51 protein-coding genes and 1 pseudogene (1 of these 52 cut by a window edge) are annotated in these 56,305 nt (G+C 62.3%); 26 read left to right on the top strand and 26 right to left on the bottom strand.

What is annotated here, in order from left to right; translation table 11 throughout:
- Positions 1-205: 205 nt before the first annotated feature.
- Together ACYVGC_RS04770 and ACYVGC_RS04765 are read right to left on the bottom strand one after the other, a co-directional pair.
- Positions 206-319: pseudogene (locus ACYVGC_RS04770) on the bottom strand (YkvA family protein); the annotation flags it as partial.
- A 413-nt stretch (positions 320-732) separates the two neighbouring features.
- Positions 733-1,431, bottom strand: coding sequence for a C40 family peptidase (locus ACYVGC_RS04765; RefSeq protein WP_460582645.1), 699 nt, complete (start codon positions 1,429-1,431; stop codon positions 733-735).
- Positions 1,432-1,750: 319 nt separating this feature from the next.
- Between ACYVGC_RS04765 and ACYVGC_RS04760 the strand changes: the two genes are divergently transcribed.
- Positions 1,751-2,065 (top strand): hypothetical protein, encoded by a 315-nt coding sequence (locus tag ACYVGC_RS04760; RefSeq protein WP_460582644.1) that lies wholly within the window; start codon positions 1,751-1,753, stop codon positions 2,063-2,065.
- A 75-nt stretch (positions 2,066-2,140) separates the two neighbouring features.
- On the opposite strand, the gene ACYVGC_RS04755 is transcribed toward ACYVGC_RS04760, so the two are convergent.
- Positions 2,141-2,872, bottom strand: coding sequence for an SDR family NAD(P)-dependent oxidoreductase (locus ACYVGC_RS04755; protein WP_460582643.1), 732 nt, complete (start codon positions 2,870-2,872; stop codon positions 2,141-2,143).
- A 160-nt stretch (positions 2,873-3,032) separates the two neighbouring features.
- On the opposite strand from ACYVGC_RS04755, the gene ACYVGC_RS04750 reads away from it, so the two are divergent.
- The 4 genes from ACYVGC_RS04750 (at position 3,033) to ACYVGC_RS04735 (ending at position 8,206) form a co-directional block, all read left to right on the top strand.
- Positions 3,033-3,767 carry a DUF421 domain-containing protein gene (locus tag ACYVGC_RS04750; RefSeq protein WP_460582642.1) on the top strand — a complete coding sequence of 245 codons (735 nt, stop codon included), beginning with the start codon at positions 3,033-3,035 and terminating at the stop codon, positions 3,765-3,767.
- Positions 3,768-3,833: 66 nt separating this feature from the next.
- Positions 3,834-5,831: an IPT/TIG domain-containing protein gene (locus ACYVGC_RS04745; protein WP_460582641.1), complete on the top strand. Its 1,998-nt coding sequence runs from the start codon at positions 3,834-3,836 to the stop codon at positions 5,829-5,831.
- 183 nt (positions 5,832-6,014) lie between these two features.
- Complete coding sequence (locus tag ACYVGC_RS04740; RefSeq protein ID WP_460582640.1) at positions 6,015-6,722, top strand: hypothetical protein; 708 nt, start codon at positions 6,015-6,017, stop codon at positions 6,720-6,722.
- A 134-nt stretch (positions 6,723-6,856) separates the two neighbouring features.
- Complete coding sequence (locus ACYVGC_RS04735; protein WP_460582639.1) at positions 6,857-8,206, top strand: lysophospholipid acyltransferase family protein; 1,350 nt, start codon at positions 6,857-6,859, stop codon at positions 8,204-8,206.
- Between the two features lie 131 nt (positions 8,207-8,337).
- Here the strand turns inward: ACYVGC_RS04735 and ACYVGC_RS04730 are convergent, their stop codons facing one another.
- Together ACYVGC_RS04730 and ACYVGC_RS04725 are read right to left on the bottom strand one after the other, a co-directional pair.
- Entirely contained in the window at positions 8,338-9,993 is a 1,656-nt protein-coding gene (locus tag ACYVGC_RS04730) for an NAD(P)/FAD-dependent oxidoreductase (RefSeq protein ID WP_460582638.1), read from the bottom strand.
- 6 nt (positions 9,994-9,999) lie between these two features.
- Positions 10,000-11,406: a sensor histidine kinase gene (locus ACYVGC_RS04725; protein ID WP_460582637.1), complete on the bottom strand. Its 1,407-nt coding sequence runs from the start codon at positions 11,404-11,406 to the stop codon at positions 10,000-10,002.
- 114 nt (positions 11,407-11,520) lie between these two features.
- On the opposite strand from ACYVGC_RS04725, the gene ACYVGC_RS04720 reads away from it, so the two are divergent.
- From ACYVGC_RS04720 to ACYVGC_RS04705, 4 genes are all read left to right on the top strand, one after another.
- The gene (locus tag ACYVGC_RS04720) at positions 11,521-12,813 is read left to right on the top strand and encodes a 5-methylcytosine-specific restriction endonuclease subunit McrB (RefSeq protein WP_460582636.1); all 1,293 of its coding nucleotides are present in this window, start codon (positions 11,521-11,523) and stop codon (positions 12,811-12,813) included.
- Positions 12,814-12,883: 70 nt separating this feature from the next.
- Positions 12,884-13,582 (top strand): hypothetical protein, encoded by a 699-nt coding sequence (locus tag ACYVGC_RS04715; protein ID WP_460582635.1) that lies wholly within the window; start codon positions 12,884-12,886, stop codon positions 13,580-13,582.
- 23 nt (positions 13,583-13,605) lie between these two features.
- Positions 13,606-14,640: an McrC family protein gene (locus tag ACYVGC_RS04710; protein ID WP_460582634.1), complete on the top strand. Its 1,035-nt coding sequence runs from the start codon at positions 13,606-13,608 to the stop codon at positions 14,638-14,640.
- 33 nt (positions 14,641-14,673) lie between these two features.
- On the top strand, positions 14,674-15,942 hold the full coding sequence (locus ACYVGC_RS04705; protein WP_460582633.1) for a hypothetical protein: 1,269 nt from the start codon (positions 14,674-14,676) through the stop codon (positions 15,940-15,942).
- 99 nt (positions 15,943-16,041) lie between these two features.
- Here the strand turns inward: ACYVGC_RS04705 and ACYVGC_RS04700 are convergent, their stop codons facing one another.
- Positions 16,042-16,320, bottom strand: a complete 279-nt coding sequence (locus ACYVGC_RS04700; RefSeq protein ID WP_460582632.1) for a hypothetical protein — start codon at positions 16,318-16,320, stop codon at positions 16,042-16,044.
- A 151-nt stretch (positions 16,321-16,471) separates the two neighbouring features.
- Here ACYVGC_RS04700 and ACYVGC_RS04695 point away from each other — a divergent pair, with 151 nt between their 5' ends.
- The 6 genes from ACYVGC_RS04695 (at position 16,472) to ACYVGC_RS04670 (ending at position 23,232) form a co-directional block, all read left to right on the top strand.
- Positions 16,472-17,062 (top strand): RNA polymerase sigma factor, encoded by a 591-nt coding sequence (locus ACYVGC_RS04695; RefSeq protein WP_460582631.1) that lies wholly within the window; start codon positions 16,472-16,474, stop codon positions 17,060-17,062.
- Positions 17,063-17,167: 105 nt separating this feature from the next.
- A complete protein-coding gene (locus tag ACYVGC_RS04690) occupies positions 17,168-18,319 on the top strand; it encodes a S1C family serine protease (protein WP_460582630.1) in 1,152 nt (383 codons plus the stop codon).
- A 103-nt stretch (positions 18,320-18,422) separates the two neighbouring features.
- On the top strand, positions 18,423-19,313 hold the full coding sequence (locus ACYVGC_RS04685) for a hypothetical protein (RefSeq protein WP_460582629.1): 891 nt from the start codon (positions 18,423-18,425) through the stop codon (positions 19,311-19,313).
- A 117-nt stretch (positions 19,314-19,430) separates the two neighbouring features.
- Positions 19,431-21,146 carry a DUF1800 domain-containing protein gene (locus tag ACYVGC_RS04680; protein WP_460582628.1) on the top strand — a complete coding sequence of 572 codons (1,716 nt, stop codon included), beginning with the start codon at positions 19,431-19,433 and terminating at the stop codon, positions 21,144-21,146.
- A 161-nt stretch (positions 21,147-21,307) separates the two neighbouring features.
- A complete protein-coding gene (locus ACYVGC_RS04675; RefSeq protein WP_460582627.1) occupies positions 21,308-22,888 on the top strand; it encodes a DUF1501 domain-containing protein in 1,581 nt (526 codons plus the stop codon).
- A gap of 104 nt (positions 22,889-22,992) precedes the next feature.
- Positions 22,993-23,232: a hypothetical protein gene (locus ACYVGC_RS04670; RefSeq protein WP_460582626.1), complete on the top strand. Its 240-nt coding sequence runs from the start codon at positions 22,993-22,995 to the stop codon at positions 23,230-23,232.
- Between the two features lie 96 nt (positions 23,233-23,328).
- Here ACYVGC_RS04670 and ACYVGC_RS04665 read toward each other — a convergent pair whose 3' ends face one another.
- The gene (locus ACYVGC_RS04665) at positions 23,329-24,354 is read right to left on the bottom strand and encodes a septal ring lytic transglycosylase RlpA family protein (RefSeq protein WP_460582625.1); all 1,026 of its coding nucleotides are present in this window, start codon (positions 24,352-24,354) and stop codon (positions 23,329-23,331) included.
- Positions 24,355-24,702: 348 nt separating this feature from the next.
- Here ACYVGC_RS04665 and ACYVGC_RS04660 point away from each other — a divergent pair, with 348 nt between their 5' ends.
- Positions 24,703-25,611, top strand: coding sequence for a DUF72 domain-containing protein (locus tag ACYVGC_RS04660; protein WP_460582624.1), 909 nt, complete (start codon positions 24,703-24,705; stop codon positions 25,609-25,611).
- Positions 25,612-25,711: 100 nt separating this feature from the next.
- Here the strand turns inward: ACYVGC_RS04660 and ACYVGC_RS04655 are convergent, their stop codons facing one another.
- Positions 25,712-26,398, bottom strand: coding sequence for a DUF1345 domain-containing protein (locus ACYVGC_RS04655; RefSeq protein WP_460582623.1), 687 nt, complete (start codon positions 26,396-26,398; stop codon positions 25,712-25,714).
- Between the two features lie 122 nt (positions 26,399-26,520).
- Here ACYVGC_RS04655 and ACYVGC_RS04650 point away from each other — a divergent pair, with 122 nt between their 5' ends.
- Entirely contained in the window at positions 26,521-28,017 is a 1,497-nt protein-coding gene (locus ACYVGC_RS04650; protein WP_460582622.1) for a nicotinate phosphoribosyltransferase, read from the top strand.
- Here the strand turns inward: ACYVGC_RS04650 and ACYVGC_RS04645 are convergent.
- From ACYVGC_RS04645 to ACYVGC_RS04590, 12 genes are all read right to left on the bottom strand, one after another.
- Complete coding sequence (locus ACYVGC_RS04645; RefSeq protein ID WP_460582621.1) at positions 27,983-28,483, bottom strand: hypothetical protein; 501 nt, start codon at positions 28,481-28,483, stop codon at positions 27,983-27,985. The genes ACYVGC_RS04650 and ACYVGC_RS04645 overlap by 35 nt on opposite strands.
- Positions 28,470-28,634 (bottom strand): hypothetical protein, encoded by a 165-nt coding sequence (locus ACYVGC_RS04640; protein WP_460582620.1) that lies wholly within the window; start codon positions 28,632-28,634, stop codon positions 28,470-28,472. Before ACYVGC_RS04640 ends, ACYVGC_RS04645 begins: the two co-directional genes overlap by 14 nt.
- A 127-nt stretch (positions 28,635-28,761) precedes the next feature.
- Positions 28,762-29,859 carry an AIR synthase-related protein gene (locus ACYVGC_RS04635; protein ID WP_460582619.1) on the bottom strand — a complete coding sequence of 366 codons (1,098 nt, stop codon included), beginning with the start codon at positions 29,857-29,859 and terminating at the stop codon, positions 28,762-28,764.
- A gap of 169 nt (positions 29,860-30,028) precedes the next feature.
- On the bottom strand, positions 30,029-31,528 hold the full coding sequence (gene purF, locus ACYVGC_RS04630; RefSeq protein ID WP_460582618.1) for an amidophosphoribosyltransferase: 1,500 nt from the start codon (positions 31,526-31,528) through the stop codon (positions 30,029-30,031).
- A gap of 47 nt (positions 31,529-31,575) precedes the next feature.
- The gene (purN, locus tag ACYVGC_RS04625) at positions 31,576-32,169 is read right to left on the bottom strand and encodes a phosphoribosylglycinamide formyltransferase (protein WP_460582617.1); all 594 of its coding nucleotides are present in this window, start codon (positions 32,167-32,169) and stop codon (positions 31,576-31,578) included.
- Between the two features lie 3 nt (positions 32,170-32,172).
- Complete coding sequence (gene purD / locus ACYVGC_RS04620) at positions 32,173-33,459, bottom strand: phosphoribosylamine--glycine ligase (RefSeq protein WP_460582616.1); 1,287 nt, start codon at positions 33,457-33,459, stop codon at positions 32,173-32,175.
- Positions 33,460-33,570: 111 nt separating this feature from the next.
- Positions 33,571-34,938: a phosphoribosylaminoimidazolesuccinocarboxamide synthase gene (locus ACYVGC_RS04615; protein WP_460582615.1), complete on the bottom strand. Its 1,368-nt coding sequence runs from the start codon at positions 34,936-34,938 to the stop codon at positions 33,571-33,573.
- A 10-nt stretch (positions 34,939-34,948) separates the two neighbouring features.
- Entirely contained in the window at positions 34,949-35,824 is an 876-nt protein-coding gene (locus tag ACYVGC_RS04610) for a phosphoribosylformylglycinamidine synthase subunit PurQ (protein WP_460582614.1), read from the bottom strand.
- Between the two features lie 37 nt (positions 35,825-35,861).
- The gene (locus tag ACYVGC_RS04605; protein WP_460582613.1) at positions 35,862-38,915 is read right to left on the bottom strand and encodes a phosphoribosylformylglycinamidine synthase subunit PurL; all 3,054 of its coding nucleotides are present in this window, start codon (positions 38,913-38,915) and stop codon (positions 35,862-35,864) included.
- A gap of 134 nt (positions 38,916-39,049) precedes the next feature.
- Entirely contained in the window at positions 39,050-39,673 is a 624-nt protein-coding gene (gene pyrE / locus ACYVGC_RS04600) for a type I phosphoribosyltransferase (RefSeq protein WP_460582612.1), read from the bottom strand.
- 352 nt (positions 39,674-40,025) lie between these two features.
- A complete protein-coding gene (gene pyrF, locus ACYVGC_RS04595) occupies positions 40,026-40,781 on the bottom strand; it encodes a beta/alpha barrel domain-containing protein (RefSeq protein WP_460582611.1) in 756 nt (251 codons plus the stop codon).
- A gap of 148 nt (positions 40,782-40,929) precedes the next feature.
- Entirely contained in the window at positions 40,930-41,103 is a 174-nt protein-coding gene (locus ACYVGC_RS04590) for a hypothetical protein (RefSeq protein ID WP_460582610.1), read from the bottom strand.
- A 481-nt stretch (positions 41,104-41,584) separates the two neighbouring features.
- Here ACYVGC_RS04590 and ACYVGC_RS04585 point away from each other — a divergent pair, with 481 nt between their 5' ends.
- Positions 41,585-42,325, top strand: a complete 741-nt coding sequence (locus ACYVGC_RS04585) for a hypothetical protein (protein ID WP_460582609.1) — start codon at positions 41,585-41,587, stop codon at positions 42,323-42,325.
- A gap of 307 nt (positions 42,326-42,632) precedes the next feature.
- Here the strand turns inward: ACYVGC_RS04585 and ACYVGC_RS04580 are convergent, their stop codons facing one another.
- From ACYVGC_RS04580 to ACYVGC_RS04570, 3 genes are all read right to left on the bottom strand, one after another.
- On the bottom strand, positions 42,633-43,418 hold the full coding sequence (locus tag ACYVGC_RS04580; RefSeq protein WP_460582608.1) for a S1/P1 nuclease: 786 nt from the start codon (positions 43,416-43,418) through the stop codon (positions 42,633-42,635).
- A gap of 75 nt (positions 43,419-43,493) precedes the next feature.
- On the bottom strand, positions 43,494-44,090 hold the full coding sequence (locus tag ACYVGC_RS04575; RefSeq protein ID WP_460582607.1) for a Uma2 family endonuclease: 597 nt from the start codon (positions 44,088-44,090) through the stop codon (positions 43,494-43,496).
- 43 nt (positions 44,091-44,133) lie between these two features.
- Positions 44,134-45,540, bottom strand: a complete 1,407-nt coding sequence (locus ACYVGC_RS04570) for a carbohydrate porin (protein ID WP_460582606.1) — start codon at positions 45,538-45,540, stop codon at positions 44,134-44,136.
- Between the two features lie 196 nt (positions 45,541-45,736).
- Here ACYVGC_RS04570 and ACYVGC_RS04565 point away from each other — a divergent pair, with 196 nt between their 5' ends.
- Positions 45,737-46,462 (top strand): hypothetical protein, encoded by a 726-nt coding sequence (locus ACYVGC_RS04565; protein WP_460582605.1) that lies wholly within the window; start codon positions 45,737-45,739, stop codon positions 46,460-46,462.
- A 52-nt stretch (positions 46,463-46,514) separates the two neighbouring features.
- On the opposite strand, the gene mgtE is transcribed toward ACYVGC_RS04565, so the two are convergent.
- Together mgtE and ACYVGC_RS04555 are read right to left on the bottom strand one after the other, a co-directional pair.
- Positions 46,515-47,906, bottom strand: a complete 1,392-nt coding sequence (gene mgtE / locus ACYVGC_RS04560; protein WP_460582604.1) for a magnesium transporter — start codon at positions 47,904-47,906, stop codon at positions 46,515-46,517.
- A 108-nt stretch (positions 47,907-48,014) separates the two neighbouring features.
- Complete coding sequence (locus ACYVGC_RS04555; protein ID WP_460582603.1) at positions 48,015-50,063, bottom strand: M13 family metallopeptidase; 2,049 nt, start codon at positions 50,061-50,063, stop codon at positions 48,015-48,017.
- Positions 50,064-50,205: 142 nt separating this feature from the next.
- On the opposite strand from ACYVGC_RS04555, the gene ACYVGC_RS04550 reads away from it, so the two are divergent.
- From ACYVGC_RS04550 to ACYVGC_RS04540, 3 genes are all read left to right on the top strand, one after another.
- Entirely contained in the window at positions 50,206-50,646 is a 441-nt protein-coding gene (locus tag ACYVGC_RS04550) for a hypothetical protein (protein ID WP_460582602.1), read from the top strand.
- A gap of 135 nt (positions 50,647-50,781) precedes the next feature.
- Positions 50,782-51,039, top strand: coding sequence for a hypothetical protein (locus ACYVGC_RS04545; protein ID WP_460582601.1), 258 nt, complete (start codon positions 50,782-50,784; stop codon positions 51,037-51,039).
- Between the two features lie 157 nt (positions 51,040-51,196).
- Positions 51,197-51,685 carry a GNAT family N-acetyltransferase gene (locus ACYVGC_RS04540; RefSeq protein WP_460582600.1) on the top strand — a complete coding sequence of 163 codons (489 nt, stop codon included), beginning with the start codon at positions 51,197-51,199 and terminating at the stop codon, positions 51,683-51,685.
- A gap of 127 nt (positions 51,686-51,812) precedes the next feature.
- Here ACYVGC_RS04540 and ACYVGC_RS04535 read toward each other — a convergent pair whose 3' ends face one another.
- Positions 51,813-53,903 carry a T9SS type A sorting domain-containing protein gene (locus ACYVGC_RS04535; protein WP_460582599.1) on the bottom strand — a complete coding sequence of 697 codons (2,091 nt, stop codon included), beginning with the start codon at positions 53,901-53,903 and terminating at the stop codon, positions 51,813-51,815.
- Between the two features lie 164 nt (positions 53,904-54,067).
- On the opposite strand from ACYVGC_RS04535, the gene ACYVGC_RS04530 reads away from it, so the two are divergent.
- The 4 genes from ACYVGC_RS04530 to ACYVGC_RS04515 form a co-directional block, all read left to right on the top strand.
- A complete protein-coding gene (locus ACYVGC_RS04530) occupies positions 54,068-54,466 on the top strand; it encodes a carboxypeptidase-like regulatory domain-containing protein (protein WP_460582598.1) in 399 nt (132 codons plus the stop codon).
- A 31-nt stretch (positions 54,467-54,497) separates the two neighbouring features.
- The gene (locus ACYVGC_RS04525) at positions 54,498-54,800 is read left to right on the top strand and encodes a hypothetical protein (RefSeq protein ID WP_460582597.1); all 303 of its coding nucleotides are present in this window, start codon (positions 54,498-54,500) and stop codon (positions 54,798-54,800) included.
- Positions 54,801-55,083: 283 nt separating this feature from the next.
- On the top strand, positions 55,084-55,719 hold the full coding sequence (locus ACYVGC_RS04520; RefSeq protein ID WP_460582596.1) for a helix-turn-helix transcriptional regulator: 636 nt from the start codon (positions 55,084-55,086) through the stop codon (positions 55,717-55,719).
- Positions 55,720-56,015: 296 nt separating this feature from the next.
- Positions 56,016-56,305: the 5' end (the start) of a hypothetical protein gene (locus tag ACYVGC_RS04515; protein WP_460582595.1), read on the top strand. 970 nt of this gene lie beyond the right edge of the window; 290 of the gene's 1,260 nt are visible here — the first part of the coding sequence; the start codon lies at positions 56,016-56,018; the stop codon falls past the right edge of the window.

Here is a 56,305-nt window from a genome sequence, read left to right as displayed (position 1 = left end):
CCAGGCCCGCGTCGGTAGCCGATTGGCCCGTACCGGTGGGGGCAAAGGGCAGGTTGATGGTGCCCGCGCTTTTGGCCGACTGGTTGGTGGTGTTATTGGAGCGGGTTTCCCACAACTCACTGTCCATCACTACGGTGGAGGCTTTGGTCGTTTCCCACTCGTGGAATTTATCCAGCTCGTGCTTAATGGAGGTGGAGAACCAGGCAATCAGCGCCATATCGTCGAGCAGGCCCACCACCGGAATGAAGTCGGGAATGAGGTCGATGGGCGAAATGAAGTAGACGAGCACTGCCACGGCGGCAATTACCGTGGTGCGGGGCACCCCCGTGTACTCACCCGAAACGCTCAGCTTGATGAGGCGAAACAGGCTTTGCAGCGTGTCCCACACCTCGTGGGCGATGGTGCCGATTTCTTTTTTCTCACGCGCCTTGTTAAAGGCATCCATCAGCAGCTTTTTGAGGCGGGTGGGCTGCGTGATGTAGCCCTCGGCCGCAGCCAGGAATTTCTTAAAAATGGCCGAAGCAGCAATGTCTTTGCCGTTGGGCGGGGTAGAACCAGTAGTAGCCATGCAAAAAAAGGTGGAAAGCGCGGCAGTTTCACCGCAAAAGTTTGTTCAGGTCCGTGTACTGCATTCACCGCCTTCAAGTTATGCAGGGCCAAAAAAACGGCTCCCGACGCAAGCGCCGGGAGCCGTTTTTCAGAGAATAAAAATGCAGTGCGTTTACCAGCAGCTTACTCGGGGCGGGCGCTGGCCGCGGCGGTGAGCAGCTCGGCCGTTTCGGCGGCGGTGGCGTCGGCCGAGAGGGCTTCGGTACCGGCCACGCGGCCCGCGGCGTAGAAATTGCGGTGGTAGTAAGCCTGGTTGAGCGAGCTGACCATGACGCCGCCGTTGCAGGCCGAATGGGCAAACTTATTGTCTTTCAAATAGATACCTACGTGGTAGATGTTGCCTTTGCCGTGGCTGAAGAACACCAGGTCGCCGGCCTTCATATCGGTTTTAGCTACTCGCTGCACGGTCGAGAACATGGAGCGCGAGCTACGCTTGAGGGTGATGCCGTACACCTTCTTGAACACCTGCGATACGAAGCCCGAGCAATCGGTGCCGCGGCGCGAAGCCGCCCCGTAGCTGTAGGGCGTGCCCAGCCAGTCGGTCACGGTCTGGAGCAGGCTCTTGTTCTCCGTCTGGGCCAGTTTGAGGCCCAGCGTCTGGTTGTAGTAGCCGTAGGCCAGCGAGTCGCGCGAGGCGGTGGTAGCGGGCGGCTCCACGGCGGCCGGCGGCGTGCCGGCATCAAGCAAACCCGATAACAAAGAAGCCTCGGCGACAGCCGGGGCCGAGGCACCAGCCGAAGCCGAAGCGTCGGGCAATTTTTCGAAGCAGAAGGAGAGCGCCAGGGAGGCAGCGGCGAGGCAACACAGCAGGGTATTCTTCATTGTCCGTCGGTAGGGTGGGCACCGGCTGGCGCTCTAAAGCTGCTGGCCGGGTAAGGAAAAAATTTCGTAGACTGTTGCGCTAGGCAGTGCCGTAAAACGGCCAGAATTAAGGATGAATGAAAGCGTGAATCCTACCTTTTAAAAGAACTTTAGGGGGTAGTCGTCGGCCAAAGCTAAGCATTAACTTCTCAACCAACCTACCAAATTCTTCGAAAAAGTCAGCGTTTCCACTAAAAATACCAAATAAAAGCCGATTTTTAGCATGTCAGCCTGCAACCCTGCCTTATTTTTCCTCGTAGCATAGCCCGAATTATATACAATGAGTCAGCCCCCCACCTTCGTCAACTCCCCCCTGGCCCGCATTGCCCGCTTGGTGCTGGGCCGCGCCCCCCGCGTGGCCATGGTGCTGGGCCACACCGTGCACCTGAGCGGGGCCACCCGCGAAGAGTTTTTGGCCGATGCCGAGTGGGTGGCGCACGAGGAAGTGCACCTGCGCCAAGTGCGCGACCTGGGCCGCCTGCGCTTCTTGTACGAGTACCTGCTGGAGTCGGCGCGGGTGGGCTACTACCAGAATAAGTTTGAGATTGAGGCCCGCGAAGGAGCCCAGCTTTTTATGCAAAACCGGCGCTCCTAACAGGGCACAAAAAAGCGGTCATGCTAAGGCTAGCATGACCGCCGAAATTGCTGCGGCGCAGGTGTGGCTAGCTGCTTACAGCTGCGCCAGCCGGCCGCCATCCACGGTCATGGTGGAGCCGTTGATGAAGTTGGCTTCGTCGGAGGCCAGGAAGCAGATAGTGGCGGCCAGCTCCTCGGGCGTACCAATCTGACCGGTAATGACTTCGGTGCCGTCCATCACGTTGGGGTTACTGCGCAGCATGGGGGTTTCTACCGCGCCGGGGGCTACGGCGTTGATGCGGGCCTGGGTGTAGGGCACCTCCAGGCTGAGGCCGCGCACGAAGGCTTCGAGGCCGCCCTTGCTGGTGGCGTAGGGAGCCACGTTGGGGGTGCTTTGGAAGGCGTGCACCGAGCTGACGGCCACCACGGCCCCGCCCTTCATGTGCGGCACGCACAGCTGGCAGAGCCGGAAGAGGGCCCGCAGGTTTACGTTCATCACGCGGTCCCAGTCGGCGGGGTCCAGTTCCATAATGGGCGTAAACGTCATCATGGCCGCGTCATTTATCAGGATGTCGATGCGCTGAAACCGGGCCAGCGTGGTTTCGACGGCGTGCACGAGGTCGGCGTCGTGGCCCACATCGGTTCGGATGAAGAGGGCGTCGCTGCCGAAGGCTTTGATTTCGGCCTCTACGGCGTGGCCGGCCGTTACCTCGCGGCCCAGGCACACCACGGTGGCGCCTTCGCGGCCCAGCCGCACGGCGGTGGCCCGGCCAATGCCGGAAGTGGCCCCCGTGACGAGGCAAACTTTATTTTGAAAACGAAACATGAAGGCGAAATGTAGTACCGCTTAAAACCAGCATAGCAAACGGCCTCGCCCGCTGGTTGTTTGCGGCCAGCCAGCGCAAAACCTAAAAAAGGCGCGGGCGGCGGCCGCCCACCCGGCCGCTATTCACCTTGAGGGGGTTTGCTACCGTACAGGTTAACCTATGATGATGCTCCCCACCCTATTACTGGCTACCTACGCGCCCTTCGACTGGCAGCGGCTTTGGCTCTCGGACGAGGCCCCGCTCACCTTCCTGCTCGAAATCGCGTTTCGGTGCGTGGTCATGTTTATGCTCACCGTGGCGGCGCTGCGGGTGTCGGGCAAGCGCGGGGTGCGGCAGCTTTCGCTCTTCGAGTTTGCCCTGATACTGGTACTGGGCTCAGCCGCCGGCGATGCCACCATCTACCACGATACGCCGCTGCTGCACGCGGCCACGGTATTTGTGGTAATTATTACCATGTATGTGCTGTTCAACTACTTAACCGATAAATTTCCGCGCATTGAGCGGCTGCTGGAGGGTGAGGCCGAGCTCATCATCGTAGAAGGCGAAATCGACCTGCCCGCCTTTTCTAAGTCGAGCCTCACCGGGCAGGAGCTGTGCGGGCAGCTGCGGCAGCTGCAGGTAGAGCACCTGGGCCAAGTGCGCCGCCTCTATATTGAGGCCACCGGCGAGATTAGCGTGTTCTTTTTCGAGCCCCACGACGAGCGCCCCGGCCTACCCATCTGGCCCGAGCTCTACCAGCATCCCCTGCAAACCCTGCCCAAGGCCGGGCTCTACGCCTGCCACAGCTGCGCCTCGGTGCGCGAGCTGCCAGCCGGCCCCGCCCCCGCCGCGTGCGGCCGCTGCGGCCGCCCCGACGGCTGGCTGCCCGCCTGCGCCACCCCCCGCGTAGCCTGAGTTGAAGCAGATAGTTGGGTATTCTGGCAGTTATTTACGGCTGATTTTACCCTGGCCCCTTGTTTCATGCTGCTACCCGCTACTCACCTATCCAGCCTACACCTTGGCCGCCTGCTGCGCGGGCTGGCCCTGCTCACGTTTTTTCTGGGCGGCAGCTGGCATCGCGGCCGGGCCCAGCAGTTGGTTTTCGACCGGGCTTACGTGGTGAGCGATACGGGCTACGGCGGCGAGAGCTGGCTGGGCGACGTGGCCCACGACGCCCAAGGCAATGTGTACGTGGGCGGCTACTGGGCCGGGTACCTGCACTGCGGCAGCCAGCACCTGCTGAGCCACGCCAACTCCTACGATGCGTTTGTGGCCAAGTACGATGCCGATGGCGCGCTGCAATGGGTGCGGCCGGCGGGCCTGAATAGCGACGACCGCGTGCGCTCGCTCGCGGTCGATGCCGTGGGCAACGTATACGTGGCGGGCTCTTACCGCGGCCCCACGCAGTTTGGCAGCGTGACCCTGCCAGCGAGCCCGGGAGCCAATAATGAAGACTTATTCGTAGCCAAGCTCGATGCGGCGGGCAATTGGCAATGGGCCGTGGGCGCGGCGGGCAGCGGCGAGGACTTCGCCACGACCCTGGCCCTCGGCCCCGACGGGCAGCTTACGGTAGGCGGCTGGTTTAGCGGCCCCACGCTGAGCCTGGGCACCGGTCAAACACTTAGCAACCAAGGCCCTGCGGGCACTTCGGATGTCTTCGTAGCCCGGCTCAGTTCGGCGGGCAGCTGGCTGTCGGCGGTGCGGGCCGGCGGGGCGGGCAGCGAACAGCTAACCGCCCTGGCGGTAGATGCGGCCGGCACCGCCTACGTGTGCGGCTACTTTGACGGTGCGCAGGCCCAGTTTGGTGCTACTATCCTGATTAATGCGGCTACCGCCGGCGGGCCCGACGGCTTTGTGGCTCAGCTTGCGCCAGCCGGAGCGTGGCAGTGGGCCACCCGCCTGGGCGGAACCGGCAGCGATGCCCTCTACGACCTGGCCCTGGATAGCAGCGGCCGGCCCTACGTCACCGGCTCCTTCGCCAGCCCCACCTTGACAGTGGGCACCACCAGCCTACCCAATGCTGCCCCCGGCACGAGCGACGTAGTAGTGGCCGCCCTGGCCACCGACGGCAGCTGGCGCTGGGCCACCCGCGCCGGCGGTGTGGATGCCGAGGTGGGCCTGGGCCTGGGCGTGACCCCGGCCGGCCAGGTGCGCGTAGGGGGCCAGTTCTACAGCCGCCGCCTGCCGCTGGGGCCCACTGAGTTGCTCAATACCTGCGACGTGGGGCAGTCGGAAGTATTTGTGGGGCAGCTTGATGAGAGCGGCAACTGGCTGGGCGGGCTAGCCACCACCGGGCCAGGCGGCAAGGAAAATACCCGCCTGGTGGTGGGCGCAACCGGCGAAACCTACGTGGCTAGCCCCTACTGGGGCACCAACGTCATCATCGGGGCCACGCCGCTGCCCGCTGCGGGCGACTACCTACCCAATATTTTTGTGGCCCACGTAGCCGATGCGGCGGCGCTGGCCCAGGTCACGACCGTAGTGCCCAGTAGTGGCACGGTGGGGCAGGCCATCAGCCTCACGGGCCGCGGCTTTGTGGATGTGCGCTCGGTGCGGTTCAATGGCGTGGCGGCGGCTTTTCAGGTGGCGTCGCCCACCCGTCTCACGGCCACGGTGCCGGCCGGGGCCACGCCGGGGGCCATTCGGGTGCGCACCGCCGCGGGCACCGCTTCTTCGCCTAATTTCTTGGTAGCCAATTCCTTGGCTAGCTTGGTAGCCGAGCCGGACGCCGCCGCGCAGCTCTGGCCCAACCCGGTGGCCGGGCTAGCTTCCTTTGAAGTCAGCCTGCCCGCGGGCCGGCCGCTGGCGGGGCCCACCCATGTGGAAGTGCGCAACAGCGTAGGCCAAGTGGTGGCGCACACCGAGTTTGGCGGCTACCACCTGGCCTGGGCCCCGCGCCTGCCCGCGGGGGTATACCAGCTCACGATGCGGCCCACCGGGCAGCCTGCCTGGCAGCAGCGCGTAACGATAGGTAACTAATAGCCGCCAAAAAGCAGGCGCTTTCTCCCGGGGCGGTTGGGCCAGCCCGTGGGCAAGGTCGGCGCGCGCCAGCAAACCAGCTAAGGGTGGGTGCTTCGCAACATATCGGCTTGAACTTACGAATACCTACCACGCAGCCTGCTTACGGGCGGGCTGCCACGCATTCACCTAGCTTCTTTTTCCATGAATCCTACCCAAAATAACACGCCCGGCATCCCAGCTGCCGGCTCGCCCAACGCCCAACTCTCTAAAACGCAGCCTACTTCGGGGGCCGAAGGCACGACCTTGGAGGACTACAAACAGAAAGCCAACGAGGGTATTCAGGCCATCCTCGATAGTAGCAAGCAAACCCTCGATGAAGGCAAAAGCTGGCTGAAGGACAGCGACTTGGCCGACAAAGCCAAGGAGCTACCTCAAAAAGCCAAAGAGCTGAGCAACAAGGCGCTGGCTAAAGTAGATAGCCTCACCACCACTCAAAAATATGCAGCTGTAGGCATAGTTGCTGCCACCGTAGCCTACTTGGTTGTGCGCAGCAGCAACAAGAAAGACGACGGTGAATACCGCCTGAAGGACCGCCGCTCGCCCTTCGCCAAAAAGGGGCCCCGCGATGCTGACGACAAAGGCAGCCCGCGTGCCCAGCAGCGCCCCTGGGGTAGCAGCCGCTACGGCACTGCCGCAGCCCCCGCCAGCGCCGGCCGCGGCCGCGTAGTGGCAGGCAGCGGCCCCAAGCACGACCACCCCGACCACCAGCGTGACCACGGCCAGCGCCCCACGCCGCCCGCCCCCGGCCAGCGCCGCGACCAGGGCCCAGTTGCCGGCAGCCGCTACGACGCCAAAGCGTCGGGCAGCCAAAATCCCAACAATGCCGACCAGCTCAACAGCGCTTTTTAAGGATGAACTATGAATTGGAGGCTGCGCCTTGCTAATCAAGTCACCAACCTGATTTTTTCAATTCAAGCTTCCTAATTACGCACAAAGGGCCGGCTGCCAGCGCAGCCGGCCCTTTGTGCGTAATCTTGCCGCCTATGCTCTTCTACACCGTTATGAAGCCCGTGGTGCGTCTGGGGCTGCGCGTTTTTTTTCGCCGCCTCGAAGTGCGCCACCCCGAGCGCCTGCGCCTGCCCGGCCCCCTCATGCTGTGCAGCAACCACCCCAACACCCTCATGGACCCGCTCGTGACGGCCATTCAGCGCCACGAGCCCATCGCGTTTCTGGCCAAGAGCACGTTTTTCAAGAACCCTATCCTCGGGGCCATTATGCGCTCGGGCAACTGCATCCCCATCTACCGGCGGCAAGATGCCGAGGGCAGTGCTAACTCCTTGAGCAATGAGCAATTGACGGCCAGCAACGAGGCCAGCTTCGGGCGCTGCTACGACTACCTGGAGCGCGGCGGCACGGTCATGATTTTCCCCGAAGGCACCAGCGTGAGCGAGCGCCGGCTGCGCCCCCTCAAAACCGGGGCCGCCCGCATTGCGCTGGGCACCGAGGCCCGGCACGACTTTAAGCTGGGCCTGCAGCTGGTATGCGTGGGCACCAACTACTTCGACCCCAGCCACTTCCGCTCCGATGTGCTGCTTAACGTGGCCGCCCCCATTGAGGTGAGCACCTACGCCGCCCGCTACCACGAAGACCCCGACGCGGCCGCCGACGAGCTGACCGAGGAAATCCGCCTGCGCCTCACGCGCCGCCTCGTCATCAGCCGCGCCGCCGAAGACGACCAGCTGGCCCAGCAGGTGGAGCGCACCTTCGGCGACCACCTCAACCCCGACGACGACCCCACCACCCTCTACGACAACTTCCAGCTCAGCCGCACCCTGCTCGATGCCGTAGCCTGGTTTGAGCAGCATGACCCCAACCGCTTGGCCGCCCTGCGCAGCACGCTCAGTACGTATCTAGCTGATTTAGGGAAATATAAACTTGACGACGACGCCCTCGACCAAAGCCAGCGCCCCGGCACCCGGCTAGCCGACTACCTCAACCTGGTACTTGGTTTCCCGGTGTGGCTCTACGGCTTGATTACCAACTACGTACCGTATAAAATCCCGTCGGCAGTAGCCGACCGCGCCACCAAGGAAACCGAGTTTATCGCGGCCATTATGCTGGGCGTGGGCATCGTCACCTTCCCGCTGACTTACGCCGCGGAGGCCGCCGCCGTGCAGCACTGGACCCACGACTGGCGGCTTACCACGCTGTTTCTCATTAGCTTACCACTAGCGGGCTTCTACGCCCTGGGCTACTGGCAAACCCTGAGCGCCCGCCTCAAGCGCCTGCGCGTGCGCCGCCTGCCTGCCGCTACGCTGGCGCAGCTGCAAGGCCAGCGCACCGCCATTCTGCGCATACTCGACGAGGCCCAGGCGGCCTACCTGCGTAAGTAGCCAGTAGCGCGAAGCTCCGCTGCGCGCGCGAGCGCAGCGAGCCTCGGGCGACCGGGCCGTTCGGTAGCAGCCAAGCCGCCCGGTCCCGCCTGCTCGCTGTGCTCGCGCACGAAGCGGAGCTTCGCGCTACGCTACTCGTCCAAATACTGGTGCACGAACTTGATGGCCATACTGCCCTCGCCCACCGCCGAGGCCACGCGGGCCATGGCGCCGGCCCGGCCGTCGCCGGCGGCGAAGAGGCCGGGCACGCAAGTCTCTAGCAGATAGGGCTCCCGGTCTTTTTTCCAGGAGGCGGCGTAGCGCGGGTCGGCCACTAGGTCGCGGCCCGTAAGCAGGTAGCCTTTGGGGTCGCACATAGCCAAGTGGCACACCCACTCGGTGCTGGGCTTGGCCCCGATGAAGATGAACAGCGCGCGGGCCAGGTGCTTCTCGGGCTCTTGGCCTTCGCGCTGAATCACCACGGCTTCGAGGGCTTGCTGGCCGCAGGCTTCGCGCACTTGGGTGAAGGGCAAAATCTCGATATTAGGCGTTTGGGCAATCTGCTCGATGAGGTACGACGACATGCTAGCCGCCAGGCCCGCCCCCCGAATCACGATGAACACCCGCGAGGCAAACGCCGACAAGTACATGGCCGACTGCCCCGCCGAATTGCCCCCGCCGATGATGTACACCGGCTGGTCGCTGCAACTACGAGCTTCGGTGCGCGCCGCCCCGTAGTACACGCCGGCCCCGCTCAGGCGCGCCAGGCCCGGCGCGTCGAGCGTGCGGTAGCTCACGCCGGTGGTTAGCACCACGGCGCGGGTTTTTATCTCCGTTTTATCACTCAGCGTCAGTACTTTGTAGCCATCCTGAATGCACAGGTCCACCACTTCCTGCGGGGCCATGAACTCGGCCCCGAGGCGGGTGGCCTGCGTCCAGGCGCGGTGGGTAAGCTCACTCCCGCTGAGGCCGGTGGGGAAGCCCAGGTAGTTTTCAATGCGCGACGACGAGCCGGCCTGCCCACCCGGCGTTTGGCGCTCAATGATGAGGGTTTTCAAGCCCTCGGATGCCCCGTACACGGCCGCAGCCAGGCCGGCCGGCCCGGCCCCAATCACCACCACGTCATATAGCTCCTGCTTGGCCTCGACTAGCAAACCCAGGTGCCGGGCCAGGTCGGGCTTGTTAGGCTTGGCCACGGCCTGGCCATCGGGGCAAATGACGAACGGCAGGTCATCGGGGGTGAAGCCGTTGGCTTCCATCAATACCTTGGCCTCCGCATCTTTCTCAAAATCAAGCCATTGGTAGCCCACCATGTAGCCGCTGAGAAAGTCCTTGAGCTCGTGCGAAAGCGGCGACCACTGAAACCCCACCAGCCGCAGGCCCGCAAACGCCGGCCGGTACGCGGCCTGCCAGCTAGCCAGCAAGTCATGTAGCGTGGGGTACAACAGCTGCTCGGGCGGGTCCCAGGGCTTGAGCAAGTAGTAGTCGAGCTGCGCCGAATTGATAGCCTTAATGGCGGCCGTGGTATCGGCGTAGGCCGTGAGCAGCACGCGCTTGGCCTCCGGAAACAGCTCGCGGGCGCGGGTGAGCACCTCCACGCCCTCCACCTCGGGCATGCGCTGGTCGGCCAGCACCAGGGCCAGTGGCTCGGCGCGGGCGCGCAGCTCGGTGAGCGTGCTTAGGGCCTCGGGCCCCGAGTTCACGCTCAGGATGCGGTAGTCCTGGCGAAACTCCTGGCGCAGGTCGCGGGTGATGGCGGCCAGCACCTGGGCGTCGTCGTCAACGGTGAGGATAATCGGCTTTTTCATAGGTAGTTAGCTAACTGCTGGCAGCCAAACCGAAAATTCGGTTTGGCCGGGTACCGAGCGGGCCTCCAGGCGGCCGCCGTGCTCCTGCACAATGCGGCGGGCAATGTCGAGGCCCAGGCCGCTGCCTTCGCCAGCCGGCTTAGTAGTGTAAAACGGCTCAAACATATGGGCCAGCACCTCGGGCGAGATGCCGCTGCCGTTGTCGGTGATGGTGACGCACACGCCTTTCGTTTGCTTGGCGAGCTGCACCATGAGGGTGCCGCCGGTGGCGGGCAGGGCATCAATGGCGTTGTCTATCAAGTTGGTCCACACCTGGTTAAGCTGGCCGGCTTCGGCCAGCACGGCGGGGGCATCGGGGGCGTAGGTGCGGGTGAGCTTGGCGTTTTTGTGGCGCAGGGCGTGCTCAAACATATTGAGCGTGCTATCGAGCCCGGTGGTGAGGTCGAGCTGCTCGCGGCCGCCGGCGCGGTCCATGTGCGAGTAGGTTTTCACGTTGCCCACGAGCGTGCTAATGCGCTGGCTGGCCTCGTGAATGTCGTGGGCCAGGCGCAGGGCAGCCAGGTGGCCTTCGAGCCAGGCCAGCGCGGGCGGGCGGGCCGGGGCGGGCAGCGGGGCCATGAGGGGGGTGAGCGTGGCGGCGGTGTGGCCGGCGTCGATTAGGCTGGGGGCCAGGGCGTAGCCATCGGGGCAGCCCTGGGTTTCGAGCCAGTCGGCCAGCTCGTCTTCGCAGTCGGCGCGGGCCAGCGCCGAGCGGGGCGGGGTGGCTTTATCCGTTTCGGGTGCGCCACCCGAGGTGAGTAGCGCCGCCATGGCCTCGGCGGGTGGGCAGGCCAGCAGCAGGTTTTGCAGCAATACCGGCTTGGTTTTCAGCATGTTGTTGAGCGTGTCGGCGGCGCGGGCAATGGCGGCGGCGGGGTTGTTGAGCTCGTGGGCCAGGCCGGCCGAGAGCTTGCCCAGAGCCCGCAACTTGTCGTCGCGCTCCTGGCCGCGCACTTCCTCGCGGGCGCGGTCGCTCATAATGCCCACCAGCCGCTGCACCAGCTCGGGGCTCACCTGCTCCAGGGCCGGAAACTCGGTGCGCGGCAATAGGTACAGGGTTGTTTCACCCTCGGCAACTCCCTGTCCTTTACTTACTTGCAGCCGCGAGTAGGGCAGTACGCCGCTCATTTGGCCGGCCTGCACCCGAAACACGGGCTCGTGGTGGCCGTTATCGGCGCGGTAGTACTGCATGGTGCCGCTGAGCACGCCCATCATGTAGGTGGCCGGGTCGCCGGTGCGCACAATGATTTCGCCGTCGGCGTAGCGGGTTAGCTCACCGTGCGTGCTGAGCCAGGCCAGCACTTCGGCGGGCAGGTTTTGGAAAGCGGTGAGGCCGCTAAGCACGGCGGGGTCGGGGGAAAGTTGCTGAGCCATAAATATTATAACCAAGTAGCTGCGGCGAAGTTGGCAGCCGGCCCCGCATGGGGCCAAGGCCGGAAATGAGCTGCCGCCCGCACCATCGACCGCAAGTACGCGTTCATTTGCACCGTGACCACCGTTTCCCCGCTCCCACCGCCCCCTGCCCTCACCCGCGAGCACGTGCTGCGCGCCCTGCGCCTGGTAGAGCGCGAAGGCCGCCGCCTACCGCCCAGCACCGTGTACGAGCTGCTGTACCGGGGCCGCCGCTACCCGCCCCGCGCCGTGGCCGAGCTGGCCCATCGCCTCGCCCTGGCCGACCCCCAGGCCCGCTGGCCCCACGGCGCCGGCCAGCCCACCAACGCCCTGCTCGAAGCCCTCGACTTCACCATCGTGGCCAAGCGGCCCATCCTGGCCGCCGCCGGCTCGGCCCAGGACCAGGGCCAAGCCGCCGAGCAGCAGGCCGAAGACCTCTACACCGGCTCCGAAACGTCGCTCAAAAGCTCGGAGCTACTGGCCGCCGAGCCCGCCGCCGCCTACGCCAGCCCGCCGCCCGCCTACACCCAGGCCGACGCGCTGGCCGAGCTGTTTATTACTGATAATGAGCTAACTGCCACCCTGGCCGGCCTGCGCCGCCGCCGGGCGCTGCTGCTGCAAGGCCCGCCCGGCACCGGCAAAACCTACCTGGCGCGCCGCCTGGCTTGGCTACTGCTGGGCGCGCGCGACGAAAGCCGCATCGAGCTGGTGCAGTTTCACCCTAGCTACGGCTACGAAGACTTTATGCTGGGCTTCCGGCCGGGAGCCGATGGGCAGTTTCAGCTGGTACCGGGCGTGCTGCCGCTGCTGTGCCAGCGCGCCGCCCAGGACCCCGAACGGCCTTATTTTCTGCTGATTGACGAGCTCAACCGGGGCAACGTGGCCCGCATTTTTGGCGAGCTGCTGCTGCTGCTGGAGCCCGACAAGCGCGGCCCCGCCCACGCCCTGCGCCTGCCCTACGCGCCACCCGGCGCGCCCCGGTTTTTTGTGCCCGAAAACCTCTACGTTATCGGCACTCTCAACCTAGCCGACCGCTCGCTGGCCCCGCTCGACTACGCCCTGCGCCGGCGCTTTGCGTTCGTGGCCATGCGGCCGCAGTTTGGCGAGCATTTGCATAAGTTATTAGTAAATAATAAGTTATCAAAAGTGCTTATCGACGTGATAACCGAGCGCATGGCGGCCCTCAACCACGTCATCGCCGCCGACCCTGAGCTGGGGCCCGATTTTGAAGTGGGCCATAGCTACTTCTGCGCGCCGCCCACTGAACCGGCTGAAACATGGCTGCGCCTGATACTGGAGCAGGAAATCGGCCCGCTGCTGGCCGACTACTGGCGCGAGCAACCCGACCGCGCCGCCGCCCAGTTGCGCAAGCTGCTCGCTGGCTTATAACCGCCGCCAGAGCTTGGCCTTACTCGTTAGCAGAATGCTTTCGTTCAACTATTTACGCGCTTTTCAGCTCATGGCTCGTTTTCGACTATTGCTCATTGCTTTGCTTAGCACCATCCTACAAGTAGCGGCCGCCCCCGCGCCCGACTCCATTGCCTGGAAGCGCGTGGCCCTGCCCGCCGGGGCCAGCATCGAGTTGCCGGCGTCGCTTACTGCTATGCCAGTCAGCGACGCCGGCACGCAGGTGTACTTCGCCAATACTTCGGGGGCCACCTACGTAGCGGTTTGTGCAGTAATTGACTCTGCCTCTTATCCTTACTCAAAAAGTCGCCTCACGCCAGACGAGCTAGCGACGGTTTACGAAGCCAATATCAAGTCACTCATCGGCGATGAAACGCGGGCGAAGGTGCTGCGCCGCACTCCATTTGAGCTAGCCGGGCAGCAAGGTGTCGATGTGGAATTTGACCTTCCCGCCACGGCCTCGCTGGGCGGCACCAAGTTTGCCCGCATCATCTACGCCAGCCATCGCGCCTACATGCTGACTTGGCGCGCAACCCTCGCCAACCCGGCCAGCGATGGCGCGGCCAGCCGCGCGCGGTTCTTCAATTCATTGCAGGTAAAGGCCGCCCCGGCCGCCGAAAGCGAAGCCTCCAATCCCCGCCAAACCGGCCGCACCATGGGGCGCTTGCTGGTTTACGCAGCAGTTATTGTCCTTATCATTATGCTGGTGCGCCGCTCCCGAGCTGCCAAAAAAGGCGGGGTTCAGCCTTAGCCCAGCACCCCTGCCCGCCTCTTATGATTCCGCTCGCCACGCTCTACTACCTGCTGTGCTACGCCTGGCAGCGCCTGCCCGAGCCGGCCGTGCTGCAAGCCACCGAGGCCGCGCCCTTTCACCGCCCGCTGGAGCTGCTCACGCAAATGCTGCTGCACGCCGCGGGTCAGCTACTGCGCACTGGCTTACCACTGGCTTTTAGTAGTAATGAGCAAGAAGTGAGCGAGTTGCGCGGGCGCATCGAGCTGGCATCCACGCTGGGCCGGGGCCTGCTGCCCCAGGGCCGCGCCGTGTGCACCTTCGACGAGCTGAGTGCCAACCAGCCGCTGCACCAGCTGCTGGCTGGCACCCTGGCGGCCCTGGCCCCGCACCCCGGCCTGCCGCTGGTCCTGCGCCGCCAGGTAAGCCAGTTGCGCCGCCGCCTGCCGGCCACCGTGCAGCCGCTGGCGCCGGCCGCGCCGGTTTTTGCGGCGCTGCGCCGCCAGCGGCTGGCGGTGAGCGGGGCATTTTTGCTGCACATCTGCGAACTGATTTACGAAACCGCGCTGCCCGCGCCGGCCGAGGACGGCCGCGGCCGCTTCACCGATTTCCGGCGCGACGAGCAGCTGATGGCCCGGCTTTTCGAGCAGGCCGTGCGTAACTTCTACCGCCGCGAGCAGCGCCAGTACCGCGTGTTTACCGAAACGATTACCTGGCAAGCGAAGGCGGATAACGAGCAGGATATGAGCCTCTTGCCCACCATGCTCACCGACACTACCCTGGAGAGCCCTACCCGCAAAATTATTCTCGATACCAAGTACTACGCCGCCGCCCTGCGCTTGCGCTACGACCAGCAGCGCCTCATTGCGCCGCACCTCTATCAACTCTACGCCTACCTCCAAAACTTGCGGCCCGCCCCCGGCCAGGCCCTGGAGGGCATTTTGCTTTACCCCGCCGCCACCGCCGCCGTGGATGTACGCTACACGCTGGGCGGCCACCCGGTGCGGATTGTTACGCTCGATTTGCACCAGCCGTGGCCGGGCATCGCAACCGATTTGCTGCGGCTGGTATCTAGTTAGCACGTAGTCACCTAAAAAGCCGGCCCCAGCCTCTTGAAAACCTTCACCCTCAGTGGCATTGCACACATCCAGGATTTTCAATTTTTAACGGATTCGTCCGGCTTCGTGCTCGATGACGCGGGGCACCTGCACCGGTTTGTGGGCAACACCAGTGAGGTAGTAGCAACGCCCGCGGGCTTCACTGTTTCCCACTTTCACTTCATCACGCCCAGTTACGGAGCCATTGTGGGCAATGCCCGGCCCGCCGAGCCCACTCCTCAAAAAGGTGGCCTTGGGAGCGCGGGACTGCTGGCCACGCTGCTACTCCTGGCGCTGGCCATTCGCAGCTGGCGGCGGCTGGTGCCGCGGCGGCTGGCCTGGCTGCTGTCGGGCCTGGCCGGGGTGGGGGCCACGGCGGCGTGCAGCCCCGCCTGGCACGCCTACCGCCGGGCCGATGCCAACTCGGCGGCCACTACCCTGCTCACGCGCACCCACTTAGGGCAGGCTGGCTACCACTATTACCTGCCCAATAAGAAGCAAAAGGCGTTTATCGCCATCACGCGCACCCAAGGCCGGGCCTGGGATACGCACCAGATTCCTACCAGCTTTTTTACTAGTGCGCTCACCGCGATAGGTGATAATTTCTTGGTTGGCACCTACGCCAACGAGCAAGAAAGCCAACTGCCCCTGCACGGCGACGGTGACATATGGCTCTACGGCGCCGATACAACTTATACTAAAAAGCTGGCGCTCAACACCCCACAGCACCCGTATGCGCTGCGCGTGCACCGGGGCATCGTCGGCTTTGCCCAGGCCGACTCGCTGCTCCTGGTTTTTGGCAGCGACCGCATGCCCACTCTTCCGGCCAATGAGCTGAGCGCTACGCCGGGCAATATTTACGCGCTGCCCCTGGCGCTGGGCCCCCGCGCCAAGCTGATTGACGTGCCCGACACAGTGGATGTGCGCTCGCTGGCCGCCTCCGCCACCGGCGAGCTGTGGGCCACGCTCGCGGGCCGCAAGCCGCACGTGGCGCGGGGCAAGCTCTTCTATGTGCCGCTGCCTGCCAAACAGCTGCTGCGCTTTGGCCAGGGCCAATGGCAGGCGGTGGCGTTACCGCAGGCCCGCAGCTTCGAGCAGGTGGCCTTTGTGCCGGGCACCCACGCGGGCTACCTCCTCACCGAAGCCGGTGCGCTCCTCGAAACCCGCACCGATGGCCAGACCTGGCACCCAACCGAGCTAACCACCGTTCGCAAAATGCACCCTTATCAGCAGGCTATCACGCTATTACGTGGAGAGAACCAACTGCTTATGCGTTCCCTGTAATTTTTCGGTAACGAAGGTAATGCGCATAAAAAAGGGGGCCGCGCATTGCTGCGCGGGCCCCTTTATATAGAAACTACGCTGGGCGAGGCCCAGCCGTAATTACTTCTTAACCTCTTCGGTCGTGGTGGTGGTGGTACCAGCGGCAGGAGCCATTGCGCCATCAGCAGCAGGAGCCATTTTGCCATCAGCAGCAGCAGGAGCCATTGCGCCATCAGCAGCAGGAGCAGCCATGGTCGAAGCCGAATCCGTGGTCATCGTCGAAGACGACTCGGTGGTAGCAGGCGTAGTAGTGGTGGTTTCGGTAGTAGCAGTTTTCGACTCGCACGAAGTCATGCCAACAACTAGGAACAGAGCGGCAACTTTCAGTAGGTTGTTCATCTTGGGGTAAATTTGAAAGGGGATTAACTAAAATCTGCCCTTAATGCCGCCGCTACGGATAGGTAACCCGGCGGTTGCAAAAGTTTTTTAAAAAGTTTTTTATGGGTTACTAATGCCCGGTAGCTGGCATTAAGCCCCGAAGCGAATGAACATGGATAGCACAACGGCGCTGGCAGCCGATGCCCAACTTATCCGAGCCATCCAGGGTGGCGACGAACGGGCGCTGAGCCAGCTCTACCGCCTGCACTGGCCGATGGTGTCGCACTTCGTACTGCAAAACAGCGGCTCGGAGGACGATGCCCGCGACGTGTACCAGGAGGGCGTCATGGTGTTTTATGAAAAGGTACGCGAAGGCTCTTTGGAGCTGAGTTGCCAGATTAAAACCTATCTCTACGCCGTGTGCCGCCGCCTGTGGCTCAAGCGCCTCACTACCAAGAGTAGGCTGCACGGCGTGCGCCTGCTCGACGACGAAGAGTACGGCCCCTACCTCAACACCGGGGCCGAGGAAGACTTGCAGGAAGCCGAGGAGCGCGACCGGCGCTTTGCCACCATGAGCGAGGCCCTCACCCACCTGGGTGAGCCCTGCCGCTCGCTGCTCGAAGGCTTTTACCTGCTCGAAAAATCAATGCTCGACCTCACGGCCGAGCACGGCTACACCAACGCCGACACCGCCAAAACCCAGAAGTACAAGTGTTTAACGCGCTTGAAGAAGTTGTTTTTTGCCAGTTATAAAGAAGCTTGACTGTTGAATGGCTGGATGGCTAGCATGGTTGAATTGTTAGGTTTCGTACCGCTCGCTATCCCCAATTCAACAATCTGACAATCCGGCAATTCAGCCATAAAAGAGATGCAAACCGAAGCCGATTACTACGCCCTTTTTGAAGCTTACCAACGCGGTGAGCTGGCGGCCGGCGCGCGGGCCAGCCTGGAAGCCCGGCTCGGGGCCGAGCAGCGGCTCAACCAGCTCTATGCGGAGTACCTGGACCTGACGGGCACGCTGCACGCCTACGGCGAGCGCCGCCGCACCCGCCACATTATCAGCGCGTTGCACGAGGCCATGCTGGCCGCCGAAGCCACCCCGGTAGTCGAAACCACCCTCACGCACTCCGTGAACCCGATGCTGCGCATTTCGCGCACCGAGCGCAAGCTGCGCGAGTTTTGGAGTGGGCACCGCGCCACGGTGGGCGTGGCCGCCTCGGTGGCGGTGCTGGCCGTGTTCAGCACCTTACTGAGTATCGACTTGTGGCGCTCGGCCAACCTGCCGGCCACCGGTGTACGCGAGCTGCGGCGGGAGGTAGCCCAGATGGTGCGCAGCCAGAAGGCACTGATTCGGAAGGTAGATAACCGCATGGGCGACGTGAGTGCGCCGCCGGTGCGCCTCAACAAGTTTAGCGGCACGGGCTTCGCCCTCACGGCCGATGGCTACATCGTAACCAGTGCCCACGTTATCAAAGGGGCCGATTCCTTGCTGGTAGAAGGCCGCGACCACCAGCGCTACCACGCCGAAACGGTGTACGCCGACAAGAAGCACGACCTGGCCATCTTGCGCATCAAGGACCGCGATTTTAAGACCTTCGGCAAGCTGCCCTATACCTTCAAGGCCGGGCAGGCCGACCTGGGTGAGCGCGTGTACACGCTGGGCTACCCCCGCGAAGACGCCGTGTACGGCGAAGGCGCGCTGAGCGCCCGCTCGGGCTACGACGGCGACACGGCCTTTTACCAGGTAAGTATTCCGCTGAACCCCGGCAACTCGGGCGGCCCGCTGCTCGATGCGCAGGGCAACCTGATTGGGGTGGTGAGCAGCCGGCAGGATGACGTGCTGGGCGCGGCCTTCGCCGCCAAGTCGTCGTACCTGGTGCGGCTCGTCGATTCGCTCAAAAACCGGCAGCCCGAAGCCACCTACCGCCTGCCCCACACCAACCAGCTGGCCGGCGCCGCCCGTCCGCAGCAGCTAAAGCGCCTGCAAGACTTCGTGTTTGTGGTGCGGGTGTACGAATAAGCTACGCTCCCTTTTTCTGTCAGTACTTGAGAGTCCCGCCCGCCCGGCGGGACTTTTTTGTGGGCGGCTTCTGCCCAATAGCAGTGGCCTTACTTTGCACCCCATGGGCAATTACCTTATCTACCAAGCCTACGGCAACCCCGATATCCTCAACGAGGCCCTGTTCAGCATCCTCTCCTATTTGCGGCAGCCGGCTTGCGCTACCGTCGTAGTTTATACCGACAACCCCGCGCACTTTCGGGCCGTGCTGGGCGAGTTGGCGGGCATAGCGTACGTGCACATCGCCCCAGACCAATGGCAAGCGTGGCGCGGTGAAATCAACTTTGTACACCGGGTAAAAATCAAGGTGTTGCAACATGCCGCCGCGCAGTTTGCGGGCCAGCTGCTGTATGTCGATACCGATACTATTTTCACGCAGCCGCTCGCGTCCCTCTTCGCTGCGATAGAACGGGGCGAGCGGTTTATGCACCTCAACGAAGGCCGGCTGGGCGACGGGAATCCGCTAAATCGCAAAATCAACCGGGTGCTGCAACGGGCCACCGGTAGCCCAGCCTTGGCGGGCCGCACTATCGGCTCCCACACGCAGATGTATAACGCTGGTGCACTGGGCTTTCGCAGCCTCGACGCGCCATTGCTAGCCGAGGTGCTCACGCTCACTGAGCAGCTATACCGCCTCTACCCGAAGCACGTGATGGAGCAGCTAGCCTTTAATGTGGTGTGGGCGCAGGCGGGGCCCATACGCGAGGCCACCTCCTGGGTGCACCACTATTGGGACTTAAAAGAAATTCGGCCGGTGCTGGCCGAGCTGCTGGCCCCGTCCCCAACTCGTCAGTTGACCAGCATACAAGCCGGTGCTGCCAAACTTGACTTACCCGCGCTAGCCGAAGGCAAGGCCCGGTTTCGGGCGCTGCCGGGCTGGCGGCGGGCCGTGCAACGTTGGCTGGGCCGCGCGTGGCAGCTACCTGGCGGCTTGCTGGCTGAACAAGACTTCTAGCAGCACTACTACATGAAGAATCAATGAGTACAATGCTTTGTAAAATTTTGTTTATCAGTCACTAAACTTTCCCTGGCTCCGGCTATCTTTAAGCAGCACTCCTTTCGCCAGCTGCCTATGAACCGCCGAGCTTTCCTCCCATCCAAGCCGGCACCCGCTTTTGCCGCCGCCGCGTGGTCTAGCCCCAGCCCGGCCGCGGCCGCGCCCGAAACCGTGAGCCCCTACGCCAACCAGGCGCTGCCGGAAGGCCTGCGCACTATGGCTGCTACACTGGCCCCTTATGCCGGGCCGTGGGGCCTGCCCCAGGCGGCGCACCTGCTGCGGCGTTGCCTGCTGGGGCCCACGCGCGGCGAGATGCAAACGGCGGCCGGCTCGTCATTGACAGTGGTACTCAATGGACTGCTGACCGTACCCGCCGCCCCGGCCCCACCCGTAAGCGTGAGCGCCACCGATACCACCGTGGCCATTGGCCAAACGTGGGTGGGCCAGGCCTTCGACCAGACGCTGGAGGGCGCGCGCCGCACCTCGCTGCGCGACTGGTGGCTGGGCCAGCAGCTCACGCAGGGCCCCTCGCTGAGCGAGCAAATGACACTGTTCTGGCACAACCACTTTGTGGTGGAATTTGGCGACATCAACAGTGCGCAGTACGGCTACGAGTACGTGCGGCTGCTGCGCCAGCACGCCCTTGGCAACGTGCGCCAACTAGCTAAGGACGTGACCATTACGCCGGCTATGCTGCGCTACCTCAACGGCAACGCCAGCACCGCCGCCGCCCCTAACGAAAACTACGGCCGCGAACTGCTGGAGCTGTTTACGCTGGGCAAGGGGCCGCTCATCGGGGCCGGCAACTATACTACTTATACCGAGGCCGACGTGCAGGCCGCTGCCAAGGTGCTCACCGGCTGGCGCGACCAGGCCACCACCGTAGCCGGCTACTTCACAGCCAGCCGCCACGACACCAGCACCAAGCAGTTCAGCGCCGCCTTTGGCAATGCCAAGGTTGCGCCCAACGGGGCCAGCGAGTACCAGGATTTGCTGGACCTCATTTTCCGACAGTCGGCCACGGCGGCGTTTCTGGTGCGCAAGCTCTACCGCTGGTTTGTGTACTATATAATTGATGCGCAGGTAGAAAGCGATATCATTCAGCCGCTAGCTACGTTGCTGGTTGCCAGCAACTACGATATAGTGCCGGTGCTGCGGGCGCTGTTCGGCTCCCAGCATTTTTTTGATGCGGCCAACGTGGGCTGCCTCATTAAGAGCCCATTGGCGTTTACCGTGGGCGTGGCGCGGCAGTTTGAGCTGGCGCTGCCGCCGGCCAGCAGCCCGGTGGCGCAATATGGCCTCTGGGACTACCTCTACTCGCTGGCGCTGGTGCAGCAGCAAACCCTCGGCGACCCGCCCAACGTGGCCGGCTGGGCCGCCTACTACCAAACGCCGCAGTACCACGAGCTGTGGATAAACGCCGTGACCCTGCCCCGCCGCAACCAGGCCACCGACCTGCTGCTGGGCACCACCGGCTACACCCGCAACGGCGCTACCCTGCGCGCCGACCTCGTGGCCTGGGTGCAGGCCCTGCCCCCCGCCACCGCCCAGGACCCCAACCTCGTCATCGGCGAGTTTGCGCAGCTCATGGTGGCCATCGACCTTACGGCAAATCAGTTGGCCTTTCTGAAAAACGCCCTCATTCCCGGCTTGCCCGACTTTGAGTGGACTAGTGAGTGGAACCAGTTTTTGGCCACGCCCACCAACGTGGCCAAGCGCACGGCGGTGGCTAGCAAGCTCTCGGCCATGGCGCGGGCGCTGGCCGGCTTGGCCGAGTATCAGCTGAGCTGAATCTGTTTGGTGCTGATTAGTAATCGTTTGTCATTGCGAGCCTGCGAAGCAATCGCACCCGAACGACACCCATGCCAGTCGTGCTTATAGCCCGTTCGGGTGCGATTGCTTCGCTGTGCTCGCAATGACAGTTCTTATCTATTTGCCTAGTAGTCAATAATATGAAACGCCGCGACTTTCTTCAGACTTCCGCTGCGGCCACTACGGGCGTGGCTTTGCTCAGCGGCTTTCCTATTGGGGCCTACGGCTACTCGGCCGAGCTGGCGGCGCTCACCAACGCGGCCACTGCTACCGATAAGGTGCTGGTAATCGTGCAGTTGCAGGGCGGCAACGACGGCCTGAACATGATTATCCCGGTGGACCAGTACGCGGCCCTGGCGGCGGCGCGGCCCAGCATTATGCTGCCGCAGAGCCAGGTGCTGCCCCTCACGGCGGCCACGGGTATTCACCCGGCCATGGCCTCGGCCCAGCAGCTGTTCAAAAACGGCCAGCTCGGCGTGGTGCAGAGCGTGGGCTACCCCAACCCCAACTTCTCGCACTTTCGGGCCACCGACATCTGGACGTCGGGCTCCGGCTCCGACGTGGTGCTGACCACCGGCTGGGGCGGGCGCTACCTCGACGTCGAGTTTCCGGGCTTCCCCACCGGCTACCCCAGCCCCCAAAACCCCGACCCATTGGCCGTGAGTATTGGCTCGGTGGTGAGCAACTGCGTGCAGGGCCCGGTGGTGAACATGGGCATGGCCATCGCTAGCACCTCCAGCTTTTACCAGTTGCTGAGCGGTGGCGTCGATGCCGCGCCCAATACGCCGGCGGGGCACGAGCTCACCTTCATCAGGCAGGTGGTAAGCCAGACGCAGGTGTATACCACGGCCATTCAGGCGGCGGCGGGCAAGGCCAAAAACCTGTCGCCCCTCTACCCCGCCGCGGGCCAAAACGCGCTGGCCGACCAACTCAAAATAGTGGCCCAGCTGGTGGCCGGCGGCCTCAGCACCCGCATCTATGTGTGCCAGCTCGGGGGCTTCGACCTGCACTCCAACCAAGTGCCCACCACGGGCAGCACCGCCACGGGCGCGCACGCCACGCTGCTGGGCAAAATCGCCGACGGCATCAACGCTTTTCAGGACGACCTGCGGCGGCTCGGCATCCAGGACCGGGTGATTGGGCTCACGTTTTCGGAGTTTGGCCGGCGCATCAAGGCCAACTCGGGCTACGGCACCGACCACGGCGCGGCGGCCCCGCTGCTGGTATTTGGGGCGCAGGCCAACCCGCTGGTGCACGGCCCCAACCCCCAGCTGCCCGCCAACGCCGGCGTAAACGACAACGTAGCCATGCAGGTGGACTTCCGCAGCGTGTACACCAGCATTCTTAAAGATTGGTTTCAGGTGCCGCAAGCCACGCTCAATCAGCTCTTTGGCCAAGCCTTTCCCTACGTGCCGGTCATCAAGCAAACGGCCCTGGCTACCACGCCCGGCGCGGCCCCGGTGGTGGGCTTCAGCGTGTATCCCAACCCGGCGGTGGGCCAGGCCACGGCCCTGTTTGAGAGCCAGGGCGAGGCGGTACAAGTCAGCTTATTCGACGGGCTGGGGCGCGAGGTGCGCCGCTACGTGAGCGGCCGCACGCTGGGCACCGGCCCGCAACGCGTGCTACTCGATGTGCGCGGGCTGGCCCCTAGCACCTACCACTGCGTGGTGCGCGAGGGCGGGCGCAGCAGCGCGCTCGTGCTGGTGGTAGCGGGCGAGTAGCAAGAATAAGCTGCGCAGGAACACCCGCAGGCTTTTTGCGTAGAAGCCTAACGATGGGCAAATGCCCGTTTTTCTTGCCAACTCACTTCCAACTTGCCTTTCTCATGGCTGACCAGCTTCAACAACTCGATAAGATTGAATTCCAAGACGTTCTGCGCACCGTAGAGAGCGCCGTAAACGTATTCCAGGGCAAAACTGAGCACATGGACGACCTGCTCAAGAACGGTGGCACCCTGCTGCGCAAAGCTGCCAAAAAATTCACTTCGACCCAGCTTATTCTAACCGTGGCCGCCGTGGCCGTGGTAGCCATCGTGGTTATCAACCGCGCTACCGCCGACGAATAAGCGGCCCGGCTTTCAAACGCAAAAGCGGCTCTCCTTGCTAGGAGAGCCGCTTTTACGTTTACTATAACTTACTAAATATAAATAGCTTACAACCAACTACTCGCCGGCACGGGCCAGCGCCAAGGACGCGCTACTGGCCGCGGGCCGCGCCAGCTCGCTGGTGCCTAGGGCGGCGAGGCCGCCGGGCAGCGGGCGCCCCAGGCCGGTAATGCCCCCGAGCTGGAGGTTGCGGCGCACGGTTTCGGCGGCTAGCCAGCTATCGAGCTGGCCCACTAGTACGCGGCTGAGGGGGCGGCCCGCCACGGTAACCGTTACCACCTGGGCCGGCAGGGCCTGGTCGATGGTCAGAATCCGCGCTACCTGGGCCTGGGCGGCCAGCACGTCGATGAAGGTGCCGGCCTGCACCACGAAGCCCGTGGTGTCGAGCGGCCCAACGAGCGCCGTGGTGATTGGCGCGGCGGGGGTTAGGGTAGCTACCACCATCTCGGCGGGCTCGGTGGGCAGCAGGTAGGCCGTGAAAGGCGCTTTGGGGTTGGGGTCGGCCTGCTTGAGGTCGGCGAGGTTGTCGGGGGTGTCGGAGACGCCCAGCGGCGTGGTGGCGGGCACTACTTCGGCCACTACGGTGGCGGCGCCGGCTTCTACCAGGCCCAGCGGGCGGGCGGCCACTTCGGCCAGGTCGATGATGCGCTCGTGGCGAAACGGCCCGCGGTCGCTCACGCGGACTACCACCGTGGCGCCGGTGTTGAGGTTGGTAACCCGCAGGCGAGTGCCAAAGGGCAGGGTTTTGTGGGCACAGGTGTATTCAAAGCGGTTGAAGCGCTCGCCGCTGGTCGTTTTCATGCCCTGGAAACGCTTACCGTACCACGAGGCACGGCCCCGCAATACAGTGGAGTAGCCCTCTTGGGCCGCAGGAATGATGGTGGGCAGCATCCGCGGAATGTAGACGCGGCGGTGCAAATGCCTGGTACGGTGCAGCTTATGCGTACGGGTGGTGCGGTGCAGCTTGTGGGTGCGGGTGGCCCGGGCAGCGGCCGGCAGCGCCAGCCCTGCTCCCAGCGCCAGCCAGCAAAGGCAGCGCAGTAAAACAGCAGAAAAAAGAAATGTTGGTCGCGTAAGCGTCATCCGGTTTGGTCGATGGTGAACTAACCGAATGTAACCCGACCTCGGACAAAACCAAATTATGGGTTCTTCCTAACCAGATTGACAATTATTTTTAATTGTACTTTTACTATAAATCTTGTATTTACCTTACCCGCCCGGCCTTCGCTCAACCTGCAATTGTGTTTCCTAAAGGCGCTTTATGGGTCGTTTTTGTATTTTTCCGAGGCAAGCTCCTGAATTAGATTATCCGACGGGTGTAAGATTTGGGCCTTACGCTGGGTAGCCCAGGGCGAGGCTGTTTGCAGAATTGCTAACGCCGTCGTATATCGCGCCCGTAAGAATCTGGCCTTGGGCCGTACCTTCGTGGCTATGGATTTTGGCCGCCTGCCCGACCTGCGCTACGTTGATTTTCGCCTGCCCCCTGCCCACCCCGACACCGCCCGCGTGCTGGCCCGCACCCCGCCGCCGGCCGCGCCCAGCCTCTACGTAGGCTGCCCCATCTGGACCAATAAGGAGTGGCTCGGCTCTTACTTTCCGCAGGGCGCCAAGGAGCCCGACTTCCTGAAATACTACGCCCAGCAGTTCAACTCTATCGAGCTGAATACCACCCATTACCGTATCCCCGACGCGCCCACTGGGCGGCGCTGGCGCGAGGCCGTGGGGCTGGGTTTTAAGTTTTGCCCCAAGCTGCCGCGCAGCATCAGCCACGAGCGCGAGCTATATAATACCGACGAGCTTACCCTCAGCTTTACCCGGGCCGTGCGGGAGCTGAGCGACAACTTGGGCACCTGCTTCTTGCAGCTACCCCCGCACTTCGGCCCCGAGAACCTGCCCCGCCTGGAGCGCTTCCTGCTCGATTGGCCGGCCGCGGTGCCGCTGGCCGTGGAGCTGCGCCACCCGCGCTGGTTTTCGGATAAAGCCCTGGCTGACACGGTATTCGCCACCCTGGAGGCTCTCAATAAAACCCTGGTAATCACTGACGTAGCCGGCCGGCGCGACGTGCTGCCCCAGCGCCTCACCACGCCCGTAGCCTTTTTGCGCATTAACGGCCACGGCCTCATCCCCAGCGACTACGAGCGCGCCGACGCTTGGGCCGCCCGCCTGGCCGAGTGGTACCCCCAGGGCCTGCACACGGCCTATGTCTTTATTCATCAGAAAGATGTGCGTCACGCCCCCATCTGGGCCCAGCACTTCCTGGCCCGCATGCGCGAGCTGACGGGCATTGTGGTGCCGCCGCCGCGCCTGCTGCCGCAACAGGTGCAGGGCAGCCTGTTTTAGTCAGTTATCAGTCATCAATTATCAGTTATCAGCCTTTCTTTTTGCGCATTTTGCACCGATGGAGCGATTGATAACTGATGATTGATGACTAATAATTGACCTACAGGATTCCCGCTACGCCGTTGATAACCAGCGCAACCAGGGCCGTATTGAAAACGAACGAGATGAGGCCGTGCAGCAGGGCCAGCTGGCGCTGGCCCCGGCCGCTGATGCTGACGTCGGCGGTTTGGGCCGTCATGCCCACTACGAAAGCAAAATATGCAATATCTAGGTAGTTAGGCTCTTTTTCGCCACCCGGAAACTCCAGGCCACCCACGTCGGAGCCGTCCTCCTTTGCATCGTAATACGTGTGGGCGTAGCGCAACGTGAACACCGTGTGCACCAGCAGCCACGACGCCGCCACGGCCACACCGCTGAGGCCAATGTGCCGGGCCAGTACCGCCGGGGGCAAGCCGTGGCTGGTACCCAGCAGTAGCACCACAGCCAGCAGGCTAGCGCCGGCCGCCACCAACACAAACACGAAGCTCAGCAGCCGGCTCAGATCTTCGGAGGCGGCTACGGCCCGAATGCGGGCGGCATCGGCGGTATAAACGGCCATCCAGATGAGGGCCAGGGCGGTAATGGCAAATGCATCCCACCCGATAATCAGCCGGACCAGCGTGTGGTAATGAGCGGGGCTAAGTGCCCAGGCCGCTACCCCTACCACTGCCCCTACTACCAAGCGTAAGGAGGTGGGCAAGTGGCCCATTCGATGCAGTAGCGACTGCGGAACAGCGGGAGATTTCACGCCCCAAGATAGCCCTTTGGGTGGGTGCAATGCATGAAGACGGGCTCGGCAGGCACCCCACTCCCGCTCATACTGCGGGCCAAAACAGCCTACTATTCCATTTTTTCTGCTTGCTTTGCCCCATGAACGACGCGCCCCTCTCCGGCCTCTACCGGCCCTCGCTAGCCCTGCTCACCGACCTCTACCAGCTCACCATGGCCTATGGCTACTGGAAGCAGGGCCTGCACGAGCGCGAGGCGGTGTTTCACCTCTACTTCCGCAAGGCCCCTTTCAATGGCGGCTACGCGGTGGCGGGCGGCCTGGCTCTGGCCGTCGATTACCTGGAAACCCTACGCTTTTCGGATGATGACATTGCCTACCTCGCCGGCCTCACGGGCAGCAAAGGCAGCCGGCTGTTCCCCGATGAGTTTCTGGCTTATTTGAAAGACCTGAAATTCACCTGCGATGTAGATGCCGTGGCCGAGGGCACGGTAGTGTTTGGTAATGAGCCGCTTGTGCGCGTGCAAGGCCCGCTGCTGCAAGCCCAGCTAGTAGAAACGGCCCTGCTCACGCTCGTCAATTTTCAAACCCTCATCGCCACTAAGGCCGCCCGCGTGCGCGACGCCGCCGGGCCGACCGACTCCGTGCTGGAGTTTGGCCTGCGCCGCGCCCAGGGGCCCGATGGCGGCCTCGGGGCCAGCCGCGCCGCCTACCTCGGCGGGGCCGATGCCACTAGCAACGTGCTGGCCGGCCAGCGCTACGGCATTCCGGTGCGCGGCACCCACGCCCACAGCTGGGTCATGACGTATGAAAATGAGCTGGACGCGTTCCGCGCCTACGCCGACGCCTTCCCCGACGACTCGGTGTTTCTGGTCGATACCTACGACACGCTCGACGGCGTGCGCCACGCCATCGAAGTAGCCCTCGAAATGCGCCAGCAGGGCCACGAGTTGGGCGGCATCCGCCTCGACTCGGGCGACCTGGCCTACCTCTCCAAAGAGGCCCGTAAGCTGCTCGATGCGGCCGGCCTGGAGAAAGTTCGCGTCGTGGCCAGCAACGATTTAGAGGAAAACCTCATCACCAGCCTCAAGCAGCAGGGCGCCCGCATCGACACCTGGGGCGTGGGTACCCAGCTCGTGACGGCCTACAACCAGGCGGCCCTCGGGGGCGTGTACAAGCTGGCTGCCCTGCGCACCGCCGATGGCCAGGGCTGGGACTTCACCATCAAGCTCTCCGAACAGCAGGCCAAAACCAGCATCCCCGGCATTCTGCAAGTGCGCCGCTACCTGGGCGAAACCGGCCAGCCCCGCGCCGACATGATTTACAACATCGCCGCGCCCGAGCCGCTGCCCGCCGCCCCCACGCTCATCGACCCCGCCGATGCCACCCGCCGCCGCCCCGTGCACCCCGGTGCGCCCTTCCGCGACCTGCTGGCTCCGGTGCTGCGCCAGGGCCGCCTCGTGCAGCCCCAGCCCACCCTGGCCGAAAGCCGCGCCCACGCCCGCCAGGAAGTCAACAGCCTGGACCTCAGCATCCGTCGCTACCTCAACCCGCACACCTACCCGGTGGGCTTGGAGCAGTCGCTGCACGAGTTTCGCACGCAGCTCATGCTGGCCAAGCGGCCGGTGCGGCCGGCATAGGGTTAACGCGCAAAAAGAAACCCCCACCGGGAGCGGCGGGGGTTTTCTTTTTCTGGTATGTAATAGTGTGTTTCGTTTTTTCTATCTCTATGTCGTAATCCAGCGGCGTTAATCGCTTCTTGTATAATTCAAACCGCTGCTCTATGGAATGCGCTTCGTCTATAAAATGCTCTACTATGTCAGGCTTGTATTCATCAAAAAATTTACGTTTCACAGCAAATACTATATCCCATACGCCGTCTTTAACCTCTCGTGGCAGATAGGAAAAATTGCCGGGCTCCACGGATTCTATGGCGAATAAGGAGAAATCACTTTGGTAAATTCGCTTCCCCTCATAATTCATCGAACTTATTCGATACTCTTGCACCAGCACTTCCAAATCTGGGTGTAAATAGCTGAGGTCGTATTCAAAAACGCCTCCAGCTTCACTCCAGTCACACATTATTATTCTGTCATTCTCTATCATTTTTATTTGTAGTTAATTCTTTTATTCTCTCCACTACCGCCATGCCTGTTTGGCGGTCAAGCTCAGCGTAGCGGGCCGTAAGGGCAGCGGCAGCGTTCTTACGCCGGGCCTCGCTTAAAGCTTTTGCGGTATCGTTGTTGTGCTTGTTCATCTCAAAATTGACGCGACGGCCCGGTTATTAGTTCAATGGATAAGCCCCACAAAACCAAGAGGTTTGTGGGGCTTACTCAAATATAATACGCTGCTAGTGATAGCTAGACAAAAACTCACTCAAAAAATTACGCATACTTCAACTCCCCCGCCGCCACACGCAGCGTCACGCCTGCCTCGGCGGTGAGGTAGCCGGCTACCTGGGCCTGGTAGCCGCTTTGGGTGAGTTGCTGCACGAGGGATTCGGCAGCTTCGGGGGCCGTGACAAGCAGCATACCGTTGCCCATGTTCCAGTAGAGGTAGGCGGTTTCGGGGCTGATGCCGCCGATTTCGCAGAGGCGCTGCATGGCGGGCAGGGGCGCGAAGAGGTTGTCGAGCACCGCGCCGAGGCCGTTTTTGAGCACCCGCTTGAAGTTGTCGGCCACGCCGCCGCCCGTGATGTGGGCCGCGCCGCGCAAGGACAGACCGGCGTCGAGCACCGCCGTGAGGGCGGGCGCGTAGATGAGCGAGGGCGCGAGCAAGGCCTCGCCCCAGGTGGCGTACTGGTCGGCGTCGGTGCCGTCGTAGGGCGCCGTGTGCCAGTTGTCGCCGAAGAGGCGCTGCAACGTCTTGCGGGCTAGCGAGTAGCCATTGGAGCGGAACGAGGGCGAACGCAGGGCTACCACCGCATCGCCGGCCTGGGCGTGCGCGCCGCTCAGCGGCTGCTCCAGGCTGGGATGCAGCACACCAATGGCCGTGGAGCACCAGTTGAAGTTCATGCGGGCACCGGGGAAGCCGCCAATACGTGAGCCAAGCTCGGCAATCTCACCGCCGGTGATGGCGATTTTCGAGAACATGCAGGCGTCGTGCAGGCCGCGCATCATCTCATCAACTACATCATAGTCAAGAGTATTGACATCGATAATATTCGACAGGTTGGTGGGGATGAAGCCGGCCGCGATAAGGTCGTCGGCGGTCATGGCTACCAGGTCGTAGCCCAGGGTATCGTATTTGTCGAGGCGCTCACCCAACTCGATTTTGGTCCCGATACCGTCCGAACTGATGCCTAGGCGCTCTTTGCCAAAGCCGATTTCGTTGCTAAAGCCCCCGTCGAGGCCGCGGGCGGGCTCGCCGGGCAGACCGGCGCGGGTAGCGAAGGTTTTTTTCGACCAGTTGTAGGCGTTTTTCGAGGCGGCGTTGCCGAGGTCGATGGAGTAGCCGGCGTCGGGGGTTTGGGCGTTGTTCATGCGGTGCACCCCACCCCCCGGCCCCCTCCCCTCCGGGAGAGGGGGAGCCTGACGATTTGGGTATTAGCTGGATAATTAAAAACGTCTTTTACTTAAATAATCGTCAGGCTCCTCCTCTCCCGGAGGGGAGGGGGCCGGGGGGTGGGGTGAATCGTGGAGGGCGACTATTCTAATGCTCAGTCGGCGCGGGCGCCTTGGCGCTTACCGACACGGCCGTTTTATCCACCGGGCGGTGGCTCTGGCGCTCCTCCTGAATGTGGCGTAGGTAGCGCGTTACATCGCCCGTGGGGTACTTGCCAGTGAAGCACGCGAAGCACGAGCCGCCGTGGCCGCGCTCCTCGGCAAAGAGGTCCTGCAAGTCACTCAAATCCTGGTAGATAACCTTATCGGCTTCGATGTAATCGCAGATTTCCTGCTCCGTGTAGTTGGCCGCAATCAGCTCGGTGCTCATGGCCATGTCGATGCCGTAGATACAGGGCGACACCAGCGGCGGCGCGCTCGAAATGAAATATACCTCGGCCGCCCCGGCTTCGCGCAGTAGCCGCACAATGCGGCGCGACGTGGTGCCGCGCACGATGCTATCGTCCACCACGGCCACTTTTTTACCTTCCACAAAAGCCCGAATGGGGTTCAGCTTCTTCTTCACCACATCTTCGCGGCCGGCCTGGGTGGGTACAATGAAGGAACGGCCCATGTGGTTGTTTTTCACCATGGCCCGGCGGTAGGGCACCCCAATGGCTTCGGCCAGGCCCGAGGCGGCGAAGTAGCCGCTGCTGGGCACGTCAATCACCATATCGGGCTTTAGGCCAGCGTCGGCCACCTTGCGGGCCAGGATTTTGCCGAGGCGCACGCGCTCGCGGGCCACCAGCCGGCCGTGGATGGTGGAGTCTTCACGGGCGAAGTAAATCTGCTCAAACACACAGAATGCCTTGGGCAGCGCGTGCTGATTTTTGTAGTGCACCTGGAAATTCTGGTCGATGAACACGGCTTGGCCGGGGCCTACGTTCTGCACAAACTCAAAGTCGAGGTAGTCGAAGCAGGTACTTTCCGAGGCGAAGGCGTAGACCGGGCCTTCGGGAGTTTCGCGGCGACCCAGCACCAGCGGCCGGATGCCCAGCGGGTCGGTGAAAGCCAGCAGGCCGTGCCCGGCAATGATGGTGATGGTGGCATACGCACCCTTCACCAGCTCCTGAGTCGTTTCGACGGCATCAAAAATATCGACTACCGAAATTCGGTCCAGGTCCTTCACACGCAGCTCCGAGGCGAAGGTGTACATGATGAGCTCCAGGTCGTTGGTCGTCTTGGGCAGCACGTGGTACTTCTCGTGCAGCAGCTTGGCCACGTCGCGGAAGTTGATGACGTTGCCGTTGTGCACCATCGCCAGCCCAAAAGGGTAACTCGTGGTGAAGGGCTGCGCCAGGTCCGAATCGTTGGCGCCCTGCGTGGTGTAACGCACGTGCCCAATACCGGTGTTGCCGGTCAACTTCTTGGTATGCTTCGGTTTAAACACGTCGTTGACCAGCCCCTGCCCCTTGTGCAGGTGAAAGGCGTCGCCGTCAAACGTAGCAATGCCGGCGGCATCCTGCCCCCGGTGTTGCAGGGCGGTGAGGCCGATAATCATATCGCCCACCACGCGCTCAGGGCCGTGAAAACCTACGATGCCGCACATAATTAATTGGTAAGTAGCAAGGAACAATGAGTAATGCCAACAATTCTTTAACTTACTGATAGATTGCTTTTTAGCAAATCTGCCAGCGTTTCGGCGTATAGTACGTGCTCCACGGCCAGGCCGCGGCGCTGCACTTCTTCGAGCGTATCGGCCCCTACCAAATTTACAACGCGCTGGGCCAGGACGGGGCCCGTGTCCAAGCCTTCGTCCACGAGGTGCACCGTTATCTTAGTCTCCGCCAGATGGTTATCGAAGGCCCATTCGTAGGCGTGCAGGCCCTGGTGCTGGTGCGTATCGGCGGGGTGAATGTTGACGATGCGCCCCGCGAAGGCCCGCACAAACGTGGGCGACAGCACCCGCATGTAGCCCGCCAGTATCACGTAATCAGGCCGATACGCTTGCAGAATAGCCACCACTTCCTGGTCGAAGCTTTCCCGCTTGCGGCCCTTGGAAGCCAGGCTAGCCGTGGGCAAGCCCAGCGCCGCCGCAGATTCGAGGCCGGGCGCGGCCGGGTCATTACTGAATACCACCACTACTTCGGCCACCTCTCGCAACACGCCGGAGCGCAGCGATTCGGCCAGCGCCAACATGTTGGAGCCGCGGCCGGAAAGCAGGATAGCGAGGCGTTTTTTGGGCTGCATCAGTTAATAAGCGCCGGTTTCGAGCGCGGGAACAGGGCGTTGGCCGATATCGGCGCGCACGTATTTATCTTGAAAATAAACCTTCTCGGCTTCTGCGTAAGCCAATTGAACGGCCGTGGGTAAATCGGGGCCGTGCGACACGACTACCGCCACCCGGCCGCTATTGGTGAGCAGCTCGCCGTCTATTTCGCCCGGCTTCACGCCACCCACAAACACTTGCGTATCAGCTCCTTGGTTACCAATGCCATGAATAGGGAAGCCTATTGGGAACTGCGCGGCCGGGTAGCCGCCCGAGGCCAGCACCAAACCCACGAACGCGCCGGGGCGCTGGCGGGTGATGGTTTGGGCCAGGTTGCCATCTAGCGTGGCCACGATGAGTTCAAGTAAACTGCTTTCCAGCGCGGGCAAAATCACCTCGGCCTCGGGGTCGCCGAGGCGCACGTTGTATTCGAGCAGCTTGGGGCCGTCGGGCGTCAGCATTACGCCGAAGTAGAGGAAACCCACGAAGTCGAATGGCTCGGCTTGCAGGCCGCGCAGCGTGGGGTCGATGATGTCGCGGCGGATGGCGGCGAGCCAGTTATCATCCAGAAACGGCACCGGGCAATACGCGCCCATACCGCCCGTGTTGGGGCCTTCATCGTTGGCCAGCAGCTGCTTATGGTCCTGAGCGGGGGCCAGCAGCCGGATGCGGTTGCCATCGGTGAGGCCGATGAGGCTGACCTCGGGGCCAGTCAATTTCTCTTCGAGCAGCACCGAAAACCAGCCTTCGTGCAGCTGGCGCAATTCGGTGAGGGCGGCCGTGCCCTCGGCTACCGAGCTGCACACGTACACGCCTTTGCCGGCGGCCAGGCCGTCGTATTTCACCACTACCTGGCCTTGCAGCTCCTCTACTTTGGCCTGGGCCTCGGCCAGCCGGTCGCTGCGGTAGCTCCAGGCGCGGGCCGTGGCAATGCCGTGGCGGCGCATGAAGTCCTTGCTCCACACCTTCGAGCTTTCCAGCGTAGCCGCCTGCCGGCGCGGGCCAAACACGCGGATGTCGGTATCGAGAAAAAAGTCGGCCACGCCGGCGGCGAGCGGCGCTTCCGGTCCCACCACTATCAGCTTGACCTCCTGCGCGTTGCAAAAGGCTTGAATGGCTGGAAAGTCGAGGGCGCTGATGCTGGGCACGCTGCCCGGAATACCGGCGTTGCCGGGCAGCACGTGAACGGTCGCGCCATCTTGGCGGAGTTTGGTGGCCAGGGCGTGCTCGCGGGCACCGGAGCCGAGGAGGACGAGAGGTTGGACGTTCATAGAGCGCGAAGTTTCGCGAAGTGAAAAGCGAAGTTTTGCAAAGCCGGACCAGCCGTGAGCGCGGCTTTACCAGCCTTCGCTTTTTACTTCGCGAAACTTCGCGCTAAAAAATTACAACGTTTTCAGCTCATCAGCCACTTTCAGCTTAGTCTTCGTCTCCAGAATATCCTGGCGCAGACGCTCGCGCAGTCGCGGCGTATTAAGGGCGCGTAATGCTGCCTGGGCCGCGTTGTCGGGGCGAGCTACCAGTAGGTTAGGCGTGTTGCTGGGCGTGATAACCAACGAGTCTGACTTCGTAGCCTGCGGCGGGCACGAGATAACGGGCACGTTCACGTTGGCGGCCAGGGTATCACCGAGGCCATTGGCGAGGTCGGCCAAGGCGATAATCACGCCGGGCTCGATGGAGCGGTTCCAGACTTCGGCCATAGCGTCGTTCTCGTCGGCCAAGGTTACGTGCAGCTGCGTAAACACCTCGTAGCCGTCGAAGAACAAGCGGAGTTGCTGGCCCTGCTCTTCGCTGGCGGGCGAGTCCAGCACGATGCTTACCCAGGCGTCCTTCACTAGGCCGGCTTTTACCAGGTTGCTAACCAAGCGGTTGGCTACGTTGCCGCCGGTGGCGGTTTCGTCGGCCGTGGCCAGGGGCTGGCCCACCACGCGCTGGTAAATGTCGAGGTAGCGTTTGGTGGCCTCCTGGGTTACTTCGGGGGTGAGGGCGCGGGGGTATTTGTCGTCTGCCTTATTGGCAATCAGCCACTGGCGTACGTACTCCTTATCCATCTGCTCGGCGCCCTTGGGGTTCTGGGCGTAGTCGGCGGCGCTCCAGAAACGCGACGAATCGGGCGTGTGGATTTCGTCAATCAGAATCAGCTCGCCGTTCAGCAGGCCAAACTCGTACTTGGTATCAACCAGGATAATGCCCTGCGAGGCCAGCAAATCGGAGCCGACCTTGAAAAGCTCCAGCGCCTTTTCGGCCATCTTATCATACAGCTCCTGGCTCACCCAGCCCTCGCTCACAAGGTTTGCGGGGGTGATTTCGCGGTCCGACTCCTCTTTGGTTGTCGGCGTCACGATGGGCGTGGGAAACTGCTGGTGTTTGGTGAGGCCGTCGGGCACAGTCACGCCCGAGAACGTGCGCTGGCCGCTCTGGTAGCCGCGCAGCATCGAGCCGGTGAGGTAGTTGCGCACTACCATCTCCACCTTAATGGGCTGTGCTTCCTTTACCAGCATGGCATTGGCATCAATCATCGCCTGCACGTGGTTGGGGATGATGTGGGCCGTCTTCTCAAACCAGAAGTTGGCCAGCCCATTGAGCACCGCGCCCTTGTGGGGCACGGCCGTATCGAGCACCGAGTCGAAGGCCGAGAGGCGGTCCGACACCACAATGAGTCGGGTGCTGTCGTCGATGCGGTAGCTGTCGCGGACTTTGCCGCGGTGCAAAAGCTGAAGCTGGGGGGTGGCGAAATACGGAAGCGTGCTCATACCGAATAACTTAGGCGTGGGTAACTGGTGCGCTAGCTTCCTGCGCCCGGTGCTGAAGATGCGTAACTATGTTCTTGAAAATCGCCAGGCCCTCCCCTTCTTCCTTCAACTCGCCGCGGCGCTTTTTCATCCCCCAGTCGGGGTGGTTGCAGCCGGCCAGGTAGGCCTCGGGGTGGGGCATGAGGCCAAAAATGTGGCCCGTGGGGTCGGTGAGGCCGGCGCAGTTGAGGTCGGCCCCGTTGGGGTTGAGCGGGTAGGTGCCCGTCTCCTGGTCGTCGTGGCCAGCGTAGGTCAGGCAGTTGAGGCCCAGCTCGGTAATGCGGTCGCGGGTGGCCGCATCGGGCACTACCAGGCGGCCTTCGCCGTGGCGCACGGGCACTTCAAACGACGTCAGCCCGCTCAGGAAGGGCGTGGGCGTTTTGGCCTGCGAGTTCACCTTGAGGCGCACCCAGCGGTTTTCGTAGCGGCCCGACGCGTTGTGCGTCAACGTTACTTCGGGCTCGAAGTTGCCGCCCAGGTTGGGCAGCAAACCCAGCTTTACTAGCACCTGGAAGCCGTTGCAGATGCCCAGCACAAACTTGCCGGCGGCCACAAACTCGCGGATGTCGCTGAGCAGCGTGCGGCCGGCGGCCCCAGTCTGGCGGTAGCGCAGCTTATTAGCCAGCACCACGCCCGAACCCAGGTCGTCGCCGAACGAGAAGCCGCCCGGAAAATTCAGAATATCAAAGTCATGGATGCTCACCCGGCCGTGCAGCACCTCGTTGAGGTGCACAATGGTGGGCACACCGCCCGCCAGGCGGTAGGCAGCGGCCATTTCCTCTTCGCAATTGATGCCGAAGCCGGTTAAAATCAATGCCTTAGGCGCTACCTGTTCGTGTTCTGCCATTGCTATTTACCTTACTAACGTACTAGCCACTTGGTACTTATGAATGTAGTGCTGTTGCCGGCTCCAAGCCAATCGTTTGGTTGACGGGGCCGTTGGTCCAGGCGGCGCGCAAGTCGGTGGTATTCAGGCTCAGTAGCTCGGTGGCCTGGTGGCGCACGCGCAGCTGGCCATCGGCCGTGACGCGGCCCAGGCGGGTAGCCCGGTCCATCAGAATACTTTCGAAAGCCGTTACGTCCTCGGATGCTACGCTCACTACGAAGCGCGAGTGCGACTCACTGAATAACAGCGCATTTACTGACAGCTCGGCGGGTAGGCCGCTCAGGTCCAGCTCCGCTCCTAGCCCGTCGCGGCCAAAGGTGCATTCGGCCAGTGTCACGGCCAAACCACCATCACTCAGGTCGTGGCTGCTTTGGATGAGCTGCTGGTCGTTGGCTTCGCCGACTAGGGTGTAGAGCGCCTTGGCTTTGGCAAAATCAACCTTGGGCACATTGGCTCCCAGCTCGTTATAGAGTTGATAGAACTCCGAGCCGCCTAGCTCGTCGTAGGTTTCGCCGAGGAGGTAAATCACGTCGTCGGCCTGCTTGAAATCGGAGGTAACTACCTGGCGCACATCGGCTACCTTGGCCGTCATCGAGTAAAGGACCGTGGGCGGCACCGAGATTTTCACCCCGTCGGCCTTGAAATCGTTCTTCATCGAGTCTTTACCGCTGGTGAGCGGGATGCAGTATGCGGCGCAGGCGTCGCGCAGGGCCTGGCACATCTGCACCAGCTTGGCCAGCTTCTGCTTGCCATCGGGGTTGATGGCGGGGTCGTAGACCGAGTCGGGCACGCAGAAATTGTCGTTTACCGACCAGAAGATGTTGTCGCTCGGCGTGAGGTTGGGCAGCTTGCCGCCCACCGAAATAATCTGCCGCACGGCCTCGTCAAACGAGCCGGCCGACATCTGGTAGGCGTCCAAATCGCCCATGCGGGGCAGGATGCCGTTACTTACGGCTACGCCCTCCCAGCTCTCAAAATTGAAGCGCACCACGGCGGCATCCTGCGGTGCCTGGCCGGTGGCGCCCATGAGGGGCTTCACAATGGTGCGGCCCTTCACCTCGTGGTCGTACTGCCGGATAACCGACTCGCGCGAGCAGATATTAAGCGAGCCCAACAGCTTCAGCAGCACGTCGTTATAATCGAGCACGGCGGATAGCGCCGGCTCTTGGGCAACGGGCTTGGTGTATTCGGCCAGCAGGGTTTTGCGCGGCACGCCGTCGTGCAAGAATTCGAGCGAGATACCAGCAATAGGCTTGCCATCATATAGCACGTCGAGCGAACCCTCGGCGTTGAAGAAGCCAATATCGGTCAGCTCAACCTCCATTTCGCCGCCCAGGGCCAGCAGCTCGTCGAGCTTGGCGGGCTCCACGGCGAGCGTGAAACGCTCCTGCGACTCGCTCAGGAAAATCTCCCAGGGCTTGAGGCCGGGATATTTGAGGGGTACTTTTTCCAGCTCTACCACTGCGCCGCCGGGAATGAGCGCCAGCTCGCCGATGCTTGATGAGAGGCCGCCCGCGCCGTTGTCGGTGCTGCACCGGATGAGGCCGCGCCGGGTGGCGAGGATGAGGAAATCCATCGCCAGCTTTTGAGTGATGGGCGAGCCGATTTGCACGGCCGTGGCGGGCGCGGCTTCGTCCAGCTCGATGCTGCTGAACGTGGCGCCGTGGATGCCGTCCTTGCCCACGCGGCCGCCGGCCATGATGATGCGGTCGCCGGGCAAAATTACCTTTTCCCAGCTGTCTTTGCCGTCCAGCTGCATGGGCATCACGGCACCGGTGCCGCAGTACACGAGCGGCTTGCCGCGGTAGCGGTCGTCGAAGATGATAGCGCCGTTCACGGTGGGCACGCCCGACTTATTGCCGCCATCCTCGATACCCTTGCGCACGCCCTCAAAAATGCGGCGCGGGTGCAATTGGCCGGTCAGCAGCGGACCATCATAATCGGGGTTACCGAAGCACAATACGTTGGTATTGAACAACAACCGGGCACCACCGATGCCGGTAGCCAGCGGGTCGCGGTTGTTGCCCAGGATGCCGGTGATGGCCCCGCCGTAGGGGTCGATGGCCGAGGGCGAGTTGTGCGTCTCGACCTTCCACACGAACAGCGACTCGGGATTGATGCGCACCGCGCCGGCATTGTCCGAAAACACCTTGATGAGCCAGTCGTTGCCGTTGGCGCGCAGCTGCCTATCTACCTCACTGGTAGCACCTTTGATGAAGGTTTTGAACAGCCCGTCAATCTCTTCCTCGGCGCCCGTTTCCAGGTTTTTGTACTTGATAACGGCGCTGAATTCCTTGTGCTTGCAGTGCTCGGACCAGGTTTGGGCCAGAATTTCGAGCTCGCAGTCGGTGGGGTCGGCCGGGAGGCCCTGCCCTACCCGCTCCTCACGCAGGCTGGCCTGCGCGTAGTGGTCGCGGATGGCCTGCATTTCGGGCAGGTTGAGGGCGTACACGTTGTCTTTGCTCAGCTGCAAGAGCTGCTCATCCGAGAGGCCGCTGAGCACGATGGTTTCGGTGCGGGCGTCGGCGCCGCCGCCGGGCCGCGGGGTGTAGTCGCGCAGGCCATCGGCTACCGCACCTACCTCGAAGCGGTTAATCAGCTTGTTGCCAAGGAGTTCCTCGGCTATCCGGCGCAGGTCGTCCGCAGGCAGCGCCCGCTCGACCCAGTAGAGGCGCTTCGAGAAAATGTGCTGCGTGCGGGTGTCGATGGCCTCGTTGCGGAAGTCGCTGAGCGCGTTCTGGGCCGAGGTGCCTTCGTCGTCCGTCACGCCGGGGCCTTTGGCCACCAATATGTAGCTCTGGAAGCCGGCGGGCGCGGCCAGCTCGTTGATGGCCACCGCGTGCAGCACGGGGTCTTGGAGGCAGGCGGCGGCAAAGTCGGCCACTTGCGGCGCGGTGAGGCCGGGGTAGCGCACGGCGTAGAGCGCCGCGCTGCGCACCTGGCCGGTGGTCAGGCCGAGGTGGCGGGCCGCGTCGGCGGCCACGCGCTGGCCGTCGCCGTCGTGGCGGCCGGGTTGCAGCGAAAGAAGGATGGAATGCTGGGTGGTTTCCAAATTAACTTTTGTCAGGCTGGCGAAGGGAGCATCTTATCACTGCTTCCTTCACCAGGTTTGCTAATCACCACGTTGCGAGTGTGATAAGGTCCTTCGCAAGCGTACGCCAGATAAGGTTGACAGGTGGTAATGGATTACTTCGAGTCCGGCCGACTGCCGGGCTTCACGGCCGGAATCCCGGCCAGGTGTTGGGGCACCGCATCGGCCGCAAACACGGCCGCCTGCACCGGCAACAGCGCAAAGTTCGGGAACGGAAGCTGCGCGGCACCATTCGTGCGGTCAATTAATGATACTACCGCCAGCACTTCGACCCCCATTTCCTGTAAAACCCGGGCTACTTCGAGGGTACTTTTGCCGGTCGTAACTACGTCTTCAGCAATAACTACCCTTTCGCCGGGGGCCAAGGTAAAGCCGCGCCGCAAAACCATTTCGCCATTGGCATCGCGCTCCGTAAAAAGTGACGGTACGCCCAATTGTCGAGCTAATTCGTAGCTCACCACCACGCCGCCCATGGCCGGGCCCACTACCGTATCGGGCGTGAGGCCGGCGGCGCGCAAGCGGCTGGCCAGCTCGGCCATGGCGGGCGCGGCCAGCTCGGGCTTGCGCAAAAAGCGGGCGCACTGCACGTAGGTATCGGAGTGCAGCCCCGACGAGAGCTTGAAGTGGCCGCTGAGCAGCGCGCCTTCGGCGCGCAGCTGCGCTTCGATGATGCGGGCTACTTCGGCGGAGGGTAGGTTGGGGGTGAGGGTGTTATTCATGTCAAAAAACTGTAGCCTGGACTCTGTGAATCCAGGCGTAAAATAGGCTGGTCAATGACTTACTAATGGCTCTGGACCTTTTTTAAAATACTCTTCGGGAATAGTCCAGACTTCCATTCTAGATTTTCCAGGTATAGTATCTGATTCCTGGGAAACTGTAGTATCAATTTCACCGAACCACACGGCAATATGCTCTTCTGGTACCTCGTCTCCATCAAGCATTTACCCACTAAGCCCGACAACTACACAGTGCCGATTATTCCACTCAAGCACTAGAATGTCACCTAGTTTAAATACGTTTTCCATATAGCTTTAGCAGTGCAGCTCGCGGACTCACAGGGTCTACGGTACATCAGGCCGTTACCGGCCGGTGCTCATTTATTTCATTCATCAACTCCCGCGCCGCATCCCCCGCATCTTGCGCCTGCCAGATGCTGCGCGAGGCGTTAATCAGCAGCCCACCACCATCGGCAAACAACCCCGCCGCCAGCACGGCGGCCAGGTCGCCGCCCTGCGCGCCGATGCCCGGCACTAGGAACCACTGCGTAGGGCACAGCTGCCGCAGACGGCCCAGCGCCGCCGCATCGGTAGCGCCGGCCACGAGGCCGATGTTGCGGTGGGTGGCGTCGAGGTCGGCTAACAGCTTGGCGGTGAACTCGCTCACGGGCTCGCCGTTTTGCAGCACGGCCTCCTGCACGGCCGACTGGTTGGAGGTCTTGGCCAGGGCAAACACGAACTTGCCGGGGCGGGCGAAGGGCACCACCGCGTCGGCCCCCATGTAGGGGTTCACGGTCACGGCATCGGCCCCGAGCACGTCGTAGGCAAACTGCGCGTAGTGCATGGCCGTGTTGGCAATGTCGCCAAACTTGCCATCGAGGATAACCGGGATGCCGTCGGGCACGCACGCAATGGTTTGGCGCAGCAGCTGCACCCCGTTGTCGCGGCTCAGGAAAAAGGCCAGGTTGGGCTTGAAGGCGGCGGCGTAGGGCGCGGTTTCGGCAATCACCTGGGGCAGGCGGCGCGTCACGTCTTCGTCGGAGCCGGTGGGGTCGAGGCCCACGCAGAGCAGCGTGTTGGCCTGGGCAACGCGGGTGAGGAGCTTTTGCATGGCTAGCGGGGGTAGCGTGGACTCTGCGAGTCCGCGCGGGGGTAGGTTGGCAGGGCGTTCACACGCGCGGACTCGCAGAATCTACGCTACACGAACTAATTAAAAACAAAAGCGCCCGGCGTAGGCCAGGCGCTTCATAGTCAGCAGCTTACATTACATTTTTGTAATACTTACGCGCGCCGCGCATCGTCGGGCCCCATGCCTTAATCACCGCCATCCGTTTGGGGTCGGTGCTCAGGTTGCGGTTGCCGGCGTGGGCCGAGGTAGAGGTCGAAGACAACGTAGCGGCGGCTACTTTCGGGGAAAGCGTGTTGGTGTCCATACTAGAGTTAGAGGGGAATTTGTATTTAGCAAAAACCTGAAACCTGAAAAACCTTACGCGCTGGCCGGGCACAAAAAAACCGCTTCAAACAACTGAAGCGGTAAATCAAAACGACGAAACGAAAAACGAATCACAGAACGGCTGAAAAAAGGGCCCACCAGCCTTCCGGTCTTCTCGCAGAACAGCTGTTTTAGCCGCTCCGCGCATCATCCATTGGTGGTTGAGTGCGTTCACAGTGCAAAATTACGATTTCCTTTTTAGGCGCAAGGTTATCATTCGCAAAAAGCTTTTAGGCAAGATTTCTCAATCGCTTTTTTTGGCGCTAACGTGGTCAGAAACACGTTTTTCGGAGGTTTTTACGGAAGTGATTTTTTTAAGGGTTTTTTAACTGCTTGCGCACCAGGCAGTAGCTACCGTAACTTTGACTGCTTATTTCATATCTGAGCTAGCTACCCCTAGGAGCAATTGAGCAGAATAATTGATGGATTCTGTTGTTACAATTGCCCGCTTACTCGAATGCGAGCACAAGCATCAGGTAACGTTTTCGAGTGAGTTGGAGGAGGTCGCTACCTGTTTGGGGGAGCAATACCCTGGCTTCGACTACCCAGCTATCGTAGCACAACTTGCCAACTTTGCTACTGAGCATCAGCTAGCATTCGATGCGTACACTGCCAGCGCCTGGGTAAACAATACCAGTTTTGCTATGGAATGGCGCACTGAACAAGAATCTGATACCTCTGAGTTTGTGATAGAGCGTGCTCTTGTGAAGCAAGGAGACCGAAAGAGCGCATTGCATCATCGGCTCTCCCTACCTTTTCGACTTCGGGAAAAAGGGCTGGTGAAGCCAATACTAACAGCCTTCTATCAGCAATACAGATTAGCTGCTATTGATGATATCAAGCTGAACGCTGGCAAGTTTATAGGAGGCTATTTTTGGGCTAAGCTGGGGTTTTACGCCACTGAAGAACAGGCAGTACGCGCTATTCTTGTGGGTGGGAAACTTAAGGATATCAGCCATGAAATCCTCTGCGTTTGGCAAGACATTGTGGACACTTTTTACGAGCAGAACCCTTCCGGCACTCCTTTTCCTATGCTTTTACTAAGCAATGGACAAGAAGGAAAAACGCTTTTAAAGGACACCTCTTGGGCCGGCACTATGGATTTGCATAATCCACAGCACTGTGCTATCTTTGAAAACTATCTAGGCCTTTTCAACGTCTGACTAGAATAATGTTCATAACCCAACTACAAGCGCTTTCTGGACAAGGTCCTCGCGCTAGCTATTCGGAAGAACCAGTGCCAGTTGAAACAGACCGACAGGGTTTAGTGTGGTCGGTTCTAAAGGTTGTTTCGATGGGCGTATTGAGTCGGGAGAAGGCAATGGCTTTCTATAAAGTAGACGCTACTACGATGGAACGTTACGAGCACTCCTTGAAGGCTTTATGAACGTTCATTTCCGAATAAGAAAGGGGAGTCTGGTTACCTTACAAGTAACCAGACTCCCCTTTCTTATTCGGTGTAATTAGTACTTACTTAAACGCCTCGTTGAGCACGGCAGCCAGCCGCACGCCGGCCTGCTGCAGGCGCTGCTTCACGATGGTGGCGTGGGCCGGGTAGTAGCGGTAGTCGGGATTGGGATTTTGGGCGGCCTCGGTGTAGAGCTGGCCCGCGATGGTGTACGACTCGAAGAGCCACTCGGCGGGGCTGGTGGTAGCCTGCCAGGTTTTGATGAGTGGGGCGGGCACGGCGCTGTACTGGGTGCCCAGTTCGGTGTAGGTGAGGCCCTGGTAGTCGAGCAGGCCGCTGTCCCAGAGGCTGTGCAGGTTGGTGTCTTTGCCGCGGTAGGTGAGCTTGATGTCGTTGCCGCCCTTGTCTTCGGCGCGGCCGGTGTGCATGGGCTGGTGAATGTCGCCCACAATGTGTACCACGAAAGTGAGGGCCTCGGCCCGCTGCTCGCGGGTTTTGGCGGGGTCCTTCATCTCCTTGATTTTCAGCAGCAATACGTTGTAGGCGTTGGGCTCTACCTGGGCCTTCACGGCGGCTAAGTAGGGCTCATGGGTGAGGCCCATGGCGGTGTTGACGTAGTGCCAGGGGGCGGTTTCCTTGAACTCGGGCAGGTAGCGCATCTCATCGGGGATGGTGCTCACCATGGCCAGCGACTGCGAGCCGAGCAGGTTCATCACCTCGCGGCGGGCCTTCTCGGTGAGGTGGTTTTCGGCGATAATGCCGATGGCGCGGTGGCCTTCCACGCCCCACGCCCAGCCGTGCAGCGGTAGCGCGGCCCAAACGGCCAGCGCAAACAAAAACTTCTTCATCAATGCAGAAAATAAAAGACCGGCAAGGACACCTTGCCGGTCGGGGGGTTGCAAATATAAGCGGGTGGGCCGGGCTCAGGCTTCGGTGAAAATCTCGGCCCATTCGAGCGCCAGGCCGGGCAGGGTGGTTACGGGGATAAGGCCGGGCTCAATGTATTCACCCACTAGCTTATACTGTTCATTTTCACTTGCATAAGCCGTTATAGTATTCTGGCCAGGGTATACTATCCAGTATTCGCGCACGCCGCTTTCCTCGTAGAGGTCAAACTTGGTTTTGGTATCCCGGGCGGTGTTGCCGGGCGATACGATTTCGATAATCCAGTCAGGCGCGCCTAGGCATCCCCGGTCATCGAGTTTTGTACGGTCGCAAATGACACAGATATCGGGCTGCACGACTGTCTGAATCTGCTGGTTGCCATTGGCGCCACCAGTTGTCAGGCGTACATCGAAGGGCGCGTGATACATTTCGCAAGCTGTACTGCGTAGAAAGGTGGCAATCGAAAATTCCAGCCTATTTGAAAGCTGCTGGTGCCGCCGGCTTGGCCCCGCCATCGGCCGCATCACCTTGCCTTTAATAAGCTCCACAAACTCGTCAAACTTCCACGTCAGATAATCAGCGTAAGTGTACGTTTTGCTCAGGTCGAGCTGCGAAAACTGCGTGATGGGTTCCATAGCGGGGCGTTGTTGATACCACGTATAAAGGTAGCCCCGCCCCCTAAAACTCGACGTGCACCCGCAGGGCCACCACGTGCACCGGCCCCGGCAGGCGGCTGGTGTTGTAGCCAGGGTTAAAAATAAGCTGATAATCAGGGCTTAGCGCGGCGTGGTAGCGCGGAAAGTCAATACTGTAGTACACCTCCCCGATGTATTCGAGGCCATAGTCGAGGCGGCCGTCGCCGAGGATGAAGCCCGAGCCGCCGGCGGCCAGGTAGGCGCGGTGCTCTTGGGAGAGGCCGTTGGCCACGGCCGCCACGCCGAGGCGGTCGGTGGGGCGTTTCCAGCGGGCGCCGGTGCTAGTGGCGCCCACGCTCAAGCTGCGGTCAATTTCGGTGAAGGCCCAGGTTTCGTTGTGGCCATCGTTGTAGCTGAAGCGGCCGAAGAGGCCCACGCTGGGCGAAATCTCCTGCTCGGCATTTACCACGAAGCCGTATTTGGTGCGGCGCTCGGCGCGGGCGGCCGTTACGTCGGGCAGGGCACCCAGGCTGCGCGCCTGGCTCACGGCCAGGTTGTAGCTGCCCATGGCGGCCTGGTTGCGGAAGCCCAGCAGACGCACCGCGCCGGGGTGGCTATTGATGCTGTACGACTTGGTGACTTCGGCCGTGATGGCCTGGGCCTTGTTGTAGTGAAAATCGAGGGTGGGGCCGTTGGCATCGGTGGGCATCGACGACACGCCGGCGCGCAGGGCCAAGCCGGGCTGCACGTACTCGAGCACCGCGCCCACGGTGTAGCCACGCACGTTGGCGGGGTAGTCCCAGCCGCCGGCGCTCATCAGGCTCCAGTTGAAAAACTGGGTGCGCGGGTCGTGCGAGTAGCTGTTCTGGTCGAAGTAATCGGCGATGCTGAACTTGCCCGCGTTCAGAGCCAGGTACCGGGCCGGGCGCGTGCCCTTCAGCTGGTTGAGGTCGTCCTCATCCTCTTCCTCGGCCGGGCCCAGCGACCACAGCTGGCGCAGGTAGAGGCGCGCCAGGTACACCTGCGGCGCGGGGTCGCCGATGCGAAACGTTTCGCCGTTGGGTGCGCCGCCAATGCCGGTGGCCCCACTCAGGCCGCTGCCGCCCGCCACTTCGGGGTTGAAGTATACGGCCGCCCCCTTCCACAGCCGCCGCCCTAAAAAGAGCGTGGTGGTGAGCGAGAGCTTAGCGTTTTCGCGCGCTTGCAGGCTATTGGGGCCCGCGTAGCTCGGGCGCAAATCGTTGTGCCACTGCTGAATAACGGTTTGCTGAAAATGGACGCTCCAGTTTTCATCGTGCGTGTGGTGCACGGGCTCTTGGGCCGAAGCCGCCGCCGGCACCTGGCCAGGCGTGACGGAAGCCGGCGGCGTTACCTGCCCCTGGGCCAGCGCACGGCTCGCCACCAGGCCCAGAGCCATCACCCCTACTGCCCGCAAAAAGTACTGATTCATCAACCTAGAAAACTAACGGTGAAGTGCGAAAGGAACAAAATTAAGCTCTTCCACTTCACCCACCGCAGCCTCATGTAAGCTTCATACTAGCAACGAGTTAGTGCGCCAGTTGCTGGCGCGGGCCAGTGGCTGCCAAATAGCCACCAGGCCAGCCCCCTACCTTGCGGCCCCAACTAACCCACCGGTTGGCACGCCTATGCAAAAAATTACGCTTCAGGGCCAGGTGCTGGGTCGCTTATGCGCCGGGTTGGCTACGCTGGCCCTGGCGGGCTGCTCGGTAGGCCACCTGCCCAAGCTCGACGATGGCTACTACCAAGTGGTGCAAACCAACGACTCGACGCTGGCGCGAACGGTGGCCGCCGTGCCCCGCCACCGCTTTTATATAGAGCAGCAAGTGGCCGACACGCTGCTGCTGTACCGCCCGGCGGCGGTGCCGGGCCCGCCGCTGCGCTACGGGCTGCACGCCGGCCAGCGCGTGGTGGTGCTGCGGCGCGAGTTTGACTTCGATATTTTTACGCTGCCATTTAAGGTGCGGCCCGGCCGCGAGGGGGTGCCGGCGCAGCTCAATACTAACTTCAACGCGGCGCTGTACCTGGGCCGGCGGCTCGATTTTTTTCACCTCACCCGCCACCGCACCCCATCGGGGCGGGCGGTGCCGCTGGTGCGCACCGTGGGGCTGGGCTACGGGCTGTTTACCGGCCTGGGCTCGGCCGACATCAGCGCCGACCTCACCCGCGGGCACGCCACCACTGATTATGAGGGCTTTGTGGTGCACAGCGGAGCCGCCGTTATCTACGATGCGCGGGTGTTCAACGTGGGGGCGGCCGTGGGCATCGACCGCCTGCTGGGAGCTGATGCCAGCTACTGGCTCTACCAGCAAAAGGTGTGGGTGGGGTTGCTATTCGGGTTAAATCTCAACTAAGGCATTGGCTGACAAGGCACTGGCTGCTACCGGCCCGCGGCCGCGGGCGCCGCTACAGCATGGTGCCGTGCAAAAACAGGTAGGCCACCGAGAAGTAAATCACCAGCCCCGTCACGTCTACGAGCGTGGCTACGAAGGGCGCGGACGACGTGGCCGGGTCGAAGCCGACCTTCTTGAGTAGCAGCGGCAGCATGGAGCCGGCCAGCGAGCCCCACAGCACAATGCCCACCAGCGCAAAGCCCACCGCCAGGGCCAGCGGCACCCAGTGCGGGCCGTAGTCGCGTAGGTGCAGCCCTTGCCACATGGCGATGCGGATGGTGCCCACAAAGCCCAGAATCGCGCCCAGCGCCAAGCCGGCCAGCAGCTCGCGGCGCATCACTTCCCACCAGCGGCCCACCGTCACTTCGCCCAGGCTCATAGCCCTGATAATGAGTGAGGTAGCTTGCGAGCCCGCATTGCCGCCGCTACTGATAACCAGCGGCACGAACAAGGCCAGCACCACCGCCTTCTCAATTTCGCCCTCAAAAAAGCCCATGGCCGTGGCCGTAAACATCTCGCCCAAAAACAGCACCACCAACCAGCCGGCGCGCTTTTTCACCATTTTGAGGAGCGGAATTTCCAGGTACGGCTCATCCAGCGCCTCGGAGCCGCCGAGCTTCTGCATGTCCTTGGTGTTTTCGCGCTCGCGCAGGGCCAGGATGTCGTCGAGGGTCACGATGCCCAGCAGCACGCCCGCCGCGTTGGTCACGGGCAGGGCCACGCGCTGATGGCGGCGAAAGTCGGCCAGGGCCGCCTCCTGGCTTTGCAATGCACTGAGGCACACAAAAATGTTGTTGCGCACGTCGCCGACCCGCACCGTGAGGTCGGCCATGAGAAACTCCCGGATGTGCACGTCATCCAGCAGAACACCTTGCTCATCAACTACATACAGCATCGTCACGGTTTCGGCGCTGGCCCCGTGCTGCCGAATGTAGTCAAACACCTGGGTCATGGTCCAGTCCTCGCGCACGGCAATGTAGTCGGGCGTCATCAGCCGGCCCACGCTATCGTGCGGAAAGCCCAGCAGCTCCAGCGTTACGCGGCGCGCCTCGGGGGCCAGGCGTTCTACCTGGCTCTTCACGAAGGCCACCGGCAGGCGCTGAAACAGGCCCGTGCGGTCGTCGGGGGCCATGTCGTTGAGAATATTGGTTACCTGCTCGGGCGTGAGGTGGCTCAGCAGCTGGTTTTGGGCGGGCGGGGCCAGGTAGCCAAACACGGCCGCCGCCTGCGTTAGCGGCAGCAGCCGAAACAGCAGCAAGAACTGCTCCTCGGGCTGCTGCGCCACCAAGCGGGCCAAGTCGAGGGCGGGCCAGCTTTGCAGCAGCGTTTTAAGGCCCCGAAAATCGTGCTGGGCTAGTAGCTCGCGGACGTTATCGGCCGGAGAAAGCGCGGTAGTAGGTGCCATAAGGAGGGTGGCTGGTGGCGGGTATTTTATTCGACAAAAGCCACATACGCAAACTGGCCCCAAAACGCCGTGTCAGCGCTTTGGGGCCGGTTTTTCAGGCAATTTTCTTTACCAAATCTTCACCCGCGCCGAGTCCGGAATGAAGAGTTTCTGGCCGGGCTTCACGCCGAAGGCTTCGTAGAAGGCGGGCACGTCGGCCATGGGGCCGTTCACGCGGTACTGGGCCGGCGAGTGCACGTCGGTGAGCAGCTGCGAGGCCAGGCTTTCGTCGCGCACGTGCATTTGCCAGCCCAGCGCATAGCCCAGGAAATAGCGCTGCACGGGCGTGAGGCCGGCCACTTTTTTGCCCTCCTTATATTCCTTGGTTTTCTTGAAGGCGTCGAGGCCGATGACGATGCCGCCGAGGTCGGCAATGTTTTCGCCGGCCGTGGCCTCGCCGTTGATGTGCAGGCTATCGAGCAGGGTGTAGCTATTGAACTGCTTGACAATCACGGCCACGCGCTGGTTGAAGCGCTGGCGGTCGGCCTTGCTCCACCACTCGTGCAGGTTGCCGTGGGCGTCGTACTGGCTGCCCTCGTCGTCGAAGCCGTGGGTCAGCTCGTGGCCGATAGTACTGGCCCCGGCGTAGCCGTACACCAGCGCGTCGTCGGCGTTGGCGTCGAGCAGCGTGGGGATGGCGAAGGCGGCGGCGGGCAGCACAATCTCGTTGTTCGAGCCGTTGTAGTAGGCGTTGTAGGTCTGGGGCGTCATGCCCCACTCGGTACGGTCCACGGGCTTGCCCAGCTTGTTGAGCTGGTAGTTGTACTGCCAGGTATTGGCGCGCATCACATTGGCGGTCAGTGAGGTGCGGTCAATGGTCAGGCTCGAATAATCCTTCCACTTATTCGGGTAGCCCACCTTGGGGTTGATTTTGTGGAGCTTGTCCAGGGCCACCACTTTGGTGGGCGCGCTCATCCAGTCCACATTTTTGATATGCTCAGCGAACGACGATACCACGTTCTTCACCAAGGTATCGTAGCGGGCTTTGGCTTCGGGCTTAAAGTATTCTTTTACAAACAGTTGGCCCAGCGCATCGCCCAGCGCGTCTTCCTGCATGTCGAGCACGCGCTTCCAGCGGGGGCGCATGGCCTTGGCCCCACGCAACGTGGTGCCGTAGAACTTAAAGTTCTCATCCACAAATTGTTGGCTGAGCGTAGTGGCGTACTCGCGGGTTAGCTGCCAGGTGAGGTAGGCTTGCCAATCGGCCACGGGCTTGGTTTTCAGGAGCTGGCCCACGGTTTGGTAAAACTCGGGCTGGCCCACAATCACGGTATCCACGCGGGGCACGCCCATTTGGCCAAACCACGCCTGCCAATCCACGCCGGGCGTCAGCTTGTCGAGCTGGGCCAGCGTCATCTTGTTGTAGTTTTTGTAGGGGTCGCGCAGGGCTTCGAGCTTGCGCGACGACTTGGCCAGGCTGGTTTCGAGGGCCATCACGCGGGCCGAGTTGGCGTTGGCCGTGGCCGAGTCCTGGCCCAGCAGCTTAAAGGTGTTGGCCACGTGGCGCACGTAGGCGCGGCGGATATTTTTGGTGCGCGTGTCGGTGTTGAAGTAGTAGTCGCGGTTGGGCAGGCCCAGGCCGCTTTGGTAGAGGTACAGCGCCATCTTGTCGCTGTTCTTGTCGTCCTGGCTCACGCGCGGGCCGATGAGGGCGCGTACGCCCAGCTTGATTTCCTGGGCGATAACGCCCGGCACGTCGGCCGCCGTTTTGATGGCCGCAATGCGGTCCAGCTCCGGCTTAATGGGCGTGTAGCCCAGCTGGTTGGCCTTTACCGAATCAATGCCCACGGCCCAGAAATCGCCGATTTTCTGCTGGTTGCTGCCGGGCGCGGCGCTGGCCTTGGCGGCCTCCACGCTGGTTTCGCGCAGGCGACTGTATATCTCCTTCTGCACCTCAATGCCGATGCCCGAGTTGCTTTCGGAGGCCGGAATGGGGTGGTTTTTAATCCAGGTGCCGTTGGCGTAGCTGAAAAAGTCGTCGCCGGGGGCCACGGTGGTATCGAGGGCGGCGCGCAGCAAATCGGGCTGGTTGCCACCCGCGGCCGACGAGCTAGGGGATGAGTTGCAGGCCGTGGCCAGGGCGGCCAGCAGCGGCAGCGCCAACAGGTTTTTGTTCATAGAGCAGGTAGCGTGTGAGGTAAAGAGCGTTCGACTAAGCCGGCATTTTGCGGCCCGCAATAGTAGCGCGGGGGCGGGCACATTAGCTAAGGGGCGGCCCTTTACGTAGGAGGGTTGCACGCTTTTTCCCTACTCCTGCCTTATGCCGCTGGCCCGTTTGCTGTTCCTCAATTTCGCGCTGGCCGCCTACCTCACGGGCGTTATCTGGGTGGTGCAGCTGGTGGTGTACCCTGCGCTGGCGCTGGTGGGCAAGCCCGAGTTTGGGCGCTACCACGTGGCCCACACGCAGGGCATGGGCTGGGTGGTGGGCGCGCCCATGGTGCTGGAGCTGGCGCTGGCCGGCTGGCTGGCCTGGGCCGCCTACGCCACCTGGGGCGCGGGGCCGGCGCTGGGGCAGCTGGCGCTGGTGCTAGCGGTGTGGGCCGTCACATTTTTTATCTCGGTGCCATTTCACAACCGGCTAGGGGCGGGCGGCTACAACTACATCGCTATCGACGGCCTCACGCGCACCAACTGGCTGCGCACCCTGGCCTGGACGGCCCGCACCGCCTGGCTGGGCTGGCTGCTGTGGCGGGGGCAGTAGGCGGTGGGCAATATCGTTCAAATCAGTTACCTACTACCCATTGCCCAGCACTTACTACGCATTACCCATTGCCCATTACTTACTACCCATTACCTATCGCGCCGTAACTTGCGGCCTTAAATCCGGCTTACCTGTATGATGATGAAACGCTTCCTGCCCACGCTGCTAGCTTCAGCCGCCCTCACGCTGACGATGGCCGCCTGCAGCTCGCCCGACGGCAACCCCACTTCAACCGAAGACGACGTAGCCACCGCGCCCCTGCCCCCCCTGCCGGCAGCCGTAGACACGAGCGGCGGCAAAAAAGCCCCCGCCCCCGCCGCCAACAGCGTCAACCGCGAGCTAACAGCCCCCAACGCCGTGGAAGACATCAAGAAGATGCAGCCGCAGATGTAAATCGCAGATTTGCGCTGATTGAGCGGATTTCGCAGATTCGGACGACACCTTTCGAATTTTTGAGTGCACTCTTTTAGTACTTTTTGGCCTGGGTTAATGAGCTGTTTTACAGTTTATTAACCCAGGCTTTTGTTTATCCTGATTTTCACCGATTTCTATGCCCTTCTCTCCTACCCTGCGGCGCGGCCAGGAAGCTGATTTGCCCCGCGTGCTGGCCCTCATTCAGGAACTGGCCGTGTATGAGCGTGCGCCCGATGCCGTGACGAATACCCTGGAAATGATGCAGCGCGATGGCTTTGGACCGGAGCCGATTTTCGGCTTTTTCGTGCTCGAAAGCGGGGCTGAGCTTGTCGGTCTGGCCCTCTTTTACACCGCTTACTCTACCTGGAAGGGCCGGATGCTTTTTCTGGAAGACCTGGTGGTGACCGAGGCCGCCCGGCGCGGCGGCTACGGCCGCCTGCTCTTCGACGCCGTGGTGGCCGAGGCCCAGCGCACCGGCGCCCAGCGCATGAAGTGGCAGGTGCTCGACTGGAACGAGCCGGCCATTACGTTCTATAAAAAGCTCGGTGCCAACATCGAAAGCGAGTGGCTCAACGGCAACCTCAGCGCCGAGGACCTGCGTGATTACCAGTTTGCAGCAAGCTAAAAGAACGTCATGCTGAGCTTGTCGAAGCATCTCTACCACGCCAATAGGTTGGTAATCTTGGCGGCGTGGTAGAGATGCTTCACTGCGTTCAGCATGACGTTCTTTTAGCTTTATAACTACTTTTAAATCACAGTCTTATCACCCGCACGCTGCGGTTACCCTGGTCGGAGGTGAGGCGCAGAATGTAGAAGCCGGGCCGCAGGCCGGTTACATCGAGCGTGAGCAGGTTGAGGCCAGCCTGCACGCTGGTGCGCTGGCCCCGGTGGTAGCGGCCCAGCTCGTCGTAGAGGCGCAGCACCAGGTCGCCGGTTGCGGCGGCGGGGTAGGCTAGCTGCAACTGATTATCTACCACGGGGTTAGGAAACACCTGCACATCGGCGATGGCCTCGCCGGTTGCTACGGGCACCGGGGCGGCGTAGTCGGTGCTGCCATCGGGGCGGCGCAAACCCAGGCGGTAGTAGCGTAGGCCCGCCGCCGGGCGCGGGTCGGTGAGGGTGTATTGGCTGCTGGCGGCCCCGGCGTTGGTGGTAGCCACCGCTTGCCAGCCCGCGCCAGCGGCGGTGGTGTCGAGGCCCGCGCTGCACTCCAGCACGAAGCCCGTTACAAAGCACTCGTCGCGCGTGCTGAAGGTAGCCGCCGGCCCCGCGCCACTGGCGGCAATAGCCAGCGCCGTGAGCGGGGCCGGCAGCATGGCCGGCCCGCCGCAGCCCCGGTTGCGGAAGCTGCGGGTACGCAGCACTAGCCGCCCGCCCGCCACGTCGGAAGCGGGGTCGAGCACGCGCAAGGTGGCTCCGGCCGCCACCCCGAAGTGCATGATGGCCCCCGGCCGAATGAGGTGCGACAGCTGCTGCGCATGGCCCAGCTCGTGCACGGCCACCGACTCAAAATCGTACTGCCCCGCCCCCGGCCGCGCCGGCCCCAGCTGAAACGGCAGGCTGGTGGCAAACTGCTGGTCGATTTCGGACACGTAGAACACCACCTCGCCCTGCGCATTGTAACAGCCAGAGTAATAAGAGGTTGTGCGCCCCAGCACCCGCGCCGGCAGCGTGCCATCATCGAAGGCAATGGCGTTGGTCTGGTCGAGGGCAATGGTATTGGCGGCAGCATCGGCCCCCAGCTCCCAGTTGATGCCCGAGGTGCAGCGCCACTGCGTCAGGGCCCGCTGCCAGGCCGCCACGGCGGGGGCATTGCTCCGAAAATTGGGGGCCAGCCGAAACGTAAGGCCGCCCGTGGCATTGGTAGCCACGTGGTTGGGGCGGTCGGTGAAGGTACCGGTAGTGTTGTCGATGTTGGCGAGGGCGTAGATGATAACGAGCGCCGTGGCCGTGGTGGCGGCCGTGCCATCAGCGGCCGTTACGGTTACGGGGCCGGTGCCGGCGGGGTGGCCGCCGCTGGCCAGCGAGGGCACCCGCAATTGTATCTGGGTGTCGGTCCAGCTGAGGTAGTCGCGGGCCAGGGCGCGGGTGGTAGTGGCCCCACCATCGTCGGCATTGCGAAAATCGACGCCCCCGCTGCCCTGGCTGCTGCCAAACCCGCTGCCCCGAATGGTGAGCACCACCCCAGTGCCCGCCGTAGTTTGGGCCGGGCTAAACCCGCTGATGGTGGGGGCCGCCGTGCGCTGGGCGGCCCCCGCCAGGCGCTGAGCGGCCACTTGCAGGCGCGGGTTGGCCCGCAGCAGTTGCGTGGGCTGGCTGCTGAGCTGCGCGGTTTGCTGGGCGGCCGCGGCCCAGGTGGCGTAGGCGCGGGCCGGCTCGGCGGCGGTGCCCAGGGTGAGGTCGTAGGTGATAACGCCCTGGCTGGACGCGTAGGCGGCGTAGGCCGGGGCCGCGCCCGGCCACGGCGCGGGCTGCAAAAAGAAAATCCCCTGCTGGCCCACGGGCAGCGGGCGCAGGGTGTTGGTGAGTTCCTGGCGGGCCAGGCCCACCTGGCCGCCCTCTACCAGCAGCGGCAGCGCGGCCGTGTCGGGCAGCGCACCCTTGAGTACCCGAAACACGCGCAGCCGCTGCCGCGTAAAGATATGCTGATGCGTAGCGTCCCATTCGCCTTGCGCATCAAGCACTTCAGCTTCCACAATGAGGCTGGCGGCCTGCGCCCGCTCGGCGGGACTAAGGGGCAACAGCAGGCACGGCAGCGGGGTGGGCTGCGCGGCCAGCCGGCCCCCGGCCAGCACCAAAAACAGCCCCAGCAACCACCCTTGGCAACGAATAGAAAAGCGCATGCTACGAAAGTAACCCCCGCCCGGCCCCCGGCCCCAGCCTACTGCCCACCCGGCCGCCGCATCCGGCACGCTTTCTGAATCAAGACTTTCGGCCATTAGTCGCTGTTTGCGTACTATCACCTTACGTTCTCCCTGCCCCGCCCCCTGCTTACCTCACCCTACTCATGAACTATTCACACTTTTTTTTCTGCACCTTATTTACTGTCAGCACGTTACCCGCCTTCAGCCAGACTACCCCGCCGGCTGCTGGGTACGACGCGGCCAGCCGGGCGTGCAACGCGTTCAGCGGCCGCGTAATGGCCGGGGGCAAGCCGCTGGCCGGCGTTAGCCTGTCGGTGAAGGGGGCCATGACCATTCTCATTACCAATGAGGAAGGTTTTTTTACGCTGCCCGCTACTGGCACCGGCTTCCCCACCCTCACGGTGAGCGCCGCCGGCTACGCGCCCCAGGTAGTCACCCTCGCCTCGTGCGCGCCCGCCATAGTAGAGCTGGAGATGCTGCCCGGCACGCGCATCAAAAAACACGGCAAGCGCAAGGGCCAAATCACGAAGACGGGCGAATAGGACGCCCGCCCACGCTTCGCTTTTTTGCCATATGCTACCCTCGCCCACTTTCGTAGTGGCAACTAGCTTTCGGGTGCCGGGGCTTGGCCTGCTGGTGCTGCCCGCGCCCCCCGCGCCCGCCTGGCTGGGTGCCCACCCGCTGCACACCGCCCTGCTGCTGCGCCTGCACTGCCCCGGCCAGCCGCCCCTGGCCCTGCCCGCCACCATCGAGGAGCTGGACCGCGCCGGTGAGTTGCCCGCCCGGGCCCTACTGCTCGATGCTGACCCCGGCGGGCCACTCCCCACCGGCGCCTGGCTGGAAATAGCTGCTGCTGAGCAAAAAGGCTTGCTTTAACCAAGAAAAATAAGTACTTTGGCATTACTCCTTCCCTAGACCTCAGTTGATTACGCGGAGCTAGGGAGGAGTATAGCCACTCACTTCTCCCTACCCGCTATGATTTCACTACTTGCTACGCGAAAGCCTGTCTTTTTTGCCCGGCCCCGGCCCAGCTTTAAGGGGGATAACACTAGGGCGCTGGTCCAACACCACGACGGGCACCCACTCGATGAGCACTGCAACTCCTTATCGAACAGTTACTTGCGTTAGGCACTGATAATTCCAACTCAGTACTTAACCCATGGCAACGCTCCTGCTGGATGCGGGCCTGCTGGTGGCCGCCCCGCCCACTCTCCTTCGTCACGGCCTGCTGCTCACCCTGCGCGAAGCCTGGCCCACCTGCCCAATTCACTTTGTGGCCGACCCCACGCAACTGCCCCGGCTATTGCGCAACCAGGGCTACGCCCTGCTTATCCTGGATAGCACTGCCTTGGCAGCCAAGCTATTACCTACCATCTTACACCAGGTGCGGTGCCTGCGGCCCTGGTTGCCCACCCTAGTATTGACGGGCCGCCGGGTGCCGGTGCTTTCCGTAGCCCTGACCCCGGCGGCCGTGCCGCGCCTGCTCTCACACCACGCTACCCCGGCCGAAGTAGCCAGCGCGGTAAAAGAGCTGCTGGCCAACGCCCCCACCCTGGCGTTGCCAGAGGCCCCGCGCTCCCCGGCCCGTCCAGCCCACGCCGGCTTCAGCCCCCGCGAGCTGGAAGTACTGGCCCTGGTAGCCGCCGACCTCTGCAACGAGCAAATTGCCAATCAGCTGTGCCTCAGCGTGCGCACCGTAGAAAGCCACCGGCGGGCCCTGTTGTACAAGGCCGGCGTACGCACCCCCGTGGGCCTCGTGATGCGGGCACTTCGGGAAGGCTGGGTGGAAGCTTGAGAATCAGGGCTGGCACTGATGCACAGGCTTTGTGAGCGCGCGTGCTTTGTGCCTATGCAAAGAGTATCCCAGGACTTACGCAGTTTGGGCCGCCAGCCAGCCCCAGCGCCTCGCCTTCTTGGTGGACATCAACCTCGTGTAATGGAGTGGCTTGGACCGCTAGGTGGCGCTATTCTGGGGTAAGTGATACCCTGTGGCTGAGTACGAGTCTCATTCAGAGTTGTATCCGTTACCAAAAAAAAAAATTACAGTACCATTTATTTCTCGCAATAATTTCCTAGAAGACCCTAAACCCTATGAAACTACCTTTCCTTTCAAGCCAGACAATTGCAGTACTCATCGTTTTCCTGTTGCTGCAAGGCTGCGGCTCACCAGTGCGCCTACTCACAACGCGCACTCCTCCAAAGACCAATAATTATGGCCGCTACTACCTGCCGCGCAAAATAATGGAGTGTAGTGCTACGTACACTATTACCTATGAAGACCATTTTAAATGGGATTTGCCGGCTACCTATTCTGCGGCTCAAATAAAAAAAACAAAGCGGCACTACAAGAAAAAGCCGACACCAAGTAGCCAGCAAATGCT

It is taken from the genome of Hymenobacter arcticus, assembly GCF_054779975.1.
Note: the sequence above shows the minus strand (reverse complement) of the source record. Positions and strands in the feature narration are given on the sequence as shown.

Bases quoted from the DNA above. Each gene is read 5' to 3' on its own strand.
- ACYVGC_RS04765 (WP_460582645.1), bottom strand. From the start codon at position 1,431: ATGAAGAATACCCTGCTGTGTTGCCTCGCCGCTGCCTCCCTGGCGCTC.
- ACYVGC_RS04760 (WP_460582644.1), top strand. From the start codon at position 1,751: ATGAGTCAGCCCCCCACCTTCGTCAACTCCCCCCTGGCCCGCATTGCC.
- ACYVGC_RS04755 (WP_460582643.1), bottom strand. From the start codon at position 2,872: ATGTTTCGTTTTCAAAATAAAGTTTGCCTCGTCACGGGGGCCACTTCC.
- ACYVGC_RS04750 (WP_460582642.1), top strand. From the start codon at position 3,033: ATGATGATGCTCCCCACCCTATTACTGGCTACCTACGCGCCCTTCGAC.
- ACYVGC_RS04745 (WP_460582641.1), top strand. From the start codon at position 3,834: ATGCTGCTACCCGCTACTCACCTATCCAGCCTACACCTTGGCCGCCTG.
- ACYVGC_RS04740 (WP_460582640.1), top strand. From the start codon at position 6,015: ATGAATCCTACCCAAAATAACACGCCCGGCATCCCAGCTGCCGGCTCG.
- ACYVGC_RS04735 (WP_460582639.1), top strand. From the start codon at position 6,857: ATGCTCTTCTACACCGTTATGAAGCCCGTGGTGCGTCTGGGGCTGCGC.
- ACYVGC_RS04730 (WP_460582638.1), bottom strand. From the start codon at position 9,993: ATGAAAAAGCCGATTATCCTCACCGTTGACGACGACGCCCAGGTGCTG.
- ACYVGC_RS04725 (WP_460582637.1), bottom strand. From the start codon at position 11,406: ATGGCTCAGCAACTTTCCCCCGACCCCGCCGTGCTTAGCGGCCTCACC.
- ACYVGC_RS04715 (WP_460582635.1), top strand. From the start codon at position 12,884: ATGGCTCGTTTTCGACTATTGCTCATTGCTTTGCTTAGCACCATCCTA.
- ACYVGC_RS04710 (WP_460582634.1), top strand. From the start codon at position 13,606: ATGATTCCGCTCGCCACGCTCTACTACCTGCTGTGCTACGCCTGGCAG.
- ACYVGC_RS04700 (WP_460582632.1), bottom strand. From the start codon at position 16,320: ATGAACAACCTACTGAAAGTTGCCGCTCTGTTCCTAGTTGTTGGCATG.
- ACYVGC_RS04695 (WP_460582631.1), top strand. From the start codon at position 16,472: ATGGATAGCACAACGGCGCTGGCAGCCGATGCCCAACTTATCCGAGCC.
- ACYVGC_RS04690 (WP_460582630.1), top strand. From the start codon at position 17,168: ATGCAAACCGAAGCCGATTACTACGCCCTTTTTGAAGCTTACCAACGC.
- ACYVGC_RS04685 (WP_460582629.1), top strand. From the start codon at position 18,423: ATGGGCAATTACCTTATCTACCAAGCCTACGGCAACCCCGATATCCTC.
- ACYVGC_RS04680 (WP_460582628.1), top strand. From the start codon at position 19,431: ATGAACCGCCGAGCTTTCCTCCCATCCAAGCCGGCACCCGCTTTTGCC.
- ACYVGC_RS04675 (WP_460582627.1), top strand. From the start codon at position 21,308: ATGAAACGCCGCGACTTTCTTCAGACTTCCGCTGCGGCCACTACGGGC.
- ACYVGC_RS04670 (WP_460582626.1), top strand. From the start codon at position 22,993: ATGGCTGACCAGCTTCAACAACTCGATAAGATTGAATTCCAAGACGTT.
- ACYVGC_RS04665 (WP_460582625.1), bottom strand. From the start codon at position 24,354: ATGACGCTTACGCGACCAACATTTCTTTTTTCTGCTGTTTTACTGCGC.
- ACYVGC_RS04660 (WP_460582624.1), top strand. From the start codon at position 24,703: ATGGATTTTGGCCGCCTGCCCGACCTGCGCTACGTTGATTTTCGCCTG.
- ACYVGC_RS04650 (WP_460582622.1), top strand. From the start codon at position 26,521: ATGAACGACGCGCCCCTCTCCGGCCTCTACCGGCCCTCGCTAGCCCTG.
- ACYVGC_RS04645 (WP_460582621.1), bottom strand. From the start codon at position 28,483: ATGATAGAGAATGACAGAATAATAATGTGTGACTGGAGTGAAGCTGGA.
- ACYVGC_RS04640 (WP_460582620.1), bottom strand. From the start codon at position 28,634: ATGAACAAGCACAACAACGATACCGCAAAAGCTTTAAGCGAGGCCCGG.
- ACYVGC_RS04635 (WP_460582619.1), bottom strand. From the start codon at position 29,859: ATGAACAACGCCCAAACCCCCGACGCCGGCTACTCCATCGACCTCGGC.
- purF (WP_460582618.1), bottom strand. From the start codon at position 31,528: ATGTGCGGCATCGTAGGTTTTCACGGCCCTGAGCGCGTGGTGGGCGAT.
- purN (WP_460582617.1), bottom strand. From the start codon at position 32,169: ATGCAGCCCAAAAAACGCCTCGCTATCCTGCTTTCCGGCCGCGGCTCC.
- purD (WP_460582616.1), bottom strand. From the start codon at position 33,459: ATGAACGTCCAACCTCTCGTCCTCCTCGGCTCCGGTGCCCGCGAGCAC.
- ACYVGC_RS04615 (WP_460582615.1), bottom strand. From the start codon at position 34,938: ATGAGCACGCTTCCGTATTTCGCCACCCCCCAGCTTCAGCTTTTGCAC.
- ACYVGC_RS04610 (WP_460582614.1), bottom strand. From the start codon at position 35,824: ATGGCAGAACACGAACAGGTAGCGCCTAAGGCATTGATTTTAACCGGC.
- pyrE (WP_460582612.1), bottom strand. From the start codon at position 39,673: ATGAATAACACCCTCACCCCCAACCTACCCTCCGCCGAAGTAGCCCGC.
- pyrF (WP_460582611.1), bottom strand. From the start codon at position 40,781: ATGCAAAAGCTCCTCACCCGCGTTGCCCAGGCCAACACGCTGCTCTGC.
- ACYVGC_RS04590 (WP_460582610.1), bottom strand. From the start codon at position 41,103: ATGGACACCAACACGCTTTCCCCGAAAGTAGCCGCCGCTACGTTGTCT.
- ACYVGC_RS04585 (WP_460582609.1), top strand. From the start codon at position 41,585: ATGGATTCTGTTGTTACAATTGCCCGCTTACTCGAATGCGAGCACAAG.
- ACYVGC_RS04580 (WP_460582608.1), bottom strand. From the start codon at position 43,418: ATGAAGAAGTTTTTGTTTGCGCTGGCCGTTTGGGCCGCGCTACCGCTG.
- ACYVGC_RS04575 (WP_460582607.1), bottom strand. From the start codon at position 44,090: ATGGAACCCATCACGCAGTTTTCGCAGCTCGACCTGAGCAAAACGTAC.
- ACYVGC_RS04570 (WP_460582606.1), bottom strand. From the start codon at position 45,540: ATGAATCAGTACTTTTTGCGGGCAGTAGGGGTGATGGCTCTGGGCCTG.
- ACYVGC_RS04565 (WP_460582605.1), top strand. From the start codon at position 45,737: ATGCAAAAAATTACGCTTCAGGGCCAGGTGCTGGGTCGCTTATGCGCC.
- mgtE (WP_460582604.1), bottom strand. From the start codon at position 47,906: ATGGCACCTACTACCGCGCTTTCTCCGGCCGATAACGTCCGCGAGCTA.
- ACYVGC_RS04555 (WP_460582603.1), bottom strand. From the start codon at position 50,063: ATGAACAAAAACCTGTTGGCGCTGCCGCTGCTGGCCGCCCTGGCCACG.
- ACYVGC_RS04550 (WP_460582602.1), top strand. From the start codon at position 50,206: ATGCCGCTGGCCCGTTTGCTGTTCCTCAATTTCGCGCTGGCCGCCTAC.
- ACYVGC_RS04545 (WP_460582601.1), top strand. From the start codon at position 50,782: ATGATGATGAAACGCTTCCTGCCCACGCTGCTAGCTTCAGCCGCCCTC.
- ACYVGC_RS04540 (WP_460582600.1), top strand. From the start codon at position 51,197: ATGCCCTTCTCTCCTACCCTGCGGCGCGGCCAGGAAGCTGATTTGCCC.
- ACYVGC_RS04535 (WP_460582599.1), bottom strand. From the start codon at position 53,903: ATGCGCTTTTCTATTCGTTGCCAAGGGTGGTTGCTGGGGCTGTTTTTG.
- ACYVGC_RS04530 (WP_460582598.1), top strand. From the start codon at position 54,068: ATGAACTATTCACACTTTTTTTTCTGCACCTTATTTACTGTCAGCACG.
- ACYVGC_RS04525 (WP_460582597.1), top strand. From the start codon at position 54,498: ATGCTACCCTCGCCCACTTTCGTAGTGGCAACTAGCTTTCGGGTGCCG.
- ACYVGC_RS04520 (WP_460582596.1), top strand. From the start codon at position 55,084: ATGGCAACGCTCCTGCTGGATGCGGGCCTGCTGGTGGCCGCCCCGCCC.